At 73.0% G+C, this 56,261-nt stretch carries 52 protein-coding genes, 2 pseudogenes and 1 riboswitch; of the genes and pseudogenes, 30 read left to right on the top strand and 24 right to left on the bottom strand.

Annotated elements, in window-relative coordinates; translation table 11 throughout:
• The first annotated feature begins 22 nt into the window (after positions 1–22).
• The 6 genes from IG90_RS0127940 to IG90_RS0127915 all read left to right on the top strand — a co-directional run bounded on the left by IG90_RS0127940 (position 23) and on the right by IG90_RS0127915 (position 8,029).
• On the top strand, positions 23–3,115 hold the full coding sequence (locus tag IG90_RS0127940) for an NACHT domain-containing protein (protein WP_030590223.1): 3,093 nt from the start codon (positions 23–25) through the stop codon (positions 3,113–3,115).
• Between the two features lie 63 nt (positions 3,116–3,178).
• Positions 3,179–4,228, top strand: a complete 1,050-nt coding sequence (locus tag IG90_RS0127935; RefSeq protein ID WP_030590220.1) for a DEDDh family exonuclease — start codon at positions 3,179–3,181, stop codon at positions 4,226–4,228.
• Between the two features lie 64 nt (positions 4,229–4,292).
• The gene (locus tag IG90_RS0127930) at positions 4,293–4,526 is read left to right on the top strand and encodes a hypothetical protein (RefSeq protein ID WP_012381452.1); all 234 of its coding nucleotides are present in this window, start codon (positions 4,293–4,295) and stop codon (positions 4,524–4,526) included.
• Between the two features lie 78 nt (positions 4,527–4,604).
• Entirely contained in the window at positions 4,605–5,408 is an 804-nt protein-coding gene (locus IG90_RS0127925) for an SURF1 family cytochrome oxidase biogenesis protein (RefSeq protein WP_030590217.1), read from the top strand.
• Positions 5,409–5,475: 67 nt separating this feature from the next.
• Positions 5,476–7,269, top strand: coding sequence for a glycoside hydrolase family 15 protein (locus IG90_RS0127920; RefSeq protein ID WP_030590215.1), 1,794 nt, complete (start codon positions 5,476–5,478; stop codon positions 7,267–7,269).
• Positions 7,270–7,273: 4 nt separating this feature from the next.
• Complete coding sequence (locus tag IG90_RS0127915; RefSeq protein WP_030590213.1) at positions 7,274–8,029, top strand: SDR family oxidoreductase; 756 nt, start codon at positions 7,274–7,276, stop codon at positions 8,027–8,029.
• A gap of 36 nt (positions 8,030–8,065) precedes the next feature.
• Here IG90_RS0127915 and amaP read toward each other — a convergent pair whose 3' ends face one another.
• The 5 genes from amaP to IG90_RS0127890 are packed head-to-tail and all read right to left on the bottom strand — an operon-like array spanning position 8,066 to position 10,389.
• Complete coding sequence (amaP, locus tag IG90_RS0127910; RefSeq protein ID WP_206434027.1) at positions 8,066–8,644, bottom strand: alkaline shock response membrane anchor protein AmaP; 579 nt, start codon at positions 8,642–8,644, stop codon at positions 8,066–8,068.
• Positions 8,645–8,649: 5 nt separating this feature from the next.
• A complete protein-coding gene (locus IG90_RS0127905) occupies positions 8,650–9,333 on the bottom strand; it encodes a DUF6286 domain-containing protein (protein ID WP_030590209.1) in 684 nt (227 codons plus the stop codon).
• Complete coding sequence (locus IG90_RS0127900; protein WP_030590207.1) at positions 9,330–9,683, bottom strand: Asp23/Gls24 family envelope stress response protein; 354 nt, start codon at positions 9,681–9,683, stop codon at positions 9,330–9,332. Before IG90_RS0127900 ends, IG90_RS0127905 begins: the two co-directional genes overlap by 4 nt.
• A complete protein-coding gene (locus IG90_RS0127895) occupies positions 9,680–9,871 on the bottom strand; it encodes a hypothetical protein (RefSeq protein ID WP_019766450.1) in 192 nt (63 codons plus the stop codon). The genes IG90_RS0127900 and IG90_RS0127895 overlap by 4 nt, the downstream gene beginning before the upstream one ends.
• A 44-nt stretch (positions 9,872–9,915) precedes the next feature.
• Positions 9,916–10,389, bottom strand: a complete 474-nt coding sequence (locus IG90_RS0127890; protein ID WP_030590204.1) for an Asp23/Gls24 family envelope stress response protein — start codon at positions 10,387–10,389, stop codon at positions 9,916–9,918.
• Positions 10,390–10,482: 93 nt separating this feature from the next.
• Here IG90_RS0127890 and IG90_RS0127885 point away from each other — a divergent pair, with 93 nt between their 5' ends.
• Positions 10,483–11,217, top strand: coding sequence for a hypothetical protein (locus tag IG90_RS0127885; protein WP_030590202.1), 735 nt, complete (start codon positions 10,483–10,485; stop codon positions 11,215–11,217).
• On the opposite strand, the gene IG90_RS0127880 is transcribed toward IG90_RS0127885, so the two are convergent.
• The 3 genes from IG90_RS0127880 to IG90_RS0127870 all read right to left on the bottom strand — a co-directional run bounded on the left by IG90_RS0127880 (position 11,207) and on the right by IG90_RS0127870 (position 14,283).
• Positions 11,207–11,998, bottom strand: coding sequence for an enoyl-CoA hydratase/isomerase family protein (locus IG90_RS0127880; protein ID WP_030590200.1), 792 nt, complete (start codon positions 11,996–11,998; stop codon positions 11,207–11,209). The two genes, IG90_RS0127885 and IG90_RS0127880, sit on opposite strands and share 11 nt — an antisense overlap.
• Before the next feature lie 144 nt (positions 11,999–12,142).
• On the bottom strand, positions 12,143–12,364 hold the full coding sequence (locus tag IG90_RS0127875; protein WP_006123601.1) for a helix-turn-helix domain-containing protein: 222 nt from the start codon (positions 12,362–12,364) through the stop codon (positions 12,143–12,145).
• Positions 12,365–12,684: 320 nt separating this feature from the next.
• Positions 12,685–14,283 (bottom strand): ABC-F family ATP-binding cassette domain-containing protein, encoded by a 1,599-nt coding sequence (locus tag IG90_RS0127870; RefSeq protein WP_030590192.1) that lies wholly within the window; start codon positions 14,281–14,283, stop codon positions 12,685–12,687.
• 186 nt (positions 14,284–14,469) lie between these two features.
• On the opposite strand from IG90_RS0127870, the pseudogene IG90_RS42535 reads away from it, so the two are divergent.
• Positions 14,470–14,781 (top strand): annotated as a pseudogene (locus IG90_RS42535) (neutral zinc metallopeptidase); the annotation flags it as partial.
• A 98-nt stretch (positions 14,782–14,879) separates the two neighbouring features.
• Positions 14,880–15,290: a VOC family protein gene (locus IG90_RS0127860; protein WP_030590190.1), complete on the top strand. Its 411-nt coding sequence runs from the start codon at positions 14,880–14,882 to the stop codon at positions 15,288–15,290.
• A 22-nt stretch (positions 15,291–15,312) separates the two neighbouring features.
• On the opposite strand, the gene IG90_RS0127855 is transcribed toward IG90_RS0127860, so the two are convergent.
• The 3 genes from IG90_RS0127855 to IG90_RS0127845 all read right to left on the bottom strand — a co-directional run bounded on the left by IG90_RS0127855 (position 15,313) and on the right by IG90_RS0127845 (position 18,720).
• On the bottom strand, positions 15,313–16,653 hold the full coding sequence (locus IG90_RS0127855) for a hypothetical protein (protein WP_030590187.1): 1,341 nt from the start codon (positions 16,651–16,653) through the stop codon (positions 15,313–15,315).
• Between the two features lie 184 nt (positions 16,654–16,837).
• Entirely contained in the window at positions 16,838–17,965 is a 1,128-nt protein-coding gene (locus tag IG90_RS0127850; RefSeq protein ID WP_030590184.1) for an alpha/beta hydrolase, read from the bottom strand.
• 95 nt (positions 17,966–18,060) lie between these two features.
• On the bottom strand, positions 18,061–18,720 hold the full coding sequence (locus IG90_RS0127845) for a class II aldolase/adducin family protein (RefSeq protein ID WP_030590182.1): 660 nt from the start codon (positions 18,718–18,720) through the stop codon (positions 18,061–18,063).
• A 277-nt stretch (positions 18,721–18,997) separates the two neighbouring features.
• Between IG90_RS0127845 and IG90_RS0127840 the strand changes: the two genes are divergently transcribed.
• The 7 genes from IG90_RS0127840 to IG90_RS0127810 all read left to right on the top strand — a co-directional run bounded on the left by IG90_RS0127840 (position 18,998) and on the right by IG90_RS0127810 (position 27,616).
• Positions 18,998–20,260 carry an inorganic phosphate transporter gene (locus IG90_RS0127840; RefSeq protein ID WP_030590179.1) on the top strand — a complete coding sequence of 421 codons (1,263 nt, stop codon included), beginning with the start codon at positions 18,998–19,000 and terminating at the stop codon, positions 20,258–20,260.
• A 12-nt stretch (positions 20,261–20,272) separates the two neighbouring features.
• Positions 20,273–20,503 carry a hypothetical protein gene (locus tag IG90_RS0127835; protein ID WP_030590176.1) on the top strand — a complete coding sequence of 77 codons (231 nt, stop codon included), beginning with the start codon at positions 20,273–20,275 and terminating at the stop codon, positions 20,501–20,503.
• A 162-nt stretch (positions 20,504–20,665) separates the two neighbouring features.
• Positions 20,666–20,795: riboswitch (cobalamin riboswitch) on the top strand.
• A 138-nt stretch (positions 20,796–20,933) separates the two neighbouring features.
• Positions 20,934–21,929: a cobalamin biosynthesis protein gene (locus IG90_RS0127830; RefSeq protein ID WP_030590172.1), complete on the top strand. Its 996-nt coding sequence runs from the start codon at positions 20,934–20,936 to the stop codon at positions 21,927–21,929.
• Positions 21,926–23,626 (top strand): cobyric acid synthase, encoded by a 1,701-nt coding sequence (locus tag IG90_RS0127825; RefSeq protein ID WP_030590169.1) that lies wholly within the window; start codon positions 21,926–21,928, stop codon positions 23,624–23,626. Before IG90_RS0127830 ends, IG90_RS0127825 begins: the two co-directional genes overlap by 4 nt.
• Positions 23,623–25,671 carry a putative cobaltochelatase gene (locus tag IG90_RS0127820; protein WP_030590166.1) on the top strand — a complete coding sequence of 683 codons (2,049 nt, stop codon included), beginning with the start codon at positions 23,623–23,625 and terminating at the stop codon, positions 25,669–25,671. Before IG90_RS0127825 ends, IG90_RS0127820 begins: the two co-directional genes overlap by 4 nt.
• Positions 25,671–26,270, top strand: a complete 600-nt coding sequence (gene cobO / locus IG90_RS0127815; RefSeq protein WP_030590163.1) for a cob(I)yrinic acid a,c-diamide adenosyltransferase — start codon at positions 25,671–25,673, stop codon at positions 26,268–26,270. The genes IG90_RS0127820 and cobO overlap by 1 nt, the downstream gene beginning before the upstream one ends.
• The gene (locus IG90_RS0127810) at positions 26,264–27,616 is read left to right on the top strand and encodes a cobyrinic acid a,c-diamide synthase CobB (RefSeq protein ID WP_030590160.1); all 1,353 of its coding nucleotides are present in this window, start codon (positions 26,264–26,266) and stop codon (positions 27,614–27,616) included. The genes cobO and IG90_RS0127810 overlap by 7 nt, the downstream gene beginning before the upstream one ends.
• A 47-nt stretch (positions 27,617–27,663) precedes the next feature.
• On the opposite strand, the gene IG90_RS0127805 is transcribed toward IG90_RS0127810, so the two are convergent.
• Complete coding sequence (locus IG90_RS0127805) at positions 27,664–28,395, bottom strand: ZIP family metal transporter (RefSeq protein ID WP_030590157.1); 732 nt, start codon at positions 28,393–28,395, stop codon at positions 27,664–27,666.
• A 181-nt stretch (positions 28,396–28,576) separates the two neighbouring features.
• Here IG90_RS0127805 and cobC point away from each other — a divergent pair, with 181 nt between their 5' ends.
• Positions 28,577–30,178 (top strand): Rv2231c family histidinol phosphate aminotransferase CobC, encoded by a 1,602-nt coding sequence (cobC, locus tag IG90_RS0127800; RefSeq protein WP_078585440.1) that lies wholly within the window; start codon positions 28,577–28,579, stop codon positions 30,176–30,178.
• Between the two features lie 63 nt (positions 30,179–30,241).
• Here cobC and IG90_RS0127795 read toward each other — a convergent pair whose 3' ends face one another.
• Entirely contained in the window at positions 30,242–31,243 is a 1,002-nt protein-coding gene (locus IG90_RS0127795; RefSeq protein WP_030590152.1) for an SCO1860 family LAETG-anchored protein, read from the bottom strand.
• Positions 31,244–31,720: 477 nt separating this feature from the next.
• Positions 31,721–32,794, bottom strand: a complete 1,074-nt coding sequence (locus IG90_RS0127790) for an amidohydrolase family protein (protein WP_030590149.1) — start codon at positions 32,792–32,794, stop codon at positions 31,721–31,723.
• Between the two features lie 6 nt (positions 32,795–32,800).
• Here IG90_RS0127790 and IG90_RS0127785 point away from each other — a divergent pair, with 6 nt between their 5' ends.
• The 6 genes from IG90_RS0127785 (at position 32,801) to IG90_RS0127760 (ending at position 38,744) form a co-directional block, all read left to right on the top strand.
• On the top strand, positions 32,801–33,907 hold the full coding sequence (locus tag IG90_RS0127785) for a pyridoxal-phosphate-dependent aminotransferase family protein (protein WP_030590147.1): 1,107 nt from the start codon (positions 32,801–32,803) through the stop codon (positions 33,905–33,907).
• Positions 33,908–34,214: 307 nt separating this feature from the next.
• Positions 34,215–34,745 carry a diaminobutyrate acetyltransferase gene (gene ectA, locus IG90_RS0127780; RefSeq protein WP_078585439.1) on the top strand — a complete coding sequence of 177 codons (531 nt, stop codon included), beginning with the start codon at positions 34,215–34,217 and terminating at the stop codon, positions 34,743–34,745.
• A gap of 156 nt (positions 34,746–34,901) precedes the next feature.
• Positions 34,902–36,164: a diaminobutyrate--2-oxoglutarate transaminase gene (gene ectB / locus IG90_RS0127775; protein WP_030590143.1), complete on the top strand. Its 1,263-nt coding sequence runs from the start codon at positions 34,902–34,904 to the stop codon at positions 36,162–36,164.
• Positions 36,165–36,254: 90 nt separating this feature from the next.
• Positions 36,255–36,653, top strand: a complete 399-nt coding sequence (locus tag IG90_RS0127770) for an ectoine synthase (protein WP_030590141.1) — start codon at positions 36,255–36,257, stop codon at positions 36,651–36,653.
• 3 nt (positions 36,654–36,656) lie between these two features.
• A complete protein-coding gene (gene thpD, locus IG90_RS0127765) occupies positions 36,657–37,550 on the top strand; it encodes an ectoine hydroxylase (protein ID WP_030590139.1) in 894 nt (297 codons plus the stop codon).
• Positions 37,551–37,700: 150 nt separating this feature from the next.
• Entirely contained in the window at positions 37,701–38,744 is a 1,044-nt protein-coding gene (locus IG90_RS0127760) for a VOC family protein (protein WP_030590137.1), read from the top strand.
• Here the strand turns inward: IG90_RS0127760 and IG90_RS42530 are convergent.
• From IG90_RS42530 to IG90_RS0127740, 5 genes and pseudogenes are all read right to left on the bottom strand, one after another.
• Positions 38,711–39,008: pseudogene (locus tag IG90_RS42530) on the bottom strand (oxidoreductase); the annotation flags it as partial. The gene IG90_RS0127760 and the pseudogene IG90_RS42530 overlap by 34 nt on opposite strands.
• A gap of 80 nt (positions 39,009–39,088) precedes the next feature.
• Entirely contained in the window at positions 39,089–40,147 is a 1,059-nt protein-coding gene (locus IG90_RS0127755; RefSeq protein ID WP_030590136.1) for an aminotransferase class V-fold PLP-dependent enzyme, read from the bottom strand.
• 102 nt (positions 40,148–40,249) lie between these two features.
• On the bottom strand, positions 40,250–40,966 hold the full coding sequence (locus tag IG90_RS0127750) for a DsbA family oxidoreductase (protein WP_030590133.1): 717 nt from the start codon (positions 40,964–40,966) through the stop codon (positions 40,250–40,252).
• Between the two features lie 310 nt (positions 40,967–41,276).
• Positions 41,277–41,888: a DUF1349 domain-containing protein gene (locus IG90_RS0127745; RefSeq protein WP_030590131.1), complete on the bottom strand. Its 612-nt coding sequence runs from the start codon at positions 41,886–41,888 to the stop codon at positions 41,277–41,279.
• Positions 41,885–43,405, bottom strand: coding sequence for an aldehyde dehydrogenase (NADP(+)) (locus tag IG90_RS0127740; RefSeq protein WP_078585438.1), 1,521 nt, complete (start codon positions 43,403–43,405; stop codon positions 41,885–41,887). The genes IG90_RS0127745 and IG90_RS0127740 overlap by 4 nt, the downstream gene beginning before the upstream one ends.
• Positions 43,406–43,616: 211 nt before the next feature.
• Between IG90_RS0127740 and IG90_RS0127735 the strand changes: the two genes are divergently transcribed.
• The 5 genes from IG90_RS0127735 to IG90_RS0127715 all read left to right on the top strand — a co-directional run bounded on the left by IG90_RS0127735 (position 43,617) and on the right by IG90_RS0127715 (position 48,054).
• Positions 43,617–44,387 (top strand): IclR family transcriptional regulator, encoded by a 771-nt coding sequence (locus IG90_RS0127735; protein WP_030590125.1) that lies wholly within the window; start codon positions 43,617–43,619, stop codon positions 44,385–44,387.
• Positions 44,387–44,866, top strand: coding sequence for a GNAT family N-acetyltransferase (locus IG90_RS0127730; protein WP_030590122.1), 480 nt, complete (start codon positions 44,387–44,389; stop codon positions 44,864–44,866). The genes IG90_RS0127735 and IG90_RS0127730 overlap by 1 nt, the downstream gene beginning before the upstream one ends.
• 211 nt (positions 44,867–45,077) lie before the next feature.
• Complete coding sequence (locus tag IG90_RS0127725; RefSeq protein WP_051860291.1) at positions 45,078–46,061, top strand: hypothetical protein; 984 nt, start codon at positions 45,078–45,080, stop codon at positions 46,059–46,061.
• A complete protein-coding gene (locus IG90_RS0127720) occupies positions 46,058–47,395 on the top strand; it encodes a sensor histidine kinase (RefSeq protein ID WP_051860288.1) in 1,338 nt (445 codons plus the stop codon). The genes IG90_RS0127725 and IG90_RS0127720 overlap by 4 nt, the downstream gene beginning before the upstream one ends.
• On the top strand, positions 47,392–48,054 hold the full coding sequence (locus IG90_RS0127715; protein ID WP_030590114.1) for a response regulator transcription factor: 663 nt from the start codon (positions 47,392–47,394) through the stop codon (positions 48,052–48,054). Before IG90_RS0127720 ends, IG90_RS0127715 begins: the two co-directional genes overlap by 4 nt.
• Positions 48,055–48,163: 109 nt before the next feature.
• Here the strand turns inward: IG90_RS0127715 and IG90_RS0127710 are convergent, their stop codons facing one another.
• Together IG90_RS0127710 and IG90_RS0127705 are read right to left on the bottom strand one after the other, a co-directional pair.
• Positions 48,164–49,339 (bottom strand): hypothetical protein, encoded by a 1,176-nt coding sequence (locus tag IG90_RS0127710; protein ID WP_030590111.1) that lies wholly within the window; start codon positions 49,337–49,339, stop codon positions 48,164–48,166.
• Positions 49,336–50,295, bottom strand: coding sequence for a 5-dehydro-4-deoxyglucarate dehydratase (locus tag IG90_RS0127705; protein ID WP_030590107.1), 960 nt, complete (start codon positions 50,293–50,295; stop codon positions 49,336–49,338). The genes IG90_RS0127710 and IG90_RS0127705 overlap by 4 nt, the downstream gene beginning before the upstream one ends.
• A 188-nt stretch (positions 50,296–50,483) precedes the next feature.
• Between IG90_RS0127705 and IG90_RS0127700 the strand changes: the two genes are divergently transcribed.
• Both IG90_RS0127700 and IG90_RS0127695 read left to right on the top strand, forming a co-directional pair.
• Entirely contained in the window at positions 50,484–50,705 is a 222-nt protein-coding gene (locus IG90_RS0127700; RefSeq protein ID WP_030590104.1) for a hypothetical protein, read from the top strand.
• Between the two features lie 75 nt (positions 50,706–50,780).
• The gene (locus IG90_RS0127695; protein WP_030590101.1) at positions 50,781–52,016 is read left to right on the top strand and encodes a TerD family protein; all 1,236 of its coding nucleotides are present in this window, start codon (positions 50,781–50,783) and stop codon (positions 52,014–52,016) included.
• A 121-nt stretch (positions 52,017–52,137) separates the two neighbouring features.
• Here IG90_RS0127695 and IG90_RS44425 read toward each other — a convergent pair whose 3' ends face one another.
• From IG90_RS44425 to IG90_RS0127680, 3 genes are all read right to left on the bottom strand, one after another.
• Positions 52,138–52,362 carry a hypothetical protein gene (locus tag IG90_RS44425; protein WP_032752687.1) on the bottom strand — a complete coding sequence of 75 codons (225 nt, stop codon included), beginning with the start codon at positions 52,360–52,362 and terminating at the stop codon, positions 52,138–52,140.
• An 85-nt stretch (positions 52,363–52,447) separates the two neighbouring features.
• Positions 52,448–54,040, bottom strand: coding sequence for a TROVE domain-containing protein (locus IG90_RS0127685; RefSeq protein WP_030590098.1), 1,593 nt, complete (start codon positions 54,038–54,040; stop codon positions 52,448–52,450).
• 420 nt (positions 54,041–54,460) lie between these two features.
• Positions 54,461–55,966 (bottom strand): hypothetical protein, encoded by a 1,506-nt coding sequence (locus IG90_RS0127680; protein ID WP_030590095.1) that lies wholly within the window; start codon positions 55,964–55,966, stop codon positions 54,461–54,463.
• Positions 55,967–56,261 lie beyond the last annotated feature (295 nt).

The raw sequence follows: 56,261 nt of genomic DNA, 5'->3' as shown, positions 1-56,261 counted from the left end.
GCGCCGAGGGGGAGGAACGATCGTGTCCGGTACGGAAGTTGCCCTGTTACGGCTGGCCACGACGGTGATCGGCGCGGCCGCCAAGGCACTGCTGACCCCCAGGCCGGGCGCGGGCCTGGTCACGGACCCGGTCCGTCCCCTCCCCCGCCCCGCGAAGCCGGCCCGGCTGGCCAAGGCGCTCGCGGGCCGCATGGCCGACGCCTTCGCCGACCTCCCCGAGCACGAGCGGCTGGCCGCGCTCACCTCCGTACAGGACACGTTCGCGGCGGCGGACGAGCCGGACGCCGGGCGGCTGTTCGCCCTGGACCTGGACCCCGAGCGGCTGCGCGCCGAGCTGTCGGCCCCCGCTACCGGGCTCTCGGAGCGGGCCATCGACCTGTACGAGGACCTCCTCGGCCGCTGTTGCGCACACCTGGTCGAGCAGCTCACCGCCCACCCTTCGTTCGCGGCGCGGGCGGCGGTGGAGCAGGTCCGTGCGGTGGGCCGGACGCGGGAGCTGGTGGAGGAGGTACGGGACCGGGTCGGGCCTCGCCCGGACGCGGCGGATCTCGACTTCGAGCAGCGGTACGCGGAGTTCGTGGCGACGGCCAACGGCCGGGTGGAGCTGTTCGGTCTGACGCTCGGCAGGTCGGCGGGCGGGTGGCCGTTGGAGACGGCCTACATCAGCCTCTCTGTCAGCGGTTACGAGGTCGACGGCGGGCACGGTCCGGGGCAGCCGGTCCGGACCTCGATCGGGATCGAGCAGGCCCTCGGCGAGTGGGACCGGCTGTTGCTGCGCGGCCCGGCCGGTTCCGGCAAGAGCACGCTGGTGCAGTGGCTGGCGCTGAACGCCGCGCGGCAGACGTTCGGCGGCGAGCTGGCGGACTGGAACCGGTGCGTCCCCTTCGTCCTGCGCCTGCGCGCCTTCACGGCCCTCGACGCACTGCCCGCCCCGGCGGACTTCCTGCGCGCTGCCGGAGTTCCGCTGCACGGCTCGGCCCCGGCCGGCTGGGCGGACCGACTGCTCCTGCAGGGCCGGGCGCTGATCCTCGTGGACGGGGTCGACGAGGTTCCGGACCGGCTGCGCAAGCGCACGGAACGCTGGCTGAGGGACCTGATCGCCGCCTACCCGCGGGCCAGGTACGTGGTGACGACCCGCCCGTCGGCGGTCCCGGAGACCTGGCTGTCCAGCTCCGGCTTCGAACCGCGCATCTTGCTGGCGATGAGCCAGGAGGACGTCCGTGCCTTCATCGAACACTGGCATCGGGCGGCCCGCTCGGAGTGCCGCTCGGAGGAGGAACGCGCCGAGCTGGACCCGTACGAGAACGCCCTGCGCCGCGCGGTCGGGACGCGCAGGGACCTGGGACTGCTCGCGACGAACCCGCTGATGTGCGCCCTGCTCTGCGCGCTGAACCGGGACCGCCGGATGCAACTGCCCCGGGCGCGCAAGGAGCTGTACGACGCGGCACTGGACATGCTGCTGGTCCGGCGCGACACGGAGCGCGAGATCATCGGGGTGGAGGGCGTCGACCTGACCCGGGAGGAGCAGACGGCTCTCCTGCAACGCCTCGCGTACTGGCTTATCCGCAACGGCCTGGTCGAGGCCCGGCAGGACGAGGCTGTGTCCCTGATCTCCGACTGGATGCGGGCCATGTCGCAGGTCCGGGGCACCCCCGACCAGGTCTTCGCACACCTGCTCAACCGAAGCGGCCTCCTGCGCGAACCGGCCCCGGGCGCGGTGGACTTCGTGCACCGGACGTTCCAGGACTACCTGGGCGCGAGGGCGGCGGTGGAGGCCCGCGACTTCGGCGTCCTGGTCCGCCACGCCCACGAGGACCAGTGGGACGACGTGGTGCAGATGGCGGTAGGGCACGCGCGGCCGGACGAGCGGGCGACGTTGCTCAAGTCGTTGCTGCAGCGGGCGGACGCGGAGCCAAAGCATGGGCACCGGTTGGTCCTGCTGGCGGCGGGGAGTCTGGCCCATGCGCCGGAACTGGACCCGGGGGTGCGCGAGGAGGTGGAGGCTCGGACGGAGAGGCTGCTGCCGCCGGACAGCCAGGAGGACATCGACGAGCTGGCCAAGGTGGGCGATCTGGCACTGGAGCTGTTGTCGTCGATGCTGGACGGGCTGAACGAGCGGGAATCGGCTGCGGTCGTGCGTACGGCCGCGGCGGTGGGCAGCGAAGCGGCGTACGAGCTGGTGAAGCAGTTCCGTGACGACGAAGACGAGTTGATCGGGGAGGCAGTGTCCCAGGCCTGGGCAGGATTCGACGCGGAGCCGTACGCGCGGGAGATCATGGCTTTCCGTACCTGGGAAGGCAGCCATGCGCGGGCGGAGACCGAGGCGCAGCTCTCCGCGCTGCGCCACATCCCGGATCTGAGCAACGTACACGTGACGGGTGATCGCCATGATCTGTCCCAGGTGACCTCGCGGCCGGACGTGCAGCGGGTCTTCGTGTACCGCAACAACCTGGTCGAGGACGTGAGCGCACTCGCGGCCATGCCACGCCTGCGCGAGATCGGGTTGAGCGGCTGCCCGCGGATCCGTTGCATCGAACCCCTGGCACGACCTGGGCTGGAGTGGCTGTCCCTTGCCGAACTCCACCCGTCACTCGATCCGTCCCCGCTCGCGAACATGCCGGATCTCCGGTTCTTGGCGCTCTGCCACCCCTTCGTCATGGAGAGCATCGGCGAACTCCCGGTCTGCGAACAGGTGACCGAACTCGAGCTGCTGCGGCAGACCCGCTACCTGAGCCTGGAGGGACTGGAGCGCTGGACGAATCTGCGAGCGTTGAGCCTTTACGGCACGACACACCTCCGGCAGCTGAGCCGGATGCCGTCGCTGCACAACCTGGAGCGCATGCATCTGATGTACATGCCGAACATTGACCTGGAGTTGATGGCCCCACTCACTACGCTGCGCAAACTCGTCCTGGTAGCAGGCGACCAGCAGTTGGACCTCAACCCTCTCAGCGGACTCACGTCCCTCACCGCCCTCACCCTCTACGGGGACGAGGAGCCGTTCGACCTCAGCCCCCTCGCACCCTCCGAACACATGACGATCTACGTGTCGTACAACACCCACGTCACCGGCGCCGAACTCTTCCCGCCCGAGCGCATCGTCCGCCTCCCCTGACCGCGGGATCACGTCACCGGAGACGGCCGAATAGGGGACTGTCAGTCGCGGCCCGTATTCTCTGTGACCATGCTCGACGACCGCCAGACAGCCGCACCGTGGCCGACCGCCTACCCCCAGGGGTACGCGGTCGTCGACGTGGAGACCACCGGCCTCGCCCGCGACGACCGGATAGTTTCCGCGGCCGTCTACCGGCTGGACGCCCTGGGCAATGTCGAGGACCACTGGTACACGCTGGTCAACCCGGAGCGGGACCCCGGCCCCGTCTGGATCCACGGGCTGACGAGCGACGTGCTCGAAGGCGCGCCGCTCTTCCCGGAAGTGGCCGCCGAGCTGTCGGAGCGGCTCGCGGACCGGGTGCTCGTCGCGCACAACGCGGCGTTCGACTGGTCGATGATCGCCCGGGAGTACGCACGGGCGTCGGTGGTCGCCCCGGTCGAGCACCGGCTGTGCACGATCGCGCTGGCCAAGGAGCTGCGCCTGCCGCTGCCCAACCACAAGCTGGCCACCCTCGCCGCGCACTTCGGGGTCGTACAGCAGCAGGCCCACCATGCCCTGGACGACGCCCGGGTGCTGGCCGAGGCCTTCCGGCCGAGCCTGCACGCGGCCGCCCGGGACGGGGTGCGGCTGCCGCTCCTGGAGTGCCGGCCGCTGACCGAGTGGTCCGGCTCCCCCGTCACCCCGCGCGTCGGGTATCAGCCCTCGCGGCAGCAGAACAGCTGGCGGCTCTCGCGCAAGCGGCCGGCCTGCCCGTATCCCAACCCGGGGCGGTACGAGAAGGAGAAGCCGCTCCAGCAGGGGATGCGGGTGGCGTTCTCCGGGGACACCTCGATCGACCGTGAGCTGCTGGAGGACCGGGCGGTGGAGGCCGGCCTGCACGTCGCGACCAGCGTGTCCCGGCTGACCAGTCTGCTGGTGACCAACGACCCGGACGCGGCCACGTCCAAGACGCAGAAGGCCAAGTCGTTCGGGACGCCGATCCTGGACGAGACCGCCTTCACCCATCTGCTGCGCGATGTGGCCCCCGCCGACGGCGCCGCGCTGCCGCACCAGGCGCCCCCGCCATCGCCGGAGGGAATCCCGTCGCCGGAGGGAATCCCGTCATCGGAGTGAACCGGGCGCGACTCGCCCGGCAACCGCTCGCCCCGTAGCCGCCGGGCGTCCCACCCTGTGGCGCATGGCACGTTGTGAGGTTTGCGGAAACGACTACGGCATGTCCTTCGAGGTGCACGCGCAGGGCGCGGTGCACGTCTTCGACTGCTTCTCCTGCGCCATCCACCGCATGGCGCCGATCTGCGAGCACTGCCGGGTCCAGGTGATCGGCCAGGGCGTCGAGGCCGACGGGCACTGGTACTGCGGCGCCCACTGCGCCCGCGCCGAGGGGAGGGCAGGCATCGTGGACAAAGTCTGACGGAATACCCCATAGCCGGATCGCGCCGGCCGCACCCCTGAGTGCCGCACCCCATGACCCCGGTTGTACGGTCATGGGGTGTACCGCTTCCTGTTGACCCGGCAGTGGGTGATCCTCACCCTGCTCGGCCTCGTGCTGATCCCGACGATGATCGAGCTGGGTTTCTGGCAGTTCCACCGGCACGAGCACCGGGTCGAGCAGAACGGGCTGATCTCGCGGAACCTCGACGCGCAGCCGGTCCCGGTCACCGATCTCACCTCCCCCGGGCACACCGTCCCGCGCTCGGACTACTGGCGGACGGTCACCGCGACGGGGACGTTCGACACCGAGCACGAGGTGGTCGTCCGCCGCCGGACCTCGGACGACGACCGCATCGGCGTCCATGTCCTGACCCCCCTGGACCTCAAGGGCGGCGGCACCGTCCTGGTCAACCGGGGCTGGGTCCCGGCCGCGCCGAACCAGACCTCCTTCCCCGACGTGCCGCCCGCTCCCCGGGGCGAAGTGACCGTCGTCGGCCGCCTCAAGGCGGACGAGACGACCGGCAGCAGCGGCATCAAGGACCTCGCGGGACTGCCGGACCGGCAGGTGATGCTGATCAACAGCGACCAGCAGTCCCAACTGCTGTCCCGGACCGTTCTCGGCGGATACATCGAGCAGACCGCGCCCGCGCCGTCGGGTGATCTGCCCGAGCAGATCACCCGCCCCGACGACAGCTCGATCGGCCCCCACATGGCCTACGCCGTCCAGTGGTGGCTGTTCGTCGCCGCCGTTCCGGTCGGCTGGATCATTCTCGTACGCCGTGAGAAGCGCGACCGCGAGCAGGCCGCGGCCGGGAACGCGACGGCCGACGCCCCGGAGCAGCGCGCACCGGCGAGCGCCTGAGCCCTCCGGCACATTGCGGGGCCGGGCCGGCCGGTTGACGACGGCTCGGTTCGGGAAAACGCCAGGCGTGACCCCACGCATCGAGGACTACGCCCTGATCGGCGATCTGCAGACCGCCGCGCTCGTCGGCAGGAACGGTTCCGTCGACTGGCTCTGCCTGCCACGCTTCGATTCCGGCGCCTGCTTCGCCGCCCTGCTCGGCGACGAGGAGAACGGCCACTGGCGCATCGCGCCCAAGGGAGCCGGGGCCTCGGACACCTGCACCCGGCGCGGCTACACGGGTGACTCCCTGGTCCTGGAGACGTACTGGGAGACACGGACCGGCACGGTGAAGGTCATCGACTTCATGCCGCAGCGCGACAGGACGCCGGACCTGATGCGGATCGTCGAGGGCGTCAGCGGCAGCGTCGACATGAGTTCGGTGCTGCGGCTGCGCTTCGACTTCGGATCCGTGGTGCCCTGGGTGCGGCGTTCGCACGGCCACCGGGTGGCGGTCGCGGGTCCCGACTCCGTCTGGCTGCGCAGCGAGCCGCCGGTCAAGACGTGGGGCCAGCAGTTCAGCACCTGTTCCTCGTTCACCGTCGCCGAGGGCGAGAGCGTGGCGTTCGTGCTGACCTGGCACCCCTCGCACTCGCCGCGTCCGAAGCTGATCGACCCGCGCAAGGCGCTGAAGCAAGCCCTGCACGACTGGGCGAAGTGGACCGCGCGGTGCACCTACCAAGGCCCCTACCGCGACGCCGTGCTGCGCTCCCTGATCACCCTGAAGGCGCTGACGTACGCCCCGACGGGCGGCATCGTGGCGGCCCCGACCACCTCCCTGCCGGAGGAGATCGGCGGCGTACGGAACTGGGACTACCGCTTCTGCTGGCTGCGGGACGCCACGCTGACCCTCGGGGCGATGGTCTCGGCCGGCTATCTGGAGGAGGCGGCGGCCTGGCGGGACTGGCTGCTGCGGGCCGTCGCCGGGGACCCGGCCGACCTCCAGATCATGTACGGGCTGGCGGGCGAGCGCCGGCTTCCCGAGACGGAGCTGCCCTGGCTCGCCGGGTACGAACACTCCCGGCCGGTGCGCACCGGCAACGCGGCCGTCCGTCAGCGCCAGCTCGATGTGTACGGCGAGGTCATCGACGCGCTCCGCCTCGCCCGCGTCGCCGGTCTCGACGACAAGCCGCACGCCTGGAACCTCCAGCTCAGCCTGCTCGGCTTCCTGGAGTCGACCTGGCGCGAGCCGGACGAGGGGCTGTGGGAGATCCGCGGTGCCCGGCGGCACTTCGTGCACTCCAAGGTGATGGCCTGGGTCGCCGCCGACCGGGCGGTGCGCTCGCTGGAGGAGAACCCGGAGCTGCCCGGTGACGCGGAGCGCTGGCGGGCGATGCGGGACGCCGTGCACGCCGAGGTCTGCGAGAAGGGGTACGACCCCGAGCGGAACACCTTCACCCAGTCCTACGGGTCACGGGAGCTGGACGCCTCGACGCTGCTCATCGTGCGGACCGGGTTCCTGCCTCCGGACGACCCCCGGGTGATCGGCACGGTCGACGCGGTCCGCGAGGAGCTGGGCAGCGACGGCCTGGTCCGCCGCTACAGCACCGAGGGCTTCTCGGTGGACGGACTGCCGGGCAGCGAGGGGGCGTTCATCGCCTGCTCGTTCTGGCTGGTCGACGCGCTGCGGCGGACCGGCAGGCCGGACGAGGCACGGGAGCTGTTCGAGCATCTGCTGGAGCTCCGCAACGACATGGGACTGCTGGCCGAGGAGTACGACGTGTCGAAGGGGCGGCAACTGGGCAACTTCCCCCAGGCGTTCAGCCATATCGGACTGGTGAACTCCGCTGTCGACCTCGTCGGTGAGGACCCGGCAGGATAGGGGCATGGATCTTGGACTGAAGGACCGCGTCTACATCGTCACCGGGGCGACCCGGGGACTCGGCAACGCCACGGCCCGCTCGCTGGCCGCCGACGGCGCGAAAGTGATCATCACCGGACGGGACGAGAAGTCCGTCGCGGAGGCCGTGGCCGAACTGGGCCCGGACGCGGTCGGGCTCGCCGCCGACAACGCCGACCCGAGCGCCGCCCAACGCCTGGTGGACACCGCGCGGGAACGCTTCGGGCGGCTCGACGGCATCCTCATCAGCGTCGGCGGACCGGCCCCCGGCTTCCTCGCGGACAACACGGACGACCAGTGGCAGACGGCGTTCGAGACGGTGTTCCTGGGAGCGGTGCGGCTCGCCCGGACGGCGGCGGACGCGCTCGGCGAGGGCGGTGTGATCGGCTTCGTGCTCTCCGGATCGGTCCATGAACCGATCGCGGGGCTGACCATCTCCAACGGGCTGCGCCCCGGTCTCGCCGGTTTCGCCAAGTCGCTGGCCGACGAGCTGGGCCCGCGCGGCATCCGGGTGGTGGGCGTGCTGCCCGCCCGGATCGACACCGACCGGGTCCGTGAACTGGACGCCCTGTCCGGCGACGCGGAGGCCGCCCGCACCGCCAACGAGGCGCGGATCCCGCTGCGGCGCTACGGGACGCCGGAGGAGTTCGGGAAGACCGCGGCCTTCCTGCTCTCCCCCGCCGCCTCGTACCTGACGGGGATCATGGTCCCGGTCGACGGAGGGTCACGGCGCGGCTTCTGACCGGCCCGGCCCGCTCGGCCGGTGCCGCCCGGGCCGTCAGGACACCCGCTCCGCGCGGTGCCTGACGGCCTTGAGGCGCACCTCGGCGGGAAGTTCGTCCAGACCGGCGGAGTCCCTGGCATGCGCCAGCGCGCCGTCGGCGACCGCGTTCAGCGTACCCAGGGGCGCGGCGTGCGGCTCCGTCAGCAGCCGCAGCCGGGCCCGGGGCGCGGTGCGGCGGCCGGTCAGCATCGCCTGGGCGCGGGCCACTCCGTCGAGTTCGCCCGCCTCCCCGGCGAGCACGCCCTCCAGGGCGCGGCCCCGCAGCTGTGCCCCCTCGCCGTCGCCGCTGTCCACCAGCACATCGGCGAGCCGTCCGCGGCGGAGCTGGGCGAGGAACCACCACAGGGCGAGGACCACGAGGACGGCGAGGACGGCGATCACGGTCGGCCACCACCAGCCCTCGTCGCGCCAGCGGTGCCGGTCGGCCGCGCTGAGCAGCACGTCGTCGGTGCCGTCCCAGGGCCACCAGGTCGGCACGGACGCGCCGAGGCCGGCGGCGAGCACGGCTCCGCCGACGACCACCAGCACCAGCCCGGCCAGGGCCAGCAGGACCCGGTTGACGGTGGAGCGCATGCGGCTCATCCCTTCTTCGCCGGTCGGTGTACCTGGACCGAGAGGGCCGGCGGCTTCGCCAGGCCCAGTTCCCGGACGGCCTTCTCCAGCACGGCGTCCAGGTCGGTCCGCACGTCGTCGAGTTCCCGGAAGTGCGAGAGCGCGCGCACCTTCGCCTTCCGCCGGCCCATCCCGACCCGCACGGACTGCACCCCGGACACCTCCACGGCCCGGTCGCGCAGGACCAGGGCGGCGGCGGTGCGGTCGAGTCCGGCCCGGACCTCGGCGCGGTCTCGGCGCATCGGCAGCAGGCCGCGCAGTCCGGGCGTGAGGGCCAGCAGGATCAGCCAGAGGCCGATCAGTGCCGCGATGCCCGCCCCGATCAGCACCGCGACGTCGTCCAGGTGCCGTTCGGCCAGGCCGTCGGCGAGGGAGCGACGCCACCGCATGGCCGGACGGTCGGCGCGTACGGCGGCGATGTCGTAGAGCAGCAGTCCGGCCGCGCCCAGGAGCACGAGGGCCAGCAGGGCGGCCGGGACCCGGCGCGCGGACCAGAAGCGGCCGGCCCGGCCGTCGCCCTGGTCCAGGGTGGGGACCGGTGCGCGGGCCTCGGCCGACGCGTCCGTGGCCGGCACGGTCGCCTCGCCGTCGCTCTGCTCGACGGTGGGCATCCGCCGGGTGGAGCCGGTCGGTTCACCGGGTTCGGTCATCGGATCCTCCCCTGTGCGGCGGCGCTCGCCCCGGTCGGGTGCAGCCGCTCGACCTGCACGGCCACTTCGGGCACTTCCATGCCGGCCAGTGCCTTGACCCGCTGGACGACCCGGCGGCGTACGGCGCCGCACTGGCCGCCGATGTCGCAGGGGTAGCCGAGTTCCAGGCTGACCCGGACCCTGGCGGCGTCGCGGTGCACGGTGACCGTGGCACGCGGCGACGTCCCGTCCGCAGGCGGTTCGTCGAGCGCTTCCTTCGCCGCCTGGGCGGCGATCTTGGCGACGACACGGTCGGCGATCCGGGTCTCGCCCCGTTCGGCGGCGGCGACCCGGCCGGTCACCGCCCTCACCGTCGCCGGTCGCCGCGCTCGCGACTCCGGAAGAAGTCGCCGGGCTCCAGGTCGCCGTCCAGGAAGCGGCCGGCGATGAAGCCGATCGCGCCCAGGGCCGCCACCAGTACGAAGGCTCCGAACCCGCCGAAATATCCGGCGAACCCGAGCGCCATGCCGGCCAACAGGCCGACCGCAGCCATGCTCATCGTGTTTCTCTCCTCAACTGCCGTGCGACGGGGACGCGGAAGGACTACTGGACCCGCTGCTCGGGCTCGTCCTCGTCGTCCTCCTCGTCGGGCAGCTTGACGTCGCTGACCGCGATGTTGACTTCGACGACTTCGAGACCGGCCATGCGCTCGACCGCGGCGACGACGTTCTCGCGTACGTCGCGGGCCACGTCGGGGATGGACACGCCGTACTCGACGACGATCTCCAGGTCCAGGGCCGCCTGGGACTCGCCGACCTCGGCCTTGACCCCGCGGGTGACGGACTTGCCGCCGCCGGGGACCCGGTCACGGACGGCGCCGAACGTCCGCGACAGGCCGCTGCCCATCGCGTGGACGCCGCCCACGTCGCGTGCCGCCATCCCGGCGATCTTCTCGACGACGCCGTCGGCGATGGTGGTGCGGCCCCGGGTGCCCGGGTCGCCGCCGCCGCGCCTGCTCAGTGGCGTCTTGTCACCGGACCCGCTGTCGGGGTTGTTGCGCTGGGAGGTCTCAGTCATCGCTGCTCTTCCCTTCGGGGCAGGTTTGGACTTCCTTGCCCACGTTAAGTGCGCTTTCCCCATCCCGCGCCGTGGATGCGGCAGTCTGGGGTGATGACGACGGCACGGGGCCCGCAGAGGGCCGACGAATGGACCGCTTCGGTACGGCAGCGGCTGGGCCTGGGCAGGCTGCTGCCGCTCGGCGGCCCGGCGGACGGCGCGTGGATCGCGGAGACGGCCGCCGCGTCGGTGCTGCGCGGGGCGGCCGCCCGCCCCGGGACGGTGCTGGGCAAGCTGCGGATCGGCCCGGCGGAGCAAGCGGGGGCCGGGGGCGGTCCCGGGGCTCCGCAGGTGCCGGCGGACCCGGCGCCGCCTCCGGTTCCGCCGAGCGCGATGCCGCCGGGGCCGCTGCGGATCGAGGCGGAGTTCTCCGCCGCCCCGGACCGGCCGCTGCCCGACGCCGCGGCGGCCCTGCGCGCGGTGCTCCTCACGGCCGCCGCCGCCCGGCTGGGTCTGGAGATCGCCGAGGTGGATCTGACGGTGACGGCATTGCTGGAGGGCGGTGCGCCCGGTCAGGTGACGGCGCCGGTGCCGACGACGGCCACGGTCCGGGTCGCGGAGCCGGAGGGCCCGGTGGCGACGGCGGCCGCCGGGGTGCCGGGCGTCGTCTCGCTGACCCGGGTCCTGGGCAGCCCCGTGCACACCGCCCCCGACCACGTACGGGTCGAGGTGGCGACGGCCGCGGACCACCGGGCGCTGGATGTCGCCCGGTCGGTGCGCACGGCGGTGGCGGCCACGGAGGAGCGGCTGCCGGTGTCGGTGCTGGTCACGGACGTGGTCAGTCGGTGATGCCCGCCAGGTCGCGGAGCCGGCGGCCCTGGGCGGCCCGCTCGGCGACGCGCTGCTCCTCGTAGTCACGCGAGAGCGCGCCACCGAGGAGGGCCTTCGTCTCGATGACGGCGTCGCGGGGTGCTGCCACCAGGGCGGCGGCGAGGTCGCGGGCCGCCGCGTCGAGCTGGTCGGCGGGAACCACGAGGTTGGCGAGGCCGGTGCGCTCGGCCTCCTCGGCGTGCACGAAGCGGCCGGTGGCGCAGATCTCGAGCGCGCGGGCGTACCCCACGAGGTGCACCAGGGGGTGGGTGCCCGTGAGGTCGGGAACGAGGCCGAGGCTGGTCTCACGCATGGCGAACTGCACGTCCTCGGCGACGATCCGCAGATCGCAGGCGAGGGCGAGCTGGAAGCCGGCGCCGATGGCGTGGCCCTGGACCGTCGCGATCGACACGAGGTCGTTGCGGCGCCACCAGGTGAAAGCCTCCTGGTACTCGGCGATCGTGGCGTCGAGCTCGGCCTCAGGGCCGCGCGCCATGTCGAGGAACGACGGCTCGCCGTCGAAGCCCTCGGGAGTGAAGGCCTGCCGGTCGAGGCCCGCGGAGAAGGACTTGCCCTCGCCGCGGAGCACCACGACCCGCACGGTGCCGGGCAGCACCCGTCCGGCCTCGGTCAACGCCCGCCACAGAGCGGGAGACTGAGCGTTGCGCTTGGCCGGACGGGTGAGCGTCACCGTGGCGACGGCGTCGTCGACGGTGAGCCGTACGCCGTCCTTGTCGAGCACAGTGTCGAGCGAGGTCATGGAGTACCTCCGGATGGGGTGCAGTCAGCACTCGGAAAGAAGTGACTGAACAGTAACCACCCGGACGACCTTGCGGTCAGCCGGGTGGCCACCCCGAATTCCGTTGGGCCCGAAGACACCGGAAACGCCGGAAACCCGGAGGCCTCAGGCCGAAGCGGCCTTCTTGCCTCGTGTCGCGCCGCCACGTCCCCGCAGCGTCACTCCGGACTCACTGAGCATCCGGTGGACGAACCCGTAGGAGCGGCCGGTTTCCTCGGCCAGCGCCCGGATGCTCGCACCGGAGTCGTACTTCTTCTTCAGGTCTGCCGCGAGCTTGTCACGCGCGGCGCCGGTCACCCGGCTGCCCTTCTTCAGAGTCTCGGCCACCCGTGCCTCCTCATGCGAAGTGCGCTCTGGACTCTCATGATCACCCCTACCGCGCGTCCTGGCCACCCATTCGGCAAGGTCGGTGCGAGAGGTTTCCCGGACGAGAAGCCCGTCGATGCGAGCGGAATCCCTGATTCCGGCGGGTGTGCAAGGGCACAGGACCCGGACCTACCGGAGAACCTCCAGGTCAGGGCCGTACGGGGAGAGGCGGCCGGACAACGGGCGCACGGCGGGTGAACCCCGGGCGCACCACCGGGGTACGAGACGTTCTCACGCAGATGATGGATCACACGTAGGCCGAATGATCCATCCCCGGTGGATCAGGCGAGAGCGACGAGGTCGCGGTAGTCCGCTCCCCAGAGGTCCTCGACGCCGTCCGGGAGCAGGATGATGCGCTCCGGCTGGAGCGCCTCGACGGCGCCCTCGTCGTGGGTGACGAGGACGACGGCGCCCTTGTAGGTGCGCAGCGCGCCGAGGATCTCCTCGCGGCTGGCGGGGTCGAGGTTGTTCGTCGGCTCGTCGAGCAGGAGCACGTTGGCGGAGGAGACGACCAGGGTCGCGAGGGCGAGCCGGGTCTTCTCACCGCCGGAGAGCACCCCGGCCGGCTTGTCGACGTCGTCGCCGGAGAAGAGGAACGAACCGAGCGTCTTGCGGACCGCGACGAGGTCGAGGTCGGGTGCGGCGGAGCGCATGTTCTCCAGGACCGTGCGGTCCGGGTCGAGGGTCTCGTGCTCCTGGGCGTAGTACCCGAGCTTGAGGCCGTGGCCCTCGATGATCTGGCCGGTGTCGGGCTTCTCGGCGCCGCCGAGCAGACGCAGCAGCGTGGTCTTGCCGGCGCCGTTGAGGCCGAGGATGACGACGCGGGAGCCCTTGTCGATGGCGAGGTCGACGTCGGTGAAGATCTCCAGCGAGCCGTACGACTTGGACAGGCCCTCCGCCATCAGCGGGGTCTTGCCGCAGGGCGAGGGGTCGGGGAAGCGCAGCTTGGCGACCTTGTCGGAGACCCGTACGGCCTCCAGGCCCGAGAGCAGCCGGTCGGCGCGCTTGGCCATGTTCTGGGCGGCGACGGTCTTGGTGGCCTTGGCTCGCATCTTGTCGGCCTGCGCGTTGAGGGTCGCGGCCTTCTTCTCCGCGTTCTGGCGCTCGCGCTTGCGGCGCTTCTCGTCGGCCTCGCGCTGCTGCTGGTAGAGCTTCCAGCCCATGTTGTAGACGTCGATCTGGGAGCGGTTGGCGTCGAGGTAGAACACCTTGTTGACGACCGTCTCGACCAGGTCGACATCGTGGGAGATCACGATGAAGCCGCCGCGGTAGGACTTGAGGTAGTCGCGCAGCCAGACGATGGAGTCGGCGTCGAGGTGGTTGGTGGGCTCGTCGAGGAGCAGGGTGTCGGCGTCCGAGAAGAGGATCCGGGCCAGCTCGACGCGGCGGCGCTGACCACCGGAGAGCGTGTGGAGGGGCTGGCCGAGGACCCGGTCGGGCAGGCTGAGCGCGGCGGCGATGGTGGCGGCCTCGGCCTCGGCGGCGTACCCGCCCTTGGTGAGGAACTCCGTCTCCAGGCGCTCGTACTTCTTCATCGCCTTCTCGCGGGTGGCGCCCTGCCCGTTCGCCATCCGGTCCTCGTTCTCGCGCATCTTGCGCAGGATCGCGTCGAGACCGCGGGCGGAGAGGATCCGGTCGCGGGCGAGGATGTCGAGGTCGCCGGTTCGCGGGTCCTGCGGGAGGTAGCCCACTTCGCCGGACCTGGTGATGGTGCCCCCGGCGGGGGTGCCCTCGCCCGCGAGGCACTTGGTGAGGGTGGTCTTGCCCGCTCCGTTGCGGCCGACGAGGCCGATGCGGTCGCCCTTGGCGATGCGGAAGGAAGCGGATTCGATGAGGATGCGGGCGCCGGCGCGCAGCTCGATGCCGGAAGCGGTGATCACGGAAAAACTCCAGGGCAGTATGGACGGCGGAGGGACGAGGGCGGAGGTCTCTCGACGCCGCTAATGCACAAGGAGAAAGGCCATACGGCCCATTCTACTGGCGGCGCGCAACTCCTTTTCCGCGTGCCCGGTGGGACGAATCATCCGGTACTCGGCGCAGGGCGGCACCCCCGCCGCCCGCCCGAGCGGCCGCGGGACGGGCGGCAGGGCGTGAACAGCAACGCCGTGAAGGTGGAGCTGCGGGCCGACTGCTACGCCGGGGTCCGGGCGCACCACACGACGACGCCGGCCGCCCGGCCGCTGATCACCGAGCTGACCCGGGCGGACTTCCGGGCGGCCTGGACGCGGTGGCGGTCGGCGACGACCGGATCCAGGAGCGGCATCAGGGCCGGGTCACCCCGGAGTCGTGAACGCACGGTTCGGCCGCGCAGCGGCGGCAGTGGTTCTCCACCGGCGTTCGTCACGGGTGACGTGGCGCGGTGCGACACGTTCGCGTGACCTGCGGGGACCTGCTTCGGCAGGGCGTTGTCAGTACCCGGTGGAAGACTGAGACACAGATCACAGCAGGCGCAGGGAAGTCATGAGAGGTGAGTGCGATGGCAGGCACGGCGAGCGGCGTTCCCACGATCTTTCCGACCATCCTGTACGACGACGCGAGGGCCGCGATCAGGATGCTGACGCAGGGCCTCGGCTTCTCCGAGGAGGCGGTCTACGAGGGGGAGAACGGCAGTGTGCTGCATGCCGAGCTGTCCTGCGGCAACGGCAGGGTGATGCTCGGCTCCAAGGGGCGCGGAGGGCTGTTCGCGCAGGCGATGGCGGGCGCGGGCCCGGCGGGGGTGTACGTGGTGGTGGACGAGGTGGACGAGCACTGCGCCCGGGCCAAGGAGTTCGGCGTGGAGATCCTCATGGAGCCGACCGACCAGGACTACGGCTCGCGGGACTACATGGCGCGGGACCCCGAGGGCAACGTGTGGAGCTTCGGGACGTACGCCCCGGGGTCCGGCTGAGCGGACCCCGGCGGCGGACGGTTCAGGCTCCTCCGGTGTGCACCTGGAAGGCGGCCCGGCGGACCGCTTTGGCCAGGGCCGGGTCAGGGTGGGCCGCGGCCAGGGCGACCAGGACCTGGACGGTGCGCGGGTGGCCGACGGCCCTGACCTCGTCGAGGAGGGCCGGGACGGTGCCCTGGACGGCGGAGTCGAGGTGGCGGACCAGCAGCCCGGTCTCGCCGTGGTCGGCGACGGCGGCCGCGGTGTCGACCCAGAGCCAGGTGGCCTCCTCACGGCTGAGGGCCTCCTGGGCGTCGTCCGGGTCGTTGCCCTCGTACTCGGCGAGCCAGAGCAGCGCGTAGGGCCGAAGCGAGGGTTCGGCGAGTACAGCGCGGACCTCGGGTTCGGCGGGGGCGCCGACGACCCGCAGCGCCTCGAAGGCCAGGCCGCGCAGCAGCGCGTCCTCGCCCCGGGCGACGGCCAGCAGTTCGGCGACGGCGCTGCCGACGGTACGGGCGGCGAGCCAGGCGCGGTATTCGTCGCGGGCCGGGCCGGGGGTGAGGCGGGCGCAGCCGAGGAGCATGTCGGCGGCGGACTGCTCGATGTTCCCGGCCGGGCTCTGGGCGGCGACGCAGATCTGTTCCAGCTTGACCCAGACCGCCCAGTTGCCGAGCGGGGTGAGGGTGGCGTGCCCTGTGCCGAGGGTCAGCGCCCCGACGGCGGCCAGGCCCTCCAGGGCCCAGTCGAGCAGCAGGGCGTTGAGGTCGTCGCTCCGCGCGGCTCCGGCGGCGGTCCCGGCCGGTCCGGCGGTCTCCGCCGAGTCGGCGGGCGCGGTTCTGCCGGGCGCCAGGGGCACTTCGCAGCGCTCCTCCTGGAGTTCGGCGACGCGCTGGCCTAGGAGGTCCAGCAGGGCGGGGACGGTGACGGGGCCCGCGGAGAGCTGGAGGAGCGAGAGCACCTGGGGTACGGCCTCGACGGCTTCGGCGACCGCGCCCGCCTCGATGTCCGCGGGGGCGGCGTGGACGAGCGACCAGGCGTCGAAGAGCGCCACCCAGCCGCGGAGGACGGCGGAGTCGTCCCGGTCCCAGGCGCGCAGCCGCCAGCCGGGGCGGGCGGTGTCGCCGTGGAGTTCGATGAGTCCGGCCAGCCGGGCCCGGTCCCAGCCCGCGCGGACCTGCGCCGGGGAGAGCTCCAGGGCGGTGGCCGCCCGTTCGAGCGCGTGGGCCGCGAGCGGGGCGGCGGTGCCCGGCCCCGGTGTGCCGGCCGCCCAGTGGGCGATGCGTACGGCGTCGGCGAGCACCGCCCTGGCCTGGCGTGCCAGTTCCGTACGGGGCGGGGTGCCCTCGGGGGGCCGGGGAGCCGGCCTGGTGCGCCGGGTGGTCACGGCCTTGCGGGCGGTGGCAAGGGGTCGCGGGCGGACAAGTCGCAGCCTGGAGTCGCGCGGAGTACGGGACGTCACGGGAGCAGTCTTGCCCCTGACGGCCCGAAAGCCCAAACGGAAGGCGATTCACCGGTACGTGAAAGGTTCCCCCGGTGCGACAGCTGGGGGGAGAGTTCACCCCATCGGCTCACATCAGGGGCGTGAGGAAGCGTCGCAGGGTCTCCTCGTAACGGGCCGGGTCGGCGTTCCACATCGACGCATGCGGAGCCTGCGGTACGGCGTGGAGGCTGACCAGATCCGCGCGGCGGGCGGCGAGCTCGCGGGATGACTCCCAAGGGGCGATCGTGTCGTCCGGGCCGTGCAGGATCAGGGTCGGGGTGCGCAGCGAGGCCGCCAGCGAGGTCTCCAGCACCGGGGCGGCGCTCATCCCGGTCCGGCCCTGGGCGGCGCGGACGGCGAGCGGCAGCAGGGCGGCCGGGACGCCGCGGGCGGCGGCCAGGGCGCGCAGGGTGACCGGCCAGTCCAGCACCGGGGAGTCGAGGACGAGACCCCTGATCCGGTCGCGGAGCGGGGATTCGACCGCGGCGTACAGGGCCGTGGTGGCGCCGGTGGACCAGCCGTGGACGATCACGTTCCGGGCGCCGTAGCGCAGTGCGTAGCGGAGGGCGGCGTCGAGGTCGCGCCATTCGGAGGCGCCGAAGTGGCCGAGGCCGTCGGCGGGGCGGGGGGCTCCGGGGTCGCCCCGGTAGGCGAGGTCGAGCACGGGGAAGCCCTGTCGGTGCAGGAACCCCATCAGGTTCATGGGGTGGGCCAGGGTGGTGCCGAGGCCGTGCACGGTGATGACCCAGGTGTCGCGGGCGCCGGGGACGTACCAGGCGGGCAGGGTTCCCAGCTCGCCTGGGATCTCGACCTCCTGGTGGTCCAGGCCGAGGTCGCTGCCCGGGTCGCCGCCGTACAGCGCGGGGGTGAGCCGGACCTTCACGCCGGGTTCGAGGATGCCCTGGCCGACGCTCTCCAGCCTCCGGACGACGGTGTCGGCGGCCTGGGAGGCCCCTTCGACGACGGGCCCGACGACCGCGTGGACCCCGGGTCCGGCCAGGCCGTAGGTGCCGGGCCGGAGCGCCGAGAAGGAGCGGGTCAGGGTGACCTGCCCGGACGCCGCGGCGTGCACAGTGAGTCTGCGGTCGGCGGGGAGGGGAAGTCCGGGCGCCGCCTTGAGGGCGGCGTCGCCGGCGTACCGGCCGGCCGCGACCACTGCCGCACCGACGCCGAGGATCGTGGTGACGGCCGTTGCCGTCGCGGTTACCGGGCGCACCGCTTCAGTGTCGTGGGACGGGCGGCGGGCTGCCAGCCGGCGGGGGCCGTCCGGGCGGGCGCGGCCTCCGGCGGCTGCAGAGACCGGGGCGCGGGTCAGCCGGGCTGGCCGTATCCCTTGAGCGCTTCGGTCACCTCGGCCAGCTGGCCGGCGTCGAGCAGGGACGGGGTGCGGCCGGGCACGGAGCTCGCGGTGAGCCAGAGACGGCACAGCCACTCCAGTTGGGCGGTGCGCTCGTAGGCCTGGTCGAGGGTGTCGCCGTAGGTGACGGTGCCGTGGTTGGCGAGCAGAGCGCCGGTGCGGTCGCGCAGGGCTTCGAGCATGGCCTCGGCCAGCTCCGGGGTGCCGTAGCGGGCGTAGGCGGCGGTGCGGACGGGGCCGCCGAGGATGGCGGCCGCGTAGTGGACGAGCGGCAGCTCGGTGACGAGGGTGGAGACGGCGGTGGCGTGCACGGCGTGGGTGTGGACCACGGCGGCGGCGTCGGTGGAGCGGTAGACCGCCAGGTGGAGGGGGAGTTCGCTGGTCGGCCCGAGGCCCCCGAGGACCTGGCGTCCCTCGAGGTCGACGCCGACCGCGTCGTCGGGTCCGAGCCGGTCGTAGGGCACCCCGCTGGGCGTCACCAGGACCAGGTCGCCGACGCGGGCCGACACATTGCCCGAGGTGCCGACGACCAGGCCGTCCGACGCGCTGCGGCGGGCCGTCGCGACGACGTCCCGCCAGGTCTCCCGGACAGATTCCGGGTGCTGCTCGCTCATGGGGCGAGCGTAGGCGCGAACGGGCGCAACCGGAACGTCACATGGGGAGTGACGGGGATCTCTTCCGGGTGCCGAACAGCCGGTCAAAATGTTCGCCAACGGGCGGCAAAGGGCAGTCCACGCCGCACCCCACAGGCATCCCGCAACCACGCCCGCACACAAGCGGAAGCGGCCTGCCCCGTTTTGGGTCACCGCAACGCCCTGCCCAGTTCATCTTCCGTTCACCCAGGTTGCCTACGGTCCACGTGCCACTGACGTCGAACGATTGCCTGGGTAAATGGAACACATCACGCTGCTGCTTGCGATTGTGGTCGTGACAGCTCTCGTGTTCGATTTCACGAACGGTTTCCACGACACCGCCAACGCGATGGCCACCACCATCTCGACCGGCGCCCTGAAGCCCAAGACAGCGGTGGCGATGTCCGCCGTTCTCAACCTGATCGGCGCGTTCCTGTCGGTGGAGGTCGCCAAGACGATCTCCGGCGGGATTGTCAACGAGGACGGCCTCAGAACCGAGGTCATCTTCGCGGCGCTCGTCGGCGCCATCCTGTGGAATCTCCTGACCTGGCTGGTCGGCCTGCCCTCCAGTTCCTCCCACGCCCTGTTCGGCGGTCTGATCGGCGCCGCGGTCATGTCGGCCGGCTGGTCCTCGATCAACGGCGGCACCGTCGTCACCAAGGTGCTGCTCCCGGCGATCGCCGCCCCGCTGGTGGCCGGCCTCGCCGCGATGCTGGCCACGCGGCTGACGTACCGGATCAACCGGAACGTCACCGACGAGAACCAGCTGAAGTCGACGGCCAAGGGCTACCGGGCCGGGCAGATCGCCTCCGCCGGTCTCGTCTCGCTCGCCCACGGCACCAACGACGCCCAGAAGACGATGGGCATCATCACCCTGGCCCTGGTCACCGGCGGCGTCCTCGCCCCCGGCTCCAACCCGCCGCTGTGGGTCATCGTCTCCGCCGGTGTCGCCATCGCGCTCGGCACCTACCTGGGCGGCTGGCGCATCATCCGCACCATGGGCAAGGGTCTGACCGACCTCCAGCCGCCGCAGGGCTTCGCCGCCCAGACCAGCGCGGCGACCGTCATCCTGGCCTCCTCGCACCTCGGCTTCTCGCTCTCCACCACGCAGTCCTGCTCCGGCGCCGTGATGGGCGCGGGCCTCGGCCGCAAGGGGGGCGTGGTCCGCTGGTCCACCGCCACCCGGATGTTCATCGCCTGGGGTCTGACGCTGCCGGCCGCGGGTCTGGTCGGCGCGGGCGCCGAGTTCCTGACCAAGCAGGGCCCTTGGGGCATCACCGTCACCGCGATCCTGCTCGTCGGTGGTTCCTTCGCGATCTGGCTGGCCTCGCGCCGCCGGCCGGTCGACCACACCAACGTCAACGACACGGCCGGGGAGGACGAGCCGCAGGGCGTCGTCACCACCGCCATCGCCGCGGTCCAGCCGCCGCCCGTCGGCGGCCCGGCCGCCGACCTCATGACCACCATCCCGGCGCCGGCGCCGGCGCCCGACGACCCGGCCCGGCCGCCGGCCACGGTGTAAGGACAGATCCGCATGAAAATCGACTGGGCAGCTCTCGCCTCCGTCTTCGGTGTCAGTCTCGTGGTCACCGTCGCACTGGTCGGGCTCTTCACCCTGGGCATCGTCGCCCTCTCCAAGCAGTCCGCCGCGGCCGGAAGCAGCGCCTCCGGCGGTTCGGTCGCGCTGGCGCGCACCGGCGCGTACGCCTGCTTCGGGCTGTGCCTGGCGGCGGTCTCGTACGGGATCTACCTGATCGTCGCCTGATCCCGTTCCACCGCACTCCGCAGCACTCCTCCGGGCCGGACACACCCTCGTGTGTCCGGCCCGATGTGCGTCCGCACACAGTGGAGCCCCGCAGGTCAACAGCAAGTTGACGGGTGTTCGCAGGGCGTGGTGGACTGCCGGAGCCATTTACGGCGACAGCAGAGGAAGCCGGTGCGAATCCGGCGCGGTCCCGCCACTGTCACCGGGGAGCACTCCCCCACACCGGATGTCACGGCCCGCGACACGCGGGCTGGAAGGCCGGGGGAACTGCGGATCCGGAAGCCAGGAGACTCTCGTCGCCGGTCACGTCGAACCAGGGCGCGGACCCTGAGTGAGGACCTACGCCATGCCCGGCCGCCGTGCGCCGCATCCCGTGCCCCCCAGAACAGGCCCCGGTGCCGGAACGCCCCTGCCCGCGGGGGGCTGAGCCGTGCGTGCCGATCGCGTCTTCGCGTACGGCGCCACGGCCGGGCTGATCGCCGACGCCCTGCTCGGTGACCCCCGTCGAGGCCATCCCGTCGCCGGTTTCGGCCGCGCCGCCGCGCGGGTGGAGTCCCTGCTGTGGCGTGACGACCGGGGCCGGGGCGCGCTGCACACCCTCGTCTGCGCCGGAGGCGCCGTGGGGGCCGCCGCGCTGACCGCCCGCGCGGTACGGGGGCGCCCCGCGCTCGCCGTCGCGCTGACCGCCGCCACCGCCTGGTCCGTCGTCGGCGGTACGTCGCTGGGCCGGGAGGCCCGCGCCATCGGCGGCGCCCTGGCCGCCGGGGACCTGGAGGTGGCCCGGGAGCGGCTGCCGCGTCTGTGCGGGCGCGATCCGCACTCCCTGGACCATCCGGGGATCGCCCGCGCGGTCGTCGAGTCGGTCGCGGAGAACACCTCGGACGCCGTCGTCGGCGCGCTGGTGTGGGGGGCGATCGGCGGGGTGCCGGGGCTCGTCGGCTTCCGGGCCGTGAACACGCTCGACGCGATGGTCGGCCACAAGTCGCCCCGCTACCGCCGTTACGGGTGGGCCTCGGCCCGCCTGGACGACCTCGCGGGGTGGCCCGGCGCCCGCCTGACGGCCGCGCTGGCCGTGGCGGCGGGCGGGCGGCCGTCGCAAGCCGTACGCGCCTGGAAGGCCGACGCGGGACGCCACCCGAGCCCGAACGCCGGTCCGGTGGAGGCCGCGTTCGCTGGGGCGCTCGGCGTACGGCTGGGCGGGACGCTGGCGTACGCGGGGCGCGTCGAGCACCGGCCGGTGCTGAACGGGGCGTCCGGGCGGGACGTGCGGGGTGCGGACATCGAACGCGCGGTGCGGTTGTCGCGCCGGGTGAGTGCGCTGGCCCTGGGTGTGTGCGTGGCGGGCCGGACTGTCGCGGGACGGATGGCCGCGGGCCGGACGGTCGCGGGCCGGACGGTCGCGGGACGGAAGCGAGGACGGGCATGAGCGGTGGACTGCTGGTCGCGGGGACCACATCGGACGCGGGCAAGAGCGTCGTCACGGCCGGCATCTGCCGGTGGCTGGTGCGCCGGGGCGTGAAGGTCGCGCCGTTCAAGGCGCAGAACATGTCCCTGAACTCCTTCGTGACCCGGGAGGGTGCGGAGATCGGGCGGGCCCAGGCGATGCAGGCGCAGGCCGCCCGGGTGGAGCCGACGGCCCTGATGAACCCGGTGCTGCTGAAGCCCGGCAGCGACCGGTCCAGCCAGGTGGTCCTGATGGGGAAGCCGGTCGGCGAGATGAGCGCCCGGGGGTACCACGGGGGCCGTCAGGAGACGCTGCTCGGCACGGTCACCGACTGTCTGGAGCAGCTGCGGTCGACCTATGACGCGGTGATCTGCGAGGGAGCCGGAAGCCCAGCCGAGATCAACCTGCGGCGCACCGACATCGTGAACATGGGGATCGCGCGGGCCGCGGGCTTCCCCGTACTGGTGGTCGGGGACATCGACCGCGGCGGGGTCTTCGCGTCGTTCTTCGGGACGACGGCGCTGCTGAGCGCGGAGGACCAGGCGCTGGTCGCGGGCTACCTGGTGAACAAGTTCCGGGGCGACGTCTCGCTGCTGGAGCCGGGGCTGGACATGCTGTACGGGCTGACCGGGCGGCGGACGTACGGGGTGCTGCCGTACGCCCACGGGCTCGGCATCGACGAGGAGGACGGCCTGCGGGTGTCCCTGCGGGGTGCGGTACGGGAGTCGGTCGTGGCTCCCCCGCACGGCGAGGACGTGCTGCGGGTGGCGGTCTGCGCCGTGCCGCTCATGTCGAACTTCACGGACGTGGACGCGCTGGCCGCCGAACCGGGCGTCGTCGTGCGGTTCGTGGACCGGGCCGATGAGCTGGCCGACGCGGACCTGGTCATCGTGCCCGGGACGCGCGGCACGGTGAAGGCGCTGGCCTGGCTGCGCGAGCGGGGCCTCGCGGACGCACTGGTGCGGCGGGCGGCGGAGGGCCGGCCGGTGCTGGGGATCTGCGGCGGGTTCCAGGTGCTCGGTGAGCGGATCGAGGACGAGGTCGAGTCGCGGGCCGGGGTGGTGGACGGGCTGGGGCTGCTGCCGGTGCGGATTCGCTTCGACCGGGCCAAGACGCTGGCGCGGCCGGTCGGTTCGGCGCTGGGCGAGCCGGTGGAGGGGTACGAGATCCACCACGGGGTGGCCGATGTACGGGGCGGCGAGCCGTTCCTCGACGGATGCCGGGTGGGGGCGGTGTGGGGGACGCACTGGCACGGGTCGCTGGAGAGCGACGCGTTCCGGCGGCGGTTCCTGGTGGAGGTGGCCCGGGCCGCGGGGCGGCGGTTCGTTCCTGCGCCGGACACGAGTTTCGGGGTGCTGCGGGAGGAGCAGCTGGATCGGCTGGGGGATCTTGTGGAGGAGCATGCGGACACCGATGCGTTGTGGCGGTTGATCGAGGGGGGTGCGCCGGCGGGGTTGCCGTTCGTGCCGCCGGGGGCGCCTTCGGTGCCCGGTGCGGGGGCCGGCGGGAGTGCGGGTGCGGGGACTCCGGAGAGCCGGGGCGCTGCCCCGGACCCCGCTCCTCGGTCGCCGGAGGGGCTTGAAGTGGCCGAGGCGCCTGACGTCGCCCGGTCCGCCGGGTCAAGGGCCGAGGGGCTCAGGGAAGCAGCTGATGTTCATGTCGACCAGGAGGCCAAGTGAGTACGCCGTATCCCTTCACCGCGATCGTCGGGCAGGACGACCTGCGGCTCGGGCTGTTGCTGAACGCGGTCAGTCCGGCTGTCGGCGGGGTGCTCGTGCGGGGCGAGAAGGGGACCGCCAAGTCCACCGCCGTCCGCGCGCTGGCCGCCCTCGTGCCCGAGGTCTTCGTGGTGCCCGGGTGCCGGTTCTCCTGTGACCCGGCCTCCCCGGATCCGGCGTGTCCCGATGGGGCGCACGCGGAGGCGGCCGGTGTGTCGCGGCCCGCGCGGACCGTGGAGCTGCCCGTCGGCGCGTCCGAGGACCGGCTCGTGGGGGCGCTGGACATCGAGCGGGCGCTGTCGGAGGGCGTGAAGGCGTTCGAGCCGGGGCTGCTGGCCGACGCGCACCGCGGGATCCTGTACGTCGACGAGGTCAACCTGCTCCACGACCACCTGGTGGACCTGCTGCTGGACGCGGCGGCCATGGGCGCCTCGTACGTCGAGCGCGAGGGCGTCTCCGTACGGCATGCGGCGCGGTTCCTGCTGGTCGGGACGATGAACCCGGAAGAGGGCGAGCTGCGGCCGCAGTTGCTGGACCGGTTCGGGCTGACCGTCGAGGTGGCCGCGTCCCGGGACACCGACGAGCGGGTCGAGGTCGTGCGGCGCAGGCTCGCGTACGACGACGACCCCGGGGGCTTCGCCGCGCGCTGGGCCGAGGAGGAGTCGGCCCTGCGCGAGCGGATCGCCGCCGCGCGCGCCCTGCTGCCCCGTGTCGTGCTGGGCGACGGCGTGTTGCGGCAGATCGCCGCGACCTGCGCCGCGTTCGAGGTCGACGGGATGCGGGCCGACATCGTGATGGCCCGTACCGCGACCGCGCTGGCCGCCTGGGCGGGGCGCGAGGCGGTCACCGCCGACGACGTGCGGCAGGCCGCGCTCCTCGCGCTCCCCCACCGGCGTCGCCGCAACCCCTTCGACGCGCCCGGACTGGACGAGGACAAGCTCGACCGGACCCTGGACGAGGCCGCCGGGGACCAGGGGCGGGACAACGACGACGATCCCGATCCCGACGGGGGCGGGAACGATGACGGTGGCGGCGGTGGTGGCGGGGGTGTGCCGCCGCAGGCCGACGGAGACCGTACGCCGCCGCAGGGCGAGGACGGCAGCGACGGCGACACGCCGTCGCAGGCTCCCGAAGGCGCCCCCGACGCGCCCGGCCGGTCCGCCGGGGCCGAGCAGCGGCCGGTGGCGTCCGCCGAGCCGTTCCGGACGAAGACGCTCAGCGTGCCGGGGCTCGGCGAGGGCGCTGCGGGGCGGCGGTCCCGGGCCCGTACCGAGCACGGGCGTACGACCGGCGCGCGCCGCCCGCGGGGGTCGCTGACCAAGCTGCATCTGGCCGCGACCGTGCAGGCCGCCGCCCCGCACCAGCGGGCGCGCGGGCGTTCCGGGCGGGGGCTCGTGGTGCGCCGGGACGATCTGCGTCAGGCGACCCGGGAGGGGCGTGAGGGCAACCTCGTGCTGTTCGTCGTGGACGCCTCCGGGTCGATGGCGGCCCGGCAGCGGATGAGCGCGGTCAAGGGGGCCGTGCTGTCGCTGCTGCTCGATGCCTACCAGCGGCGGGACAAGGTCGGTCTGGTCACCTTCCGGGGGAGGGAGGCGGAGGTGGCGCTGCCGCCGACCTCGTCCGTGGACGCGGCCGCCTCGCGCCTGGAGTCGCTGCCCACCGGCGGGCGCACTCCGCTGGCCGCCGGGCTGCTCAAGGCCCATGACGTGCTGCGGGTGGAGCGGTTGCGTGATCCGTCGCGGCGGCCGCTGCTCGTCGTCGTCACGGACGGCCGGGCGACCGGCGGTCCGGAGCCGGTCGCGCTCGCGGGGCGGGCGGCGCGACTGCACCAGGCCGAGGGGACGGCCTCGGTCGTCGTGGACTGCGAGTCGGGGTACGTACGCCTCGGCCTCGCCGGAGAACTCGCCCGGGAACTGGGAGGCACCGCCGTCACGCTCGACGAGCTGCGGGCCGACTCGATCGCCGGGCTCGTCAAGGACGTCACCGCAGCCGGGAGGGCCGCTTAATGCCGCAGGGACAGCCGACATCGGTGCCGGACGACGGGCTCACCACCCGTCAGCGGCGCAACCGCCCGCTCCTGTTCGTCCACACGGGCATCGGGAAGGGCAAGTCGACAGCAGCTTTCGGGCTCGCGCTGCGGGCCTGGAACCAGGGCTGGCCGATCGGGGTCTTCCAGTTCGTGAAGTCGGCGAAGTGGAAGGTCGGCGAGGAGAACGCGCTGAAGGTGCTGGGCGCGAGCGGCGAGGGCGGCACCGTCGACTGGCACAAGATGGGCGAGGGCTGGTCCTGGGTCCAGCGCGACGGTCAGCTCGACAACGAGGAGAAGGCCCGCGAGGGCTGGGAGCAGGTCAAGCGCGACCTGGCGGCCGAGACGTACAAGCTGTACGTGCTCGACGAGTTCGCCTACCCGATGCACTGGGGCTGGATCGACACCGACGAGGTCGTCGAGGTCATGCGGAACCGGCCCGGTACCCAGCATGTGGTGATCACCGGCCGTAACGCGCCCGACCGGCTCATCGAGGCCGCCGACCTGGTGACCGACATGTCGAAGGTCAAGCACCCGATGGACGCGGGGCAGAAGGGCCAGAGGGGCATCGAGTGGTGACTGTGCCCCGTCTGGTCATCGCCGCTCCGGCCTCCGGCAGCGGCAAGACCACCGTCGCCACCGGCCTGATGGCCGCCTTCGCCGCGCGCGGGCAGGCCGTCTCGCCGCACAAGGTGGGCCCGGACTACATCGATCCGGGCTACCACTCGCTGGCGACGGGCCGCCCCGGCCGCAATCTCGACGCGTACATGTGCGGGACGGACCTCATCGCCCCGCTGTTCGCGCACGGGTCGGCGGGGTGCGACCTCGCCGTGGTCGAGGGCGTGATGGGGCTGTACGACGGTGCCTCGGGGCAGGGGGAGCTGGCGTCCACCGCCCAGGTGGCGAAGCTGCTCCGGGCCCCTGTGGTGCTGGTGGTGGACGCATCGTCGCAGTCGCGTTCGGTGGCGGCCCTGGTGCACGGGTTCGCCTCCTGGGATCCGGAGGTGCGGATCGGCGGGGTGATCCTGAACAAGGTGGCCTCCGACCGCCACGAGGCGCTGCTGCGGGACGCGTTGGACGAGTCGGGCCTGCCGGTGCTGGGCGTGCTGCGCCGGGCGCCTCAGGTGGCGACGCCCTCGCGCCACCTGGGTCTGGTGCCGGTGGCCGAGCGGCAGGGCGATGCGGTGGACTCCGTGGCGGCGATGGGCGAGCGGGTGCGGGCCGGGTGCGACCTGGACGCTCTGATGGCGCTGGCCCGCACCGCGCCCGCGCTGCCGGACGAGGCGTGGGAGCCGGCGACCGCCCCGGCGGTGGGGCCGGTCAGGCCCGTCGTCGCCGTGGCCGGCGGGGCGGCGTTCACGTTCGCTTACGCGGAGCACGCCGAGCTGCTGACGGCGGCCGGTGCGGAGGTCGTGACCTTCGATCCGTTGCGGGACGAGAAGCTGCCGGCCGGTACGGCGGGGCTCGTGATCGGCGGCGGGTTCCCGGAGATGTACGCCCCCGAGCTGTCGGCGAACGAGCCGTTGCGGCGGGCGGTCACGGAGTTGGCCCTGAGCGGGGCTCCGGTGGCGGCCGAGTGCGCGGGGCTGCTGTATCTGGCGCGGGAGCTGGACGGGCGGCCGATGTGCGGGGTGCTGGACGCCGAGGCCCGGATGTCCGAGCGCCTCACGCTCGGGTACCGGCAGGCGGTCGCGGTCTCGGACAGTGCGCTGGCGGTGGCGGGGACCCGGACGCGCGGTCATGAGTTCCACCGCACGGTGCTGGAGCCGGGGGCGGGGACCACACCGGCCTGGGGCATGCACCAGCCGGAGCGGCGGGTCGAGGGGTACGTCCAGCGGGGCGTGCACGCGAGCTATCTGCACACCCACTGGGCAGCGTCGCCCTCGGTGGCCCGGCGGTTCGTCGAACACTGCCGGGCGCGGTGAGCGACCCGCGCGTCCGTCTCAGCGGCGTGTGCGGGCGTACGCGCGGCTCACTCGGCGATGCCGACGACCAGCCAGATGAAGCCCACGCCCCCGATGGTGCAGAGAAGGGTGGAGCGGGCGGGATGGGTGTGGTGCGCCTCGGGAAGGATCTCCGCAGCGGCCAGGTAGAGCAGCGCTCCGCCGAAGAAGCCGAGATAGCCGCCGAGCAGTTCCTCCGGAAGGGTGAACAGCATCGTCGTCGCCGCGCCCACGACCGGCGCCACGGCAGCCGCGAACAGCATCAGGAGCGCCTTGCGGCGGGCGTTCCCGTAAAGACTGGTGAGGGTGTACGTGTTGAATCCGTCGGCGAAGTCATGACTGATCACCGCCAGCGCGACGGCCACGCCCATGGCTCCGCCGACCTGGAAGGCGGCGCCGAGCGCGATGCCGTCCATCAGGCTGTGGCCGACCATCGCGGCGGCCGCCGCGAGGCCCACCTGCGGTACGCGTTCGCCGTGCGGGCCGCCCGCCCCGTGTGCCACCTGGCGTACGGCGAGCAGCCCCTCGACCAGATGGGCCACCAGGAAGCCCGCGACGAACAGCAGCAGGGCGGCGGGCACCCCGAACACCGGAGTGCCCGCCGCCTCGACCGCCTCCGGCAGGAGGTCGAGTCCGACCACGCCGAGCATCAGCCCGCCCGCGAAGCCGAGCACCAGGTGACGGCGGTCGGTGACGCGTTGGGCGACCCAGCCGCCGGCCAGGGTCATCAGGAACGCGCCGAGCGCGACGAACACCGCCATGGGGCCTTGCTAGCCGATCGAGCCCTCTCCTCGCATCTCAGGGTGTCCTTACCGGCGGGCCCCCGTGCCTGTTCCCGCGCCACCGCCCGTACTCGCGCCCGTGTCCGTATACGGAGCGGCCGTGCCCGCTCCTCCCCCGTGCCACCACCGAGACGTTGACCTGAAAGGCAGGACTCCGCCGATGACCGGAGCATCCGTCGACCCCGGACCGCGGTCCGGCGCCCGCAGTCTGGTGGTGGGGGTCGGCGCGCGCCGTGGCGCCTCCGGTGATGTGGTGTTCGCCCTGATCGAGGCGGTGCTGAGCGGAGCGGGGCTGGACGCGGCGGACGTGGTGGAGGTGGCGACGGTCGACGCCAAGGGGGACGAGCCGGGGATCGTGGGGGCGGCGGCCCGGCTCGGGGTGCCGGTGCGGACCCATCCGGCCGGGGCGCTGGCCGGGGTCCGCGTGCCGCATCCTTCGGGCGCGGTGGGTGCGGCGGTGGGGACACCGTCGGTCGCGGAGGCGGCGGCGCTGATCGAGGCGGACGAGCTGGTGGTGCCGAAGACCCGCACCCCGGGCCGGAACGCCACGTCCAGGGGGGTGGCGACCTGTGCGGTGGCACGCCGGCTTCCGGCCGCCGCCGGGACTTTCGACGTTTCCGGGAGGAAAACTTCCACCTCACCGGTGACGGCAGGCTCCCGCCCGTTCACCATGGCTGCCATGAATCCCCCCACGCGGAACATCGAGAGCGCCGGGCCCGACCTGCGCCACCACGGCGACGCGGAGGTGCGCGGCGAGAATCTGACCGATCTCGCCGTGAACGTCCGTACCCACACTCCCCCGGAGTGGCTGCGCGAGCGGATAGCCGCGTCGCTCACCTCGCTGGCCGCCTACCCGGACGGATCCTCCGCCCGCGCCGCGGTCGCCGACCGGCACGGACTGCCGGTGGAGCGGGTGCTGCTGACGGCGGGCGCCGCGGAGGCGTTCGTCCTGATCGCCCGGGCTCTTCCGGCCCGGTATCCGGTCGTCGTCCATCCGCAGTTCACCGAACCGGAGGCGGCGCTCCGGGCGGCCGGGCACGGCGTGGGGCGGGTGTTGCTGCGCGAGGAGGACGGCTTCCGGCTCGATCCGGCGGCGGTGCCCGAGGAGGCGGACCTCGTGGTGATCGGCAACCCGACGAACCCGACGTCCGTGCTGCATCCGGCGGCACTGCTGGAGCGGCTGGCCAGACCGGGGCGGACGCTGGTGGTCGACGAGGCGTTCATGGACGTCGTGCCGGGCGAGCGCGAGGCGTTGTGCGGGCGGACGGACATCCCGGGGCTCGTGGTGCTGCGCAGCCTCACCAAGACGTGGGGGCTCGCCGGGCTGCGGATCGGATATGTCCTGGCCGATCCGGAGACCGTGGCACTGCTCTCCGAGGCGCAGCCGCTGTGGCCGGTGTCGTCCCCGGCGCTGGCGGCGGCCGAAGCGTGCATGGAGCCTCGGGCGCTGGTGGAGGCGGCCGAGGCGGCGGACCGGATCACGGTGGACCGGGCCCATCTCCTCGCCGGGCTGGCCGAGTTCAGTGAGGTGGAGGCGGTGGAGGCGGCCCGGGGGCCGTTCGTCCTGGTGCGTCTGGAGCGGGCGGCGGAGGTCCGGGAGCGGCTGCGGCTGCTGGGCTTCGCGGCCCGGCGGGGGGACACGTTCCCGGGGCTGGGGCCGCAGTGGCTGCGGCTCGCGGTCCGCGACCGGGCCACGACCAACCGTTTCCTCCAGGCCCTGGACCAGGCCGTGCAAGCGCTGCCCGCGAGATCGGGGCGCTGAAGGGCTTCTCCGTCCGGCGTACCAGGGGCGGCGTCACGGTGACGACGCCGCCCCCGGCGCGTGTCAGCTCCGGCTGCTGCCGCGCCTGCGTGCCAGCACCGTCGCGCCGGCGCCGACGGCCAGCAGCAGGGTCGCTCCGCCCGCGAGGTACGGGGTGGTGGAACTGCCGCCGGTCTCGGCGAGGTTGGCCTCGGTGGGGGCGGTGCCGGTGTCGGAGCCGGTCTGCGTCTTCACGTCGCCGCCGCTCTTGCCGCCGTCGCCCTGGTCGCCGCCGCTGTCGCCACCCGTGGAGCCGCCGTCGGTGGAACCGCCCGTCGAGCCGCCGTCCGTGGAGCCCGGCTTCTCGGGGGTCTTCGGCTTCTTCGGGGTCTCGCAGGTCGCCTCGGCGAGGGTGACCTCGCCCTCCACCTCGGCGACGTTGAGCTTCAAGGGGTTGACCGACACCTTGAGCTGGAGCGCCGTCGCGGCCGCCGTGCGCTCGGTGGTGACCGTCTTGGACAGGTCGAGGGTGACCTCGCCGACGCCCGGCACCGACACCCGGGCCGGTCCGCCCGCGGTGAGCGTCACCTTCTTGCCGAGCACCGCGACATGGCCGAGCACGTTCGACTCGGCGACGGGCTTCCTGCCGGTCTCGCAGACGGCCTTGGAGGTGACCTTCTCGACCTCGATGAGCGAGAGCGCCGTGAGGCCGGGGACATGGATCCGGGCCTTCGCCAGGTTGGTGTACCCCTCGGCCTTGTGCTCGCCCACGGTGGCGTTCGCGGTGGCCACATCGGCGCGCAGGACACTGACCGGGCGGCCCTCCACCCCGTCCAGGTTCACCGTCAGCGCGGTCCTCTCGGCACTGGCCGGGGCCTGCACCTCGTTGAGCGTGACCTTGAGGGGCACCTGGACGGACTTGTCGAGGAGCGAGACGTCGAGCCCGGTACGGAGCACGACCGCGCTCGCCTTGCCCTCGCCGGTGGTGGGCGTCGCCGGGGCTGCGTGCGCGGGGACGGCGGCAAGCAGAGCGACGGGGGCGGCGGCGACCGCCAGGGCAGCGAGACGGAAGGTGTTGCTGTTCAAGATGGTGGAACCCCCACAAGAGACATGGAGCCAACGGCACGGTCCAATGGGGGACATCGCCCGTGCCGGCGGCCTCGACTCCGTGAATCTTTACGCACTGAGGGTGAACTGGCGGACACCTGACGTGAGTTCACCCCAAAGGGGGGTTTCCGCGCGCATATTCGAATCTTTCGGCACGTGCGCTGCCCGGCGTCACTCGTTTCACCCGGCTCCGGCCGTGCGGCGCCCGAAGACACCGGAACGTGCACAGAGGTGTTCCAACGAGCCGGGGCCGCCCCCGTCACTGCTCGTCAACCCGGCACCGCGCCGCTCTCAGAGGCTGTCGGGTGGCCTTCGACCGTAAAGCGGACGCGCTCCGGTGCGTGCGGTTCCAAGGCGCCGAGAGGTCCTCGTAGCGGAGCTGCCAGGGCATTTCGGCAACGCCGGAAGCGTGCGCGCCAGGGCTGGCCGCCCGGTCAGAGGTCACCCGACAGGCTCTCAGCCGATCACCCGCCCGTTCAGCACGATGTGGCGAGGAGCCGCCAGCACCCGGACGTCCGCGCGCGGGTCCTCCTCGTACACGACCAGATCCGCCGGGGCGCCCTCCTCCAGCGCCGGCCGCCCCAGCCAGCGCCTGGCTCCCCACGCGGTGGCGGAGAGTGCCTCCAGCGGCGGGATGCCCGCCTTGACCAGCTCGGCGACCTCACCCGCGACCAGGCCGTGTGCCAGCGAACCGCCCGCGTCGGTGCCGACGTAGACCGGGATCCCGGCGTCGTACGCGGCACGCACGGTGTCGTAGCGGCGCTCGTACAGCTGCCGCATGTGGGCCGACCAGCGCGGGAACTTGGCCTCACCACCCGCCGCGAGGCCGGGGAAGGTGGCGATGTTGACCAGTGTCGGGACGATCGCGACCCCGCGCTCGGCGAAGAGCGGGATGGTGTCCTCGGTGAGGCCGGTGGCGTGCTCGATGCAGTCGATGCCCGCTTCCACCAGGTCGGTGAGCGACTCCTCGGCGAAGCAGTGCGCGGTGACGCGGGCGCCGAGCCGGTGCGCCTCGGCGATGGCCGCCTCGACCTCGCCGCGCGGCCAGCAGGCGGTGAGGTCCCCGGCGTCGCGGTCGATCCAGTCCCCCACCAGCTTGACCCAGCCGTCCCCGCGCCGGGCCTCCCGGGCCACGTACGCGACGAGGTCGCCGGGCTCGATCTCGTGGGCGAAGTTGCGGATGTAGCGGCGGGTCCTGGCGATGTGCCGGCCGGCCCTGATGATCTTCGGCAGGTCCTCCCGGTCGTCGGTCCACCGGGTGTCGGAGGGCGATCCGGCGTCCCGGATCAGCAGCGTTCCGGCCTCCCGGTCGGAGATGGCCTGCTTCTCGGCGGTCGCCGCGTCGACCGGGCCGTGCCGGTCCAGGCCCACATGGCAGTGCGCGTCGACCAGACCGGGCAGCGCCCAGCCGGTGACCGTCACCGCGCGGTCGGCGCCGGGCGGCCGCGGCACTAGGGGGCGTCCGCCGCGGGCACGACCGCCGCCCGGCCGCCGAAGTACCCGCCCGACCACCCGACCCGAAGAGAGCACCGAACCGTGACGCACCCCTTCCTCGACCTCCCCCCGCTCACCGCCGACCGCTTCGCGGCGATCGAGCGGCGCGTGGCCCGGCTCCTCGCCACGGAGCAGGACGTCGTCATCACCCAGGGCGAGGCGCTGCTGCCGTTGGAGGGCTGCATCCGCAGCGGCGCGCGGCCCGGCTCGACCGCGCTGAACGTGGTCACCGGCCCCTACGGGCAGACCTTCGGCGACTGGCTGCGGGACTGCGGCGCGCACGTCGTCGACCTCGCGGTGCCCTTCCACACGGCGGTGACCGCCGCCCAGGTCTCCGAGGCGCTCGCCGAGCACCCGGAGATCGGCTTCGTCTCGCTGGTGCACGCGGAGGCGGCGACCGGCAACACCAACCCGGCCGCGGAGATCGGCGAGGTGGTCCGGGCGCACGGCGCGCTGTTCATGCTGGACGCGGTCGCCTCGGTGGGCGCCGAGCCGCTGCTGCCGGACGCGTGGGGCGTCGACCTGTGCGTGATCGGCGCGCAGAAGGCCATGGGCGGGCCGGCCGGGGTGTCGGCGGTGTCGGTGAGCGCGCGGGCCTGGGAGCGGATCGCTGCCAATCCGGCCGCCCCGCGCCGCTCCTACCTCTCCCTCCTGGACTGGAAGGAGCGCTGGATCGACGGCGGCCGCACGGCCCTGCCGCACGCCCCGGCGCAGCTGGAGATGCTGGGCCTGGAGGCGTGCCTGGAGCGGATCGAGGCCGACGGCCTCGAGACGGTGACGGCCCGCCACGCCTCGGCCGCCGCGGCGGCCCGGGCGGGTGCGGTGGCGCTGGGCGGCGGTCTGGAGCCGTACGTCCACGAGGCGCGGGACGCCGCTCCGGTGGCCACGACGCTGCGCGCTCCGGCGGGGACCGACGCCGCCGCGCTGGTCGCGCGGGCGCTGGCGGCGGACCCCTCGCTCCCGCTCATCGCGGGCGGCGGGGCGCTGTCCAAGGAGATGATCCGGGTCAATCACTACGGGGCGGATGCGACGCGGGACGCGGTGCTGTCCTCGCTCGCGGCCCTGGGGGCGGCGCTGAGCGACGCGGGCCGACAGGTCGATATCGATGCTGCCCACGGCGCCGTTTCGGAAACCTGGCCGATCCTCTGATATTCAAATGCGGGGAGCCGCTTTACAGAAAGCAGCTTCCCGCATTCTTCTGCCCGCTTTCTCCGCACCTAAACGCGGAAGTTTTCGCGGGCCCCGAACTTCGCGATTCGGACACGTCTCAGGAGAGTTACAACCCTGTGACCGACTCCACATCGACGGCGTTATGCCCGAAAAATTCATGACAAAGAGGGTGAAATTACGCCCAGATCGCGGCAGATCTCGCGCACGCCTGATAACACATGAAGGCGCTTCACCCAACCCTTCACGTCGATGCAATTTCGAAATTTGCTGGGTAAATTCAATTCGCATGACCGCCGCACCAGCAGATTTTGCCCGTGCCCGAAGCGAATTCCTCAGTATCGATGCCCCACGAGTGGAGGACGGAGCCGCGATCTGGCGCATCGCCCGCGACTCCCAGGTCCTGGACCTGAACTCCTCGTACAGCTACCTGCTGTGGTGCCGTGACTTCGCCGCGACCTCCGCCGTCGCCCGAGGCGAGAACGGCGAGCCCATCGCCTTCGTGACGGGCTACATCAGGCCCGACCGCCCTCAGACCCTCGTCGTCTGGCAGGTGGCCGTCGACCAGGCCCACCGGGGCAGGGGACTGGCCGCCGCTCTGCTGGACGCGCTGACCGCCCGGGTCGCCGCCGCCCAGGGCCTGTCGTCCGTGGAGACGACGATCACGCCGGACAACACCGCCTCCGAACGGCTGTTCACGTCCTACGCCCAGCGGCACGACGTCGCGCTGGAGCAGGAGGTGCTCTTCGAGGGCGAGCTGTTCCCCGAAGGGACGCACCTGCCCGAGGTGCTCTACCGGATAGGCCCGTTCGCCACCTGAGCCGTCCCGGCCAGCACCCCGGCGTACCCGACCCGTACGCCCGGAATCCCCCGACTTTTCGCGCCGGCCGACCACCCGGCGCGGTCCCGGCCGCCTCCGTGCGGCGGGGAGCACTCGACCACCGCCCGTCACACCCCCTCACGCAGGAGATCCGCTGTGACCATCACCCCGCCCGCACTGAGCGTCTTCGAGACCCTTGAGTCCGAGGTCCGGAGCTACTGCCGCGGCTGGCCCGCCGTCTTCGACCGCGCGCAGGGCGCCCGGCTGACCGACGAGGACGGCCACTCCTACCTGGACTTCTTCGCCGGGGCCGGCTCGCTGAACTACGGTCACAACAACCCGGTGCTGAAACGAGCGCTGATCGACTACATCGAGCGCGACGGCATCACCCACGGCCTGGACATGGCGACCACCGCCAAGCGCGCGTTCCTGGAGACGTTCCAGAACGTGATCCTGCGGCCGCGCGACCTGCCGTACAAGGTGATGTTCCCCGGCCCGACCGGCACCAACGCCGTCGAGTCGGCGCTGAAGCTGGCCCGTAAGGTCAAGGGCCGCGAGTCCGTCGTCTCGTTCACCAACGCCTTCCACGGCATGTCGCTGGGCTCGCTCGCCGTCACCGGCAACGCGTTCAAGCGGGCCGGCGCCGGGATCCCGCTGGTGCACGGCACCCCGATGCCGTTCGACAACTACTTCGACGGCACGGTCCCCGACTTCCTCTGGTTCGAGCGACTGCTGGAGGACCAGGGCTCCGGGCTGAACAAGCCCGCCGCCGTGATCGTGGAGACGGTCCAGGGCGAGGGCGGCATCAACGTCGCCCGCACCGAGTGGCTGCGCGCGCTGCAGGAGCTGTGCCACCGCCAGGACATGCTGCTGATCGTCGACGACATCCAGATGGGCTGCGGCCGTACCGGCGGCTTCTTCTCCTTCGAGGAGGCCGGCATCGTGCCGGACATCGTCACGCTGTCGAAGTCCATCAGCGGCTACGGCATGCCGATGTCGCTCTGCCTGTTCAAGCCGGAGCTGGACATCTGGGAGCCGGGCGAGCACAACGGCACCTTCCGCGGCAACAACCCGGCCTTCGTCACGGCCGCCGCCGCGCTGGACGCCTACTGGGCGGACGGCCAGATGGAGAAGCAGACCCTGGCGCGCGGCGAGCAGGTCGAGCAGACGCTGCTGGCCATCTGCGCCGAGGAGCCGACCGCGCAGTTCCGCGGCCGGGGCCTGGTGTGGGGCATGGAGTTCGAGGACCCGGCGCGCGCCTCGGCGGTCTGCGCCCGCGCCTTCGAGCTGGGGCTCCTGCTGGAGACCTCCGGCCCGCAGAGCGAGGTCGTCAAGCTGCTGCCGCCGCTGACCGTCACCCCCGAAGAACTGGACGAGGGCCTGCGCACGCTGGCCCGCTGCGTCCGCGAGACGGCCTGACCCGGCACTGCCGGGGCAGGTGGAGAAGAAGAGGTCCCGGGCCGCGAGGCCCGGGACACTGTGGAGAGAAGAGAAGGGCAACCGCTCACCGTGATCGTCCGATCGTTCAGTGACATCGAGAACACCGACCGGCATGTGAAGTCCGCGTCCGGCACCTGGGAGAGCAAGCGCATCGTGCTCGCCAAGGAGAAGGTGGGCTTCTCGCTCCACGAGACCGTGCTGTACGCGGGCACGGAGACCTCCATGTGGTACGCGAACCACATCGAGGCGGTGCTGTGCACCGAGGGCGAGGCCGAGCTCACCAACGACGAGACCGGCGAGAAGCACTGGATCACGCCCGGCACGATGTACCTGCTGGACGGACATGAGCGGCACACCATGCGGCCCAAGACCGACTTCCGCTGCGTGTGCGTCTTCAATCCCCCCGTCACCGGACGGGAGGACCATGACGAGAACGGTGTCTACCCACTGCTGACCGAGGAGGGCTGAACCATGACCACCGGAGTACGCGCCGATCTGTACCCCTCGCGCGGCGCCGCCGAGATGACCACTCCCCGCCAGGACCCGGTCATCTGGTCCGCGCCGGGCGCACCGGGTCCGATCGCCGCCAAGGACCTCCAGGGATACGAGCACGACGGCTTCCTCACCGTCGACCAGCTCATCACCCCGGACGAGGTCGCCGTCTACGAGGCGGAGCTGAACCGGCTGATCACCGACCCGGCGGTCCGCGCCGACGAGCGCTCGATCGTCGAGAAGCAGTCGCAGAACGTACGGTCCGTCTTCGAGGTCCACAAGATCAGCGAGGTCTTCGCCGGTCTGGTCCGCGACGAGCGGGTGGTGGGCCGGGCCCGCCAGATCCTCGGCTCGGACGTGTACGTCCACCAGTCCCGGATCAATGTGAAGCCGGGCTTCGGGGCCTCGGGCTTCTACTGGCACTCGGACTTCGAGACCTGGCACGCGGAGGACGGGCTGCCGAACATGCGGACCGTCTCCGTGTCGATCGCGCTCACCGAGAACCTCGACACCAACGGCGGGCTGATGATCATGCCCGGTTCGCACAAGTCGTTCCTCGGCTGTGCGGGCGAGACGCCGAAGGACAACTACAAGAAGTCGCTCCAGATGCAGGACGCCGGCACTCCGTCCGACGAGGCGCTGACGAAGATGGCCGACCGCCACGGCATCAAGCTCTTCACGGGCAAGGCCGGTTCGGCGACCTGGTTCGACTGCAACGCCATGCACGGTTCGGGCGACAACATCACCCCGTACGCGCGCAGCAACGTATTCATCGTCTTCAACAGCGTGGAGAACGAGGCGCAGGAGCCCTTCGCGGCTCCGATCCGCCGCCCCGAGTTCATCGGGGCGCGGGACTTCACCCCGGTGAAGTAGCGGCACGCACAGGCGAGTCGGGCCGGGACGGTACGCCGCCCCGGCCCTTCGCCCGTGACGCGCCGGGCACGGCCGCGCGTGTGACCTGCCGGGCCGGCCGCGCGCGTAACTCGCTGGACCGGGGCCGGGTCAGCGGAGAGGGTGTCCGCCATGACTTCCCATGTACGCCACATCACGATCGACTGCGCCGACGCCTACGCGCTCGGCAGCTTCTGGGCCCAGGTGCTCCGATCGCCGCTCGCCGACGACGACCTCCCCGGTGATCCGGAGGCGCTGGTCGAGGCCCCGGGCGCGGCGGTCCTCTTCGTCCAGGTGGACGAGGAGAAGCAGACCAAGAACCGCGTCCATCTGGACATCCAGCCGCAGGACCGCTCCCGGGACGAGGAGGTCGAGCGGCTGCTCGCGCTCGGCGCGACCCTGGTGGGCGACCACCGCAAACCGAACGGACGCGGTTGGGCGACGCTCGCCGACCCCGAGGGCAACGAGTTCTGTGTGGAGTGCAGCGCGGCCGAACGGGCGGCGTTGACCGGGACCCGGCTGCCGGTGACCGCCGACGACGTGACCTCGGCGGTGCGGCTCGCGGTGGACGTGCTGGCCGGGGCCCCGGCGGACCGCTGGGACGCGCCCGCGGGGACCCTCACGTGGACCTGCTGGGAGACGGTGGAGCATCTGAGCGACGACCTGTTCGCGTACGCCGTGCAGTTGGGCCCGCGTACGCCCCCGCTGGACGGTGACGTGCCCTACCGGTGGGCGCCCGAACGGCAGGGCGGGCCGCACAACGCGATCTTCGCCGACCGTGACGCCGGGCCCGCCGGGCTGCTGGCCACGCTGGAGGCGAGCGGGGCGCTGCTGGCCTCGATGGCGCGGACGACGCCGCCCGAGGTGCGCTCGTACCACGGGTACGGGATCTCCGACCCGGAGGGCTTCGCCGCGATGGGGGTGGTGGAGACCCTGGTGCACACCCATGACCTCGCCGAGGGCCTGGGCCTGGAGTGGGCGCCACCGGCCGCGCTCTGCGACCGGGTGCTGGCCCGGCTCTTCCCCGACGCCCCGGCGGGCGGCGACCGGTGGACCGTCCTGCTGTGGGCCACCGGCCGCGCCGAGCTGCCGGACCACCCGCGCCGCACCTCGTGGCGGTGGGACGGGCGGCCGTTGAGCGATCAGACGGCGTCGAGCGCCGGGGAGTCGGTGTAGCCCTTGGCGTTGCCGCCGAAGAGGGCCGACGGGTCGGGGGTGTTGAACGGGCCAGAACGTGCGGGCAGTCGAGGCCGAACGGCTCGATCGCCCGGACGAGCGCGGTGTACGGGCCTCCGGCGCGGGCTCGTCGACGTCGTTGTACGGGTTGCCGGGCGAGATGCGCAGTGCGGTGCGCTCCGGGCCGATCTCGGCGGCGACGGCCTTGACGACCTCCACGGCGAAGCGGATGCGGGCCTCGTCGGAGCCGCCCCACGCGTCGGTCCCTGGAGGCCGCGGACTGCCCGACCGGCGCTGATCCGGGCGCCGGCTCCGGCGTACGCGCGAGGCGTACACGGGAGGCGTCAGGCCAGGAACTCCAGCACCCGGTCCACATCGGCCTCGGTGTTGTAGAGGTGGCAGGAGATCCGCAGATTCCCGGCCGGGGCCGAGACGGCGATCCCTGCCTTCACGAGGTCGGGCGCACGGCCGTCGAGCCCCGGCACGGCGACGATCGCCGACTCCCCCGGGACCGCCTCGTGCCCCAGCTCCGCCAGCCCCGCGCGCAGCCGGGCCGCGAGACCGGTGGCATGCGCGTACAGGGACTCCGCGCCGACCTCCGCGAGCAGGTCGAGGGAGTGCTCGGCCCCGTGGTACGAGAGGAAGGCGGGCGGCTCGTCGAAGCCGCGGGCGGTGGGGGCGAGGCGTTCCAGCGGACCGTAGTTGCTGTTCCAGGGGGCGCCTGCGGAGACCCAGCCGGCGAAGAGGGGCGGCAGGGTGCCCTCCGCCTCCTCGGTGACGGTCAGGAACGACGTGCCGCGCGGGCAGAGCAGGAACTTGAAGCCGCCGGTGACGGTGTAGTCGTACGCCCCGGCGTCCAGCGGGAACCAGCCCGCCGCCTGGGTGCCGTCCAGCAGGGTCCGGGCCCCGTGCGCCGCGGCGGCAGCGCGGACGGCGGCGAGGTCGGCGACCCGGCCGTCGGCCGACTGCACGGCGGAGAAGGCGACGAGGGCGGTCGAGGGGCGCACGGCCGCGGCGAGGTCCGCGAGCGGGGCGTACCGCATGCGCAGATCACCGCGGAGCGCGAACGGGCTGACCACGGAGGAGAACTCGCCCTCGGGGCAGAGGACTTCGGCGCCGGGCGGCAGCGAGGCGGCGATGAGGCCGACGTGGACGGTGACGGAACTGCCGGTGGCGACCCGGTCCGGGTGGACCCCGGCGAGCCGGGCGAAACCGGCCCGGGCGGCCTCCACCGCCCCGAAGCTGCCCGCCCCCTCCCGCCGGCCGGCGGCGTTCTCGTCGGCCAGGGCCTTGACGGCGGCGATCGTCCGGCGGGGCAGCAGGCCCCAGCTGGAGGTGTTGAGGTAGGTGACCTCGGGCGCGAATTCGGCGGCTGCCGCTGGGATGGGCGTGAGGATCGTCATACACCCACCCTGGAGCCCCCTTAACTCAAAGTCAATTACGAAGAGTAAGGGGGTGCATCAAAGGAACGCTTATGGATGGCGGCTGACGGCCTCCGCGGGAGCTCAGCTCCGCGGAACCTCGCAGGCCCCGTCCGCGTCGCAGGCCGCCGCGTCCCCGCCGACGGGGGTGAGGGCGGTGGCGGGACGGTCCTTCCAGGCCTGCTCCAGCGCTTGGACGAAGACCTCGGACGGCTGGCCGCCGGAGATCCCGTACCGCCGGTCGAGGACGAAGAACGGCACGGCGTTGGCGCCCAGTTCGGCCGCCTCGCGCTCGTCGGTGCGGACGTCGTCCGCGTACGCCTCGGGGTCGGCGAGAACCGTACGGGCCTCGTCGGCGTCGAGTCCGGCCTCCACGGCGAGGGCGAGCAGCACCTCGTCGTCGAAGACGGAGCGCTCCTCGGCGAAGTTCGCCCGGTAGGCGAGGGTCAGCAGCTCGTCCTGGCGGCCGCGGGCCTTGGCCAGGTGCAGCAGCCGGTGGATGTCGAAGGTGCTGCCGTGGTCACGGCCCTCGGTGCGGTAGCCGAGCCCCTCGGCCTGCGCGTTGGCCGCGACGTTGGCCTCCATCGAGGCCGCTTCCTCACGGCTGCGGCCGTACTTCTCGGCCAGCATGTCGATCACGAGCGCGGTGTCGCCCTTGGCCCGTGAGGGGTCGAGCTCGAAGGAGCGGTGCACCACCTCGACCTCGTCCCGGTGGGCGAACTCCGCGAGGCCCTTCTCGAAGCGGGCCTTGCCGATGTAGCACCACGGACAGGCGATGTCGCTCCAGATCTCGACGCGCATGACTCTTCTTCTCTCCAGGGGTCGCGGACGGGGGTACGGAGGCCGCCCCGCAGGACGGACCTCTCGGTCGAACACCGAACCTGATCAGGTGATTCCCGGAGCCGGGGCGACGGGGGCGCCCGGCCGGTTCCGGGCAGAGGTGCTCCTCAGCGGCTGACGCGGAGGCGCGCACGTCCGGCCGGCTCGTTCGCTGGAAACGATCTTCGCACGCTCGGGCTACGGCCCGTAGGGGTGATGGGCCCTCCACCCGTTCCGTCCTCGCGAAGCCTTCTCGGAACCCGGGCGCCTCCCTGCCTCGCCGGCCCCCGTTTCACCGTCCGTCGCGCAGGTCCTCCACTCCCCCGGGCAGGAACGCGATCCGGTCGAAGACCGCGCCGCAGCCCTCGCCGGTGGGTGACTGGACGAGGAAGCCGGCGCGGGCGGCCGCCCGCTCCTTCTCGGTGCCCAGGGTGAAGACGCGGACGAAGGTCCAGGTCTCACCGTCGGCGGAGGCGTGGAAGGCGTAGGCGCTGCCGGTGCGGCTGAGGCGGAGCCAGCAGACACCCTCCTCCACCACGAAGGCGTTGGCATCGTCGGAGTGGCCCCGGGTGACGACGGTGCACACGGTCGGGAGGTCCGCCGAGTGCTCCAGGCAGAGCTTGGCCCACTCCCGGTCCCCGACGTGGAGATACAGCGCTCCGGCGTCGCCCGCCGAGACCAGGCCCGGACGTACCCGGGCCAGCAGCCGGAAGTCGCCCTCCCCCACCGCGCCGAGCAGGCGCGGGGCGTCGGAGGCCGGTTCGAGGGAGTCGCCGGACGGGGGGACGAACAGGTCCTGGCCGGGTCCGGCCCGGCCGGTCAGGACGCCGTCCGCGTGGGTCCAGCGTCCGTCGGGGCCCGCCGCGTCCAGGGCGAAGGGGAGGGCGTCCAGGTCCAGGGTCATGCGCGGCGTCCGTCCACCCGGCGGGGCAGGCCCTGCGGGTTGTCCTCGCGGAGCTCCGGCGGGAGGAGCGCCTCGGGGGTGGACTGGTACGTGACCGGGCGCAGCCAGCGTTCGATCGCCGTAGCGCCGACCGAGGTGGAGGTGGACGTGGTGGCGGGGTAGGGACCGCCGTGGTGCTGGGCGGGAGCGACGGCGACGCCGGTCGGCCAGCCGTTGACCAGGATGCGGCCGGCGAGCGGGGTGAGGGCGGCCAGCAGGCGGGCCGCGTCGGGGTCGGCCTCCTCGGTAGCGGTCTGGAGGGTCGCGGTGAGGTTCCCGGGCAGCCGGGCGAGGACGGCGGCGATCTCCGCGACGGAGGAGTACCGGGCGATCACGGCGACCGGGCCGAAGCACTCCTCCAGCAACGCGTCGTGCGGGCCCTGCCCGGTCAGCCGGGCGGCCGGCACGGTGAGGAATCCGGCGGAGACGGTGTGCTCGCCGCCCGCGCCGGGGGTGACGGGGGCATCGACGTCGGGCAGCGCGGCCCGTTCCCGTACGCCCGCGACGAAGGCGTCCCGCATGCGGTGGTCCAGCAGGACGCCGGAGCCGGTGGAGCTGACCGTCTCGGTGAGGGTCTTCACCAGCTGGTCGCCGGCGGCTCCCTCGGGGACCAGGACGAAGCCGGGCTTGGTGCAGAACTGGCCGACGCCCAGGGTCATCGAGCCGCCGAGCCCCGCGCCGATCTCCCCGGCGCGCTCGGCGGCGGCCGCCCCGGTGACGACGACCGGGTTGAGGGAGCCGAGCTCGCCGTGGAAGGGGATGGGGGCGGGCCGGGCCGCCGCCGCGTCGAACAGGGCGCGTCCGCCGCGCACCGATCCGGTGAAGCCCGCGGCGCTCACCAGCGGGTGGCGGATCAGCTCGACGCCCGCGTCGAAGCCGTGGACCAGGGTGACCACGTCCTCGGGCAGGCCGGTCCGGGCGGCGGCGCGGCGGAGGACCGAGGCGCAGAGTTCGGAGGTGGCCGGGTGGTCGGGGTGCGCCTTGACGACGACCGGGCAGCCGGCCGCGAGCGCGCTGGCCGTGTCACCGCCGGGGACGGAGAAGGCGAGCGGGAAGTTGCTGGCCGCGTAGACGGCGACGACCCCGAGCGGGATCTTGTAGCGCCGCAGATCGGGCCAGGGCGGAGTGCGCGAGCCGTCTTCGTGGTCGATGTGGACGTCGAGGTAGGCGCCTTCGTCGACGACCTCCGCGAACGCCCGCAACTGGGCTGCCGTGCGGGCGAGTTCACCGGTGAGCCGGGCCGGGCCGAGGGCGGTCTCCGCGTCGGCCGCCTCGATGATGTGCTCGCCCGAATCCGCCAGCAGCTCCGCCGCCGTACGCAGGAACGCGGCGCGCGCCGTGCGGTCGGCGAGGGCGTCGCGGACGGCGTGGGCCGCCCGGACCGCGCGGTCCACTTCCTCGGCGGTAGCCTCCACGGCAACCTGCTCGCGCGGGTTCCCGGTTCGGGGGTCGACACTCCAGACTGGTGCTGCGCTCACCGTGATTCCCTCCGTCTGTCGACCGTCTTGTGACGGTCTGCCTGCCGTCTGCGGCCGTGCATCAGCAAGTGTTCGGTATTCTGAACAGAGTTCCTGATCGTGAATGTCCTGGGACTCTATTTCCGGGTGTTCCATGTTGGCAATCGTGGTGGCGGGCTTTCGGACGACGATGCGGACGAAAGCCGAAGAGCTGGAGAAGGGGGCGTGGGCGATGTCGGTCGCCGAGTCCGGTGGGGCACAGGTCAAGTCCGCGGTACGGACCGTGGAGCTCCTCGAGTACTTCGCGGGGCGGCCCGGCATGCACTCGCTGGCCGCCGTCCAGGAGGCGGTCGGCTACCCCAAGTCCAGCCTCTACATGCTGCTGCGCACCCTGGTGGAGCTGGGCTGGGTGGAGACGGACGCGACGGGCACCCGGTACGGGATCGGCGTGCGGGCCCTGCTGGTCGGCACCTCGTACATCGACGGCGACGAGGTCGTGGCCGCCGCCCGGCCCACCCTGGACCGGCTGTCCGACGACACCACGGAGACCATCCACCTGGCCCGCCTCGACGGGACGAACGTGGTCTACCTCGCCACCCGGCAGTCCCAGCACTATCTGCGCCCCTTCACCCGGGTCGGCCGCCGGCTGCCCGCGCACTCCACCTCGCTCGGCAAGGCGCTGCTGGCCACCCACAGCGACGAGCAGGTCCGCGAAATGCTCCCCGAGACGCTTCCCGCGCTGACCGAACACACCATCACGGACCGCGAGAAGCTCATCGAGGAACTGCGGCTGGTACGCGAGCAGGGCTACGCTGTGGACCGCGAGGAGAACACCCTCGGCCTGCGCTGCTTCGGCGTCGCCATCCCGTACCGGACGCCCGCGCGCGACGCGATCAGCTGCTCGGTGCCGGTCGCCCGGCTCACCCCCGGCCACGAACAGACGGTGAAGGACGCCCTGTTCGACGCCCGGGACCGGCTCACCCTCGCGACCCGGCGACTCTGATGACCGAGATCGCCCTGCGTGCGGTCCAGGACAGTGATCTACCGCTGTTCTTCGCCTGGATGAGCGACCCGGAGGCGACCCGCGTCGCCGCTTTCACCTCCGAGGACCCCACCGACCGCGCCGCGTTCGACGCCCACTGGGCGCGGCTCCGCGCCGGGTCCGGCGGGGTGGTGATGCGCACGGTGGTGGCCGACGGTGCGGTGGTGGGCCATGTCGGGGCGTACGGGGACCCCGGCGACCGCCAGGTCACGTACTGGATCGGCCGTGCGCACTGGGGCCGCGGACTGGCGACGGCCGCGCTGCGGGCGTTCCTCGACGAGACGCCCACGCGCCCGCTGCACGCACGGGCGGCGGCCGACAACCTCGGCTCGCGCCGGGTGCTGGAGAAGTGCGGCTTCGTGGTGACCGGCAAGGACCGCGGGTTCGCCCGGGCCCGGGGCGGGGAGATCGACGAGGTCCTGGTGACGCTCCGCTCGTAGGGCCTCCCCCGCGCGGCGGAGGCGGATCGTCACCGGGCAGGACGTGCGGGCACGGGCGGTGCGGAAGCCTGGTGCCATGACAGCGAACCGGCCCCCCGCCACGTCCCCGCCCGTCCCGCAGCGCCCCGGGACACCCGAACCCACCGTCGTACCGCCCGAGCCGCCCCCGTACCGCATCAGCCGGGCGCAGGCCGTGCTCCGGGCGGTCGCCATGCTGTCCTGTCTGCCCTACATCGGGCTCAAGGTGGCCTGGATGGCGGGCAGTCGGCTCGGCATCCCGGACGACAGCGCACTGCTCGACGGCGGCACCGCGCTCCGCGTCGCCAACGGGGCCACGGTGCTGATGGACAGCGCCGTCATCGTCCTCGCGCTGCTGCTCACCCGGCCCTGGGGCAAGCGGGTGCCCGGCTGGCTGCTGGTGCTGCCGATGTGGGTGGCGAGCGGTCTGCTGCTGCCGATCATGACGGCCTTCCCGGTCCAGATGGCCGCACGGCTCCTCGGCGGTGGCGCAGGGCGGCCGGTCGGTGAGGGGAGCTCCGAACCGTTCCTCGACCCGTGGGTCTTCGGCGTCGTCTACGGCGGTTTCATCGTCCAGGGCCTCGCCCTCGGCACCCTCTTCGCGCTGTACGCCAGGGAGCGCTGGGGCCATCTGTGGCAGGGGCGGCTGCGGGACCTCCCGGAGAGTCCGACCGCGCCCGCTCTGCGCGCGACCGCCGTCGCCGCCGCGCTGGCGGCCCTTCTCCCCGGCGTCACGCACCTGTTGTGGGTCGCCGGTTCGACCGCCGGGCTCGACGCGGGCCGGGCGGCGGACCGCTCCAGCGATTTCTACGTCCTGGAAGCCGTCAGCCTGCTCTTCGTGGTGGTCACCGCCGTCGGCGTGCTCCTGCTCGCCTTCCGGCGCACCGGCCGCCTCTCCCTGCGGCTGCCGCTCGTCCTGGCCTGGGTCGGTTCGGCGGAGATGGCCTGCTGGGGTGGCTGGCTGAGCGTCGCCGGGCTGATGGGCGCGGGCGAGGCGGCGGACCGGCCGACGACGGTGACGACGGTGACCTACGCTGTCCAGATGCTGGCCGGGGCTCTCGTCGTGACGCTGGGCGCGTACTTCTTCGCGGAGCGCGCGGCGGCTTCCGCGCTGCCCCCGGCCGAGAACGGGGCCACCGGGGCCTGCGCCCCGGACTCCGGCAGCCGGGTGTCATGAAGCCGCTCGCCGCTCTGTTCGGACGGCGGGCGCGGCTGCGCTGGCTGCACCTGATCATCGGCGGCGCGCTGCTGATGCCTTACTTCCTCGTCGGCACGGTCCTGGTCGGCGTGGCCGGCGACGGGGAACCGGTCTTCTCCTCCCTGCCCGCCCAGCTCGTCGCGTTCGCCCTCGCCCTGCCGATGGCGGCGGTCACCGGCTTCTTCGCCCTCGTCCGGCCGCTGTCCGTGGCCGCCGCCCGCGCCCTGTGCGGGGTTCCGCCCGCGCTGCTGGCCGACGGGCCCGCCCGCACCCGGCAGGCCCGGGTGCGTACCGCCGGCTGGTACACCCTGCATCTGGCGCTCGGCGGGGTCGTCAGCGGAGCCACGCTGGCACTGCCGCCGTTCGCGGTGGCGGTGGCCGGCCTGCCGTTCTTCGCGGGGCTGCGCGGCACCCGGCTGCTCGACGGGCCCCGGGTGCTGCGGGAGCCGTGGGCCCTGGCCCTCGCGCCGTTCGCCGGGGTCGCGATGCTGCTGGCGCTGGCGCTGGTCGCCGCCGTGGCCGGGAAGGTGCTGGCCCGGCGGGCGCCGGTGCTGCTGGGGCCGACGCCCGAGGACCGGCTGGCCGCCGCCGAGCGCCGCGCGGCGGATCTGGCGGTGCGCAACCGGCTCGCCCGGGAGCTGCACGACTCGGTGGGCCATGCGCTGAGTGCCGTGACCCTTCAGGCGGGGGCGGCGCGCCGGGTCCTGGACCGCGATCCGGAGTTCGTCCGGGAGGCGCTGACCGCCATCGAGGAGACGACGCGGCGGACGGTCGGGGAGCTGGACTCGGTACTGGGGCTGCTGCGGCAGGACGGGGAGCCGGACGACGAGGGCACGATGCACGGGCCGGGGCTGGACGCGCTCGGCGGGCTGCTGGCGCACTGCGGGGTGCCGGTGGCGTACGAGCGGGAGGGCGATCCGGGTGACCCGGACAGCGTGGCCCCGGCGGTCTCGCGGGAGGCGTACCGGATCGTCCAGGAGGGGCTGAGCAACGCGCTGCGGCACGGCGGGCGCGGCCCGTCCCCGGTGCGGCTGCTGATCGCGGTACGGGAGGGGGAGCTGGAGATCGTGATGGAGAATCCGCTGGGCGGGCGGCCCGCCGTGGCACGTCCCGGGGGCGGTCGCGGGCTGCGGGGCATCGAGGAGCGGGCCGTGCTGCTGGGCGGCCGCACCGAGGCGGGATCGCACGACGGCGTCTGGCGGCTGACCGCCCTGCTGCCGCTGACGGTCCCGCGAACGGGAACGGGCGCGGCCCCGGGGACGGCCGGAAGGACGGCCTCGGGGACGGCCGGGCGGACGGAGGAGCGGTCATGAGCGGGGCTCCGGTGCGGGTGGTGCTGGCGGACGACGAGCGGATGGTGCGTACGGCGCTGCGCGTGATCCTGGACGCCGAGGAGGGCATCGAGGTCGTCGGAGAGGCCGCCACCGGCGCGGAGGCCGTATCCGTGGTGCGGGAGCTGCGGCCCGACGTGGTGCTGATGGACGTGCGGATGCCGGAGATCGACGGCATCCGGGCCACGGAGCAGATCCTCGCCACACTGGAGGACCCGCCGAGGATCGTCGTGGTGACGACCTTCGAGAACGACGCGTACGTGTACGAGGCACTGCACGCCGGGGCGGCCGGGTTCCTGCTGAAGCGGGCGGCGGCCGAGGAGCTGGTGCAGGCGGTGCGGCTGGTGGCGTGCGGCGACTCGCTCCTCTATCCGGCGGCCGTGCGCACGCTGGCCGCCGAGCACGCCGCGCGGCGGCGGGCCGGGGCCCCGGCGTGGGTGGCGCGGCTGACCGGGCGGGAGGCGGACGTGCTGCGGCTGATGGCGGCGGGGCTGACCAACGCGGAGATCGCGAAGCGGCTCGCGGTGGGCCCGGCGACGGCGAAGACACACGTGGCGGCGGTCCTCGCGAAGACCGGCGCCCGGGACCGCACCCAGGCGGTCATCGCGGCGTACGAGTCCGGTTTCATCACCCCGGGCTGAGGGTCACAGCGCGTGGGCCGCGTGAGAGATCGGTGAGAAGGGGCACGGAAGGGAACGGCCGGAACGCCCCTGCTCGTCCCTAGGCGTGCGACACCACCACGCCCCCGCCTCACCCCAGCCGTGACAGCGCGGCGGCGACCGCCTCCAGGTCCGGCCCCGAGGCGAGCCCCGCGTGGTACAGGCGCAGTTGGTCCGCGCCGAGCGAGGCGGCGTGGGCCGCGTCGCGCTCCAGGGTACGGGGGCTGCCGCCCATCCCGGTGACGATCCCGAAGTTGGCGGCACGCACTCCGCCCCGGCCGGCGAACGGCCCGAGGACCGCCTCCCGGGCGGCGTCGGACCCGGTGCAGGGCAGCACCACGCCGTCGGCCACGGCGAGGATGTGGTCCGCCTCGACGCCGACGTTGGCACCGGTGCGGTACGGGGCGGGGTCGGCGTGCAACAGCACCTGGAAGCCGGGCGGGGCCTCGGCCCGTACGGCGGCGACGGCCGCTTCCTGGAACGCGCGGGCGACCCGGCCGCGCCATCGCAGGGTGGCGTTCGCGTGTTCGGGCCCGAGCAGCTTCTCGATGCCTTCCCGGCCCGACTCCGGGGAACCCGCGCCGGACCAGGCCGGTTCCAGGGCGCGGCGGACGGCGGCGGACAGTTCACCGGGGTCGGCGCCCGTCTCCCCGTACCCCTCGCGGCATTCGGGGCAGAAGCACAGCGACATCAGGTACTGCGCCGCGTCGCCGAGGCCCACGCCGGCGACCTTGTCATGGGCGTGCAGATGGGCGAAGCCGTACCAGCCGCAGGACTCCAGTTCCGTGCCGCGCGCTCCGGGCCGGGCGGCGGCCTCCGCCGCGAGGTCCACGAGGTGGTCGCGCACGGCGGGGCGGGCGATGCACGGCGCCCAGGGGTAGCGGTCCCCGTAGGCGTTGACCACCGAGGTGTCCGGGTGCTCCGCGCCGAGCCGCGAGCTGTGCGCGAGGACCACCCAGCTGTGCACCTCCAGGCCTGCGGCGGCCAGGGCCCCCGCGGCCTCCCCGTACGGATCGTCGCCGGCCGTCCAGCTCTGGCGGTACGGGGCGAGGGGCCGCCCCGCCCAGCGGCCCGGGTCCGGCGGGTAGAGGACGGCGGCGTGCTCGGCGGTCACAATGCGGTGGGCGGGGTGGCGGGGGGTCAGGGCCCGGGTGGAGTGGTAGGCGGAGGCCAGGGTGACCTGTCGGACGCCGAGGTCCGCGATCCGGGCGGCGGCGTCCGGGTCCCCGACGACGTCCCACGGGTAGAGGAAGACGCCCGCCTTCACGCCGGCCCCCCCGGAGTGGTGGCGTGCTCCTCCAGCAGGGCGCGGCCGCTCGCGATGATCTCGATGAGGTCCTTGACATGCGCGGCGGGTGGTTCGGTGAGCGGGGTGCGTACCTCGCCGACGTCCAGGCCCTGGAGGCGGACACCGGCCTTGACCAGGGAGACGGCGTATCCCCGCCCCTTGGCGCGCAGTTCGACGAGCGGCCGGTAGAAGTGGTCGAGCAGTGCGTCGACCAGGGCGTCGTCGCCGGATTCCAGGGCCCGGTGGAAGGCGAGGGCGATGTCCGGGGCGAAGGCGAACACGGCGGAGGAGTAGAGGGTGACGCCGATGCCCCGGTAGGCGAGGCCGGTGAGCTCGGCGGTGGGCAGCCCGTTGAAGTACAGGAAGTCGTCGCCGGGCCGGTGAGTGCGGACCGCGCTGACGATGCGCCGCATGAGGCCGAGGTCGCCGTGGCCGTCCTTGAGCCCGATGATGCCGGGGGTGCGGGCCAGGGCGACGACCGTCTCGGGGGTGAAGATCGCGTTGTCGCGCTGGTAGACGATCGTCTCCAGACCGGTGGCCGCGGCGAGCGCCGCGTAGTGGTTCAGCAGCCCTTCCTGGTCGGCGGCGACGAGGTAGGGCGGCATGGCGAGGAGCCCGTCCGCACCGGCCTCCTCGGCGGCCCGCGCGTACTGGACGGCGAGCGCCGTGCCGTAGCCGGCCCCGGCGACGACCGGGATCCGTCCTGCGGTCTCCTCGACCGCGGCGGCGACCGCGAGGCGGAACTCCTCGGGGGTCAGAGCGTGGAACTCGCCCGTGCCGCAGCAGGCGAAGACCGCGGCGGCTCCGGCGTCGATCCCGGCCCGCACATGAGCCCGGAAGACGTCGAGGCCGACGGTGCCGTCCGGCCCGAACGCGGTCACGGGGAGCGATCGCAAGGCGGAGGGTCGCCCCGATACTGGATGTACCGGGGTGATCCCGACAACGCGGCGAGCGTGCGTGCCAGACGCCGCCGAGCAGGCGGGACTTTCGAAACACGCCTTAGGCGGCCACGTCGTCACCGACCCGCCGATCTGGCCGCACTGACCCGCACGGAAGCGGATGCGGAAGACGCGGGCGCGAGAATTCGGGCGACGGGGTGCGGCCCGGCGGGCAGGATACGAACATGCCGAGACCTTCCGGATTCCAGTACGAACAGCACGGCGACCGAAGCGTCACCATCACCCACCACGGCCACCCCGCGGGCACCCTGCGCGGCGGCCGGGCGGAGAAGTTCCTGGCCGAGGTGACATCGGGCGACGCCCAACTGGTGATGGCGCGCTGGACCGGCGCGTACAAGCACGGCAACGAACGCACCGCCCGCAACCACCCGCGCAACCGCCGCTGAGGGCACTTCGACGGCCATGATCCGGACGGCCGAAGGTAAGGGAACGGCAAAGCCGGGTCGTTCGTTACCCCGATCATGACCGCTATGACCCCCGGCTCGAACATCCCGCTCTCCGCCGCCCGCGTGGCGGTGGACGTCGCCGCCCCGGTGCGGCTCGACGTCTCGGGCCTGCTGCTCACCGCCGACGGCAAGGTGCGCTCCGACGACGACTTCATCTTCTACAACCAGCCCTCGGGCCCCGGTGTGACCTACCGCTCCGGCGGGGGCTCCGCACCCGACGCGATCGTGGTGGACACCGCGGCCGTCCCGCCTGGCATCGAGAAGATCGTCGTCACCGCGAGCCCGGACGCCGCCGGCCAGACCTTCCAGGGCATCGAGCCCACCGCCACCGTGCGCAACGCGGACGACGGCGGTGCGCTCGCCACCTTCACCCCGCCGCAGCTGGGCGCCGAGACGGCGCTCGTGGTCATCGAGGTCTACCGGCGCAACGGCGCCTGGAAGGCCCGCGCGGTCGGCCAGGGCTATGCCGACGGGCTGGCCGGGATCGCCACGGACTTCGGCGTCTCGGTCGAGGAGCCCGCGGCCCCGGTCGCCCCGGCGCCGGTCGCCCCCGCCCCGGTGGCACCGCCGGTCGCGGCACCGGCCGCCGTCCCCGTCGACCCGCGGATCGCCCCGCCCGCTCCGGCCGCCCCGCCCGCTCCCCCGGCGGCCCCCGCCCCGCCTGCCGGCTCTGGGAAGATCAATCTGGACAAGGGCCGGGTCAGCCTCCAGAAGAACCAGACCGTGTCCCTCGTCAAGGGCGGCGCCCCGCTGCTCTCGCGGGTCAGGATGGGCCTGGGCTGGGAGCCCGCGTTCCGCGGCAAGGACATCGACCTGGACGCGTCGGTGATCGCCTACGGCCCCAGCCGCAACCACCTGGACAGCTGCTACTTCGGCAAGCTGACCATCCTGAACGGGGCCATCAAGCACTCCGGTGACAATCTCACCGGTGACGGCGCGGGCGACGACGAGGTGATCGTCGTGGACCTGGGCCGGATCCCCACCGAGGCGACGGGCCTGGTCTTCACGGTGAACTCGTTCACCGGCCAGAAGTTCAACGAGGTCGCCAAGGCCTACTGCCGGCTGATCGACGACGCGTCCGGCGAGGAACTGGTCCGCTTCGACCTCACCGGCGCCGAGCCGCAGACCGGCGTGATGATGGCCAAGCTCATCAAGCAGTTCACCGGCGAGTGGGAGATGACCGCGATGGGCGAGTTCGTGAAGTCGCGCACCGTGCGGGGCATGGTGAAGCCCGCCGCCAAGTCCCTGTAGCCGCCAGGTGGGCCCTCGCCCGGAGGGCCGGAGAGGGCCGCGACGGAGTCCGGGGCGCCTGAAGTGATTCAGGCACCCCGGATCCGGAGAAGACGGACGCTGCTCGTACTCGTCTCGCGTCTCAGAGCTTGGTCAACTTGGAGTACGGGCTCAGGATCCTTCCCTGACGCCCCGAGAAGTCGATGAGGACTGCATCGTTGTCGCCCTCGACAGCAAGAATCCTGCCGAGCCCGAACTGGTCGTGCGACACCCGGTCGCCCACATCGAAGCATTCGACCGGTGGGGCCTCCTGAGCCGGACGGTTGAAGGGACTGGAAGGCAGGTGACGCCGGGCTGACTGTTTCATTAAGTCGAGTATGCGCCCTGTGAAGGCCCGACGCCATGCCCGTCGGCGCCCAGGGGCCCAGAAGTGCCGGATTCGTAATCAGCGCTCACCACGGCCAGTCAGCGCTTCCTCCCGCCTCCAGCAGCGGAACCATGCGGAACGCCGCGTCGGAAAGACCCCCGAACGTGTGGCGGTTTCCCTCGCCGGACGGGGCGTGGCCGAGCCGGTATCCGGCCAGATTCCAGGTGTAGACGGGCACCGTGTCCGGAACGCTCCGGGTCGCGTCGCCACGGCGCGTGTACGCGGCCTGCTCGTCGGTGACGATGAGGACCCGGTCGTGGCCCCGGTAGTGCCGCCGCACCGCCTCCGCCGTGTTCGTGCCTCCCAGGTTGCCGAAGCGGTCCAGGACCCGGAGCACGGACTCGCCCGCGCGGAAGGTCACCGGCGCGCTGGTCGTGCCGAACTGCACCAGGTCCGCGTCGGCGGCGCGCAGAGCCAGCGCCGCGCCGAAGACGGCCGCGGCGTCGGCCCGGTTCAGCCGGGAGCGCTCGGAGAGTGGCGCGGCCATCGAACCGGAGCGGTCGACCAGGACCAGGGTGCGGCCGGGCAGCGCGGGAACCTGGCCCAGCGAGTGCCCAAGGGCCTGCTCCAGCGGGTGGGCCCAGCGCAGCGACGGCGCGTGCCGGTACGCGGCGAGATAGCGGAAGGGGAACTGCCGCGAAGCGGCGACGGCTTCCGGGTCGCTGATCCGGGCGGCGGCGCTCGCCGCGACCTCGTCCCGTACCCCGGCCTCGTCGAAGTTCCGGAGGTTCCGGACGAGCGCCATCGTCCCCATCGACGGAATCACCGCCTCCCACGCCGCCGCGTCCATCGGGCCCTGCAGCCATCCCGCCAGCGACTCCCAGGTCATCCCGGCCTCGGCCAGCCGCTCCGCGCCGCCGGGGCCGGTGACGACGGGGCGACGCTCGGCCACCGGCAGCTCCATCAGCTCCCGGTGGGCGCCCAGCGTGCGGTCGGCGGCGGGCGGCACGGCGCTCTCCGGCCGGTGCCTGCGGTCCAGCGCGTACCGGAAGAGCTCGCCCTGCCAGGGCTTGGCGGGGTCGGGCGCGGCGTGCACCAGGTTGAGCACGTCGCCGAAGCGGTAGCCCTTGGACGCGGTGTCGTACTTCAGCAGGGCACGGCCGGTGTAGAGGCGGCGTACGGCGTCGGCGATGCCCCGCTTCACGGGCTGGGGCAGGGCGCGCCCGTAGCGGGAGGTCCAGTAGCCCAGCAGCTCGCCTGGCTCGTCGGCCCGCAGCAGAACGGAGTCGATGACCTGCCGGTTCGTGGGCCCCTCGGTGCAGCCCGCGGCCAGCCGCGCCCGCACGTACTCCGCGCCGCCGACCAGCGAGGCGGTCCGCATCTGCCCGTCGCGGCGCAGCCAGTGGAGCAGCCCCGCGGTCCAGGTGGGGTCCTCCACGGCGAGGCGGCGCACGAGCGTGGCGAACCGGTCGTCGCGCCGGTCTCCGCCCTCGTAGTAGGTGTCCTGGGCCACGAAGTTGGCGACGGCGAGCAGGAAGAGCTCGGAGCGGGCGTCGCGCACGTGTCCGCTGCCGCCCTGGTGGTTGGGCGCGACCGCGCCGGTCGTCGTGACGGGCGAGACCGGCTGCTCAAAGCCGGCGGAACGGGACCTGTGCGTACGGAAATTGAAGCGAGACATGAGAAGAATTCCCCCGAATTCCTGGGGGAGAGCGCGGCGGCGGAACGGGGTGCCCGAGATCAGGAGTCGGCGACGGAGAACAGTCTGAAGCTCTGTCCGATTGAGCTACCGGCCGGAGCCGGACGGGACTCGAACCCGCAACCCTCAGATCCAGAAGTATCCGTCGCCTGCGCACCGGGCACCCCGGCGCTCGCGCCTCCCGAGTTCACCAGTGGCTGCGGCACATTTCAGGAAAGGAAGGAGCCGCCGCCTTCGCACCGGGAGGTGCATGCCCATGACCTTAGAGAACGCGTTGACCGGGCGCGAGACAATATTCCACGGGCCCGGCAGGCGGCATGGGCCTCCTGAGGCCGCGAGCCGCCGGCAGCTGCTCGGTAGGAGCAGCGCTCGACTCTCAGCGCCGCTCCCGAGTCGACTCCCTCAACTCCCCGCGCGCGAGCGGGCCTTGAACGCCGCCTTGCGGGCGTCCTTGGCGGCCTTCTTGTCGCTGTGCAGCCGGCCCATCGCCTCCAGCACATCGGCGGTGGCCGGGTGGTCGACGCGCCAGACCTCGTCGAAGAAGCCGCCGTGCTGCGCGGAGAGCCCCTCGACGAGGCCCTGGAGCTCGTCCAGTTCGCCGTCCGCGTCCAGTTGGGCGGCGATGGTGTCGATGGCCAGCCAGAAGATCATGTCCTCCGGCGGGGCGGGCACGTCGGCGGCGCCGCGCTCCGCGAGCCAGACGCGGGCCAGGCCGCCCAGTTCCGGGTCGCCGAGCACCGCGCGTACGGCGGGCTCCGCCTCGGGGCCCGCCAGGGCGAGGGCCTGCTGGCAGTGGAGGCGGCGCAGCGGGGCGCCCTCGTCCGTGCCGCGCGCGGCGGCCAGCAGCTCGGCGGCCGCTGCTACCGCGCCCTCGGTGCCGTATGCAGCGAGCCAGAGCTTGACCTCGGCGCGGGCGGCGGATTCGGGGTAGTGGGCGATGCCGTCGAGGAGGGCGTCGGCGCCCTTGCCCGCGAGGTCGCCGACGGCGGGGGCCTCCAGCCCGGCCTCCAGCATCCGGGCCCGGACGCCGTACAGGCCGAGGGGGGTGAGCTTGACCATGCCGTAGCGGGTGACGTCCTCGTCGTCGGCCCCGGCGGCGGAGGCGTCCGCGGTCTCGCCCTCCTCGACCAGCAACGCCTCGTCGACCGGCCGGTACTCGACGATCCCGATGGGTTCGAGGAGCCGGAACTGGTCGTCGAGGCGCATCATCGCCTCCGACACCTGCTCCAGGATGTCGTCGGTGGGCTCGCCCATGTCGTCGGGGACGATCATCGACGCGGCGAGAGCGGGCAGCGGGACCGGCCCTTCGCCCGCGCCGTTGTCGGCGAGGGTGAGCAGGTAGAGGTTGCCGAGGACCCCGTCGAGGAATTCGGCCTCGGCCTCCGGGTCCCAGTCCAGGGCGTCGAAGTCGATCGAGCCGTCCTCGCCGACGAGGTCCGCGAAGTCGTCCAGGACGGGCGCGGTGGCGTCGGCGTGCACGGCGTCCAGGCCGTCGAGCCAGATGGACAGGACGTCCTGCGGGGAACCGCCGGTGAGCAGGGCCAGGTTCTCACCCACGGTGACGGTGCCCTCGGACTCGCTCTCGGGGCCCACCTCGCCCTGGCCCTCCGGGTCCCGGCCGTCCTCCTCGGGGTCGGTGACGTCGAGGAGGCCGGTGTCCACGGCGAGCCGCCAGGCCTCGCCGGCGTACGCGGCACCGTCCTCGTCGGCAGGGAGGCCGAGGTGCTCGGCGGCCGCGGGCAGCTGCGCCTCGACGAGTTCGCCGCCCGCGCCGACCCGGGTGTCCGGTCCGGCCCAGCGGGCGAGCCTGACGGCGCGGACGAACAGCGGAGCGGCGAGCGCGTCCCGTGCCAGTTCGGCCTCGGAGTTCAGCCGCACCGGCGGCAGGAAGGGGCGCTCTGCGGACATCGGGGGTTCTCCTCGGTGCGTGCTCGGGGGCATACGGAGTGCGTACGCGGTTCAGCCGCCCAAGCCTAGACGCAATGCGCCCTATGCCGCCCGCCGCTTGACCGCATGCCACCCGCCGGGCCGCCAGGGCATTTCGGCGACGCCGCGCGCGTACGTGCCAGGCGTCGCCCGGCAGGCGGCAGTTCGACGGCCGGCCCTAGTCTTCTGAGTCAGGAATTCTGTTCAGATGTATAAGCTTGCTTCATGGCACGGACGGGGCGGCCGAAGGCCGAGTTGAGACTGTCGGACGAGGAAC

Source organism: Streptomyces anulatus, assembly GCF_000721175.1.
Lineage (GTDB): Bacteria > Actinomycetota > Actinomycetes > Streptomycetales > Streptomycetaceae > Streptomyces > Streptomyces anulatus_C.
Note: the sequence above shows the minus strand (reverse complement) of the source record. Positions and strands in the feature narration are given on the sequence as shown.

Excerpts from the sequence above, each read along its gene's own strand:
- IG90_RS0127930 (WP_012381452.1), top strand. The coding sequence starts at position 4,293 with ATGGCACGTTGTGAGGTTTGCGGAAACGACTACGGCATGTCCTTCGAG.
- IG90_RS0127915 (WP_030590213.1), top strand. The coding sequence starts at position 7,274 with ATGGATCTTGGACTGAAGGACCGCGTCTACATCGTCACCGGGGCGACC.
- amaP (WP_206434027.1), bottom strand. The coding sequence starts at position 8,644 with ATGCGCTCCACCGTCAACCGGGTCCTGCTGGCCCTGGCCGGGCTGGTG.
- IG90_RS0127905 (WP_030590209.1), bottom strand. The coding sequence starts at position 9,333 with ATGACCGAACCCGGTGAACCGACCGGCTCCACCCGGCGGATGCCCACC.
- IG90_RS0127895 (WP_019766450.1), bottom strand. The coding sequence starts at position 9,871 with ATGAGCATGGCTGCGGTCGGCCTGTTGGCCGGCATGGCGCTCGGGTTC.
- IG90_RS0127890 (WP_030590204.1), bottom strand. The coding sequence starts at position 10,389 with ATGACTGAGACCTCCCAGCGCAACAACCCCGACAGCGGGTCCGGTGAC.
- IG90_RS0127885 (WP_030590202.1), top strand. The coding sequence starts at position 10,483 with ATGACGACGGCACGGGGCCCGCAGAGGGCCGACGAATGGACCGCTTCG.
- IG90_RS0127880 (WP_030590200.1), bottom strand. The coding sequence starts at position 11,998 with ATGACCTCGCTCGACACTGTGCTCGACAAGGACGGCGTACGGCTCACC.
- IG90_RS0127860 (WP_030590190.1), top strand. The coding sequence starts at position 14,880 with ATGGCAGGCACGGCGAGCGGCGTTCCCACGATCTTTCCGACCATCCTG.
- IG90_RS0127845 (WP_030590182.1), bottom strand. The coding sequence starts at position 18,720 with ATGAGCGAGCAGCACCCGGAATCTGTCCGGGAGACCTGGCGGGACGTC.
- IG90_RS0127840 (WP_030590179.1), top strand. The coding sequence starts at position 18,998 with ATGGAACACATCACGCTGCTGCTTGCGATTGTGGTCGTGACAGCTCTC.
- IG90_RS0127835 (WP_030590176.1), top strand. The coding sequence starts at position 20,273 with ATGAAAATCGACTGGGCAGCTCTCGCCTCCGTCTTCGGTGTCAGTCTC.
- IG90_RS0127825 (WP_030590169.1), top strand. The coding sequence starts at position 21,926 with ATGAGCGGTGGACTGCTGGTCGCGGGGACCACATCGGACGCGGGCAAG.
- cobO (WP_030590163.1), top strand. The coding sequence starts at position 25,671 with ATGCCGCAGGGACAGCCGACATCGGTGCCGGACGACGGGCTCACCACC.
- IG90_RS0127805 (WP_030590157.1), bottom strand. The coding sequence starts at position 28,395 with ATGGCGGTGTTCGTCGCGCTCGGCGCGTTCCTGATGACCCTGGCCGGC.
- cobC (WP_078585440.1), top strand. The coding sequence starts at position 28,577 with ATGACCGGAGCATCCGTCGACCCCGGACCGCGGTCCGGCGCCCGCAGT.
- ectA (WP_078585439.1), top strand. The coding sequence starts at position 34,215 with ATGACCGCCGCACCAGCAGATTTTGCCCGTGCCCGAAGCGAATTCCTC.
- thpD (WP_030590139.1), top strand. The coding sequence starts at position 36,657 with ATGACCACCGGAGTACGCGCCGATCTGTACCCCTCGCGCGGCGCCGCC.
- IG90_RS0127760 (WP_030590137.1), top strand. The coding sequence starts at position 37,701 with ATGACTTCCCATGTACGCCACATCACGATCGACTGCGCCGACGCCTAC.
- IG90_RS0127755 (WP_030590136.1), bottom strand. The coding sequence starts at position 40,147 with ATGACGATCCTCACGCCCATCCCAGCGGCAGCCGCCGAATTCGCGCCC.
- IG90_RS0127750 (WP_030590133.1), bottom strand. The coding sequence starts at position 40,966 with ATGCGCGTCGAGATCTGGAGCGACATCGCCTGTCCGTGGTGCTACATC.
- IG90_RS0127745 (WP_030590131.1), bottom strand. The coding sequence starts at position 41,888 with ATGACCCTGGACCTGGACGCCCTCCCCTTCGCCCTGGACGCGGCGGGC.
- IG90_RS0127735 (WP_030590125.1), top strand. The coding sequence starts at position 43,617 with ATGTCGGTCGCCGAGTCCGGTGGGGCACAGGTCAAGTCCGCGGTACGG.
- IG90_RS0127730 (WP_030590122.1), top strand. The coding sequence starts at position 44,387 with ATGACCGAGATCGCCCTGCGTGCGGTCCAGGACAGTGATCTACCGCTG.
- IG90_RS0127725 (WP_051860291.1), top strand. The coding sequence starts at position 45,078 with ATGCTGTCCTGTCTGCCCTACATCGGGCTCAAGGTGGCCTGGATGGCG.
- IG90_RS0127720 (WP_051860288.1), top strand. The coding sequence starts at position 46,058 with ATGAAGCCGCTCGCCGCTCTGTTCGGACGGCGGGCGCGGCTGCGCTGG.
- IG90_RS0127715 (WP_030590114.1), top strand. The coding sequence starts at position 47,392 with ATGAGCGGGGCTCCGGTGCGGGTGGTGCTGGCGGACGACGAGCGGATG.
- IG90_RS0127700 (WP_030590104.1), top strand. The coding sequence starts at position 50,484 with ATGCCGAGACCTTCCGGATTCCAGTACGAACAGCACGGCGACCGAAGC.
- IG90_RS0127695 (WP_030590101.1), top strand. The coding sequence starts at position 50,781 with ATGACCGCTATGACCCCCGGCTCGAACATCCCGCTCTCCGCCGCCCGC.
- IG90_RS44425 (WP_032752687.1), bottom strand. The coding sequence starts at position 52,362 with ATGAAACAGTCAGCCCGGCGTCACCTGCCTTCCAGTCCCTTCAACCGT.
- IG90_RS0127685 (WP_030590098.1), bottom strand. The coding sequence starts at position 54,040 with ATGTCTCGCTTCAATTTCCGTACGCACAGGTCCCGTTCCGCCGGCTTT.
- IG90_RS0127680 (WP_030590095.1), bottom strand. The coding sequence starts at position 55,966 with ATGTCCGCAGAGCGCCCCTTCCTGCCGCCGGTGCGGCTGAACTCCGAG.